This window comes from Streptomyces sp. NPDC005435 (assembly GCF_040703155.1).
Classification (GTDB): Bacteria; Actinomycetota; Actinomycetes; order Streptomycetales; family Streptomycetaceae; genus Streptomyces.
This window is the reverse complement of sequence record NZ_JBEXEQ010000026.1, coordinates 57,672-106,292: the sequence shown is the minus strand read 5'-3', so window position 1 is coordinate 106,292 and position 48,621 is coordinate 57,672. Positions and strand designations below refer to the sequence as shown.

Below are 48,621 nucleotides of genomic sequence, written 5' to 3'. Positions count from 1 at the left end.
CGACCGTGTATGGGTCGGGGGGCCACTGCCGCTGCGTGTGGGGGCGCGGTATCCGCTCAGTAGGCGGAGTTGACGTTGTCGATCGAGCCGTAGCGGTGGGCGGCGTAGTTGGCGGCCGCGGTGATGTTGGCGACCGGGTCCGTCACGCTCTGGGCGGTGCCGGCCACGTGGTAGGCGTTGAACGTCGGGTCGATCACCTGCAGCAGACCCTTGGAGGGGATGCCGTTCCGGGCGTTGACGTCCCAGTTGTTCTGCGCGTTGGGGTTGCCGCCGGACTCGCGCATGATGTTGCGCTTCAGACCGTCGTAGCTGCCGGGGATGCCCTTGGCCTTCATGATGGCCAGCGACTGACGGATCCAGCCGTCCAGGTTCCCCGAAGCGGCCTGGGGGGCGGTGTGAGCACGGTGAGAGACAGAGGCCACGGTGTGGGCGCTCTGCGGCATCTCGGCGGCGGACGCCGAAGACGGCACCATCGCCACCGCACCGGCAGCGGCACCCGCAGTCGCGAGGCCGGTCAGGACGAGGTTACGCAGGCGGGCAGAACGGCGGGCAGCAAAAATCGCGGTCAAGGGGTCTCTCCAAAAGACGTCGTTGAGGCCGGCCGGAATCGGGTCGCGGCCTGTTGGGCGTCGGGGCGAGGCCCCGCGGTCATCGGGCAGAAAAGAAGAGCCACACCAGGCGATCGACACCCGGTCCGGCCCACTGCTCCGGCAACGACAAACATGATTAAAGCCGGATAAAGCCCAGCGCAAGCATGTGACCTACTACCCCAAGACGGAGAAATGTCCTAAATGTCCACATCTGATGGTTGCGGTCCAGCTCAGAACACGAGCCCGTCTACGACCCGCCATAGGACGTGATCCACCCCCTATGACCACCATCACCGCCACACCAACGCACCGCGCACAACCGCTTGCGCAACGAAGCCGGCCGGACGCACCGCATCGGCGCCGCGCCTCACCCCCCGTACGCCTCCCACTCCTCATCGGGGAGCGCAAGCAGCCGGTCCACACAGTGGTCCGGCGGAAGGGGCCCACGGTCCGAGGTGACCTTCAGGGCGGACGCCGCCGTGATGTGCCCGAGGCGCAGGGCGCGGTGTACGGGTTCGCCGCGCAGCAGACCCGCGAGGAAGCCCGCTGCGAAGGCGTCGCCCGCGCCCACCGGCTCGACCACGGTGACCCGCAGGGCGGCAACGCTGACGGCTTCCGACTCCGTGAACGCCGTCGCCGTACGGGAGCCGTCCTTGACGACGAGGATGCGCGGCCCGGGAAGCAGGGCGCGCACGGTGGCGGGGGTGAGGGCCGGGCCCCACAGGTGCTGGGCCTCGTCCAGGCCGACGAGGACGATGTCGGCGCGGTCCGCGAGGTCGCGGAGCAGGTCCGGGGCGGTGTCCTTCGGCCAGAGGGCGGGGCGGTGGTTGACGTCGAAGCTGATCGCGTAGGGGCGCTCGGCGGCGGGGACGGCGAGGGCGCGGGTGACCAGGTCGCGGCAGGACGGGGACAGGGCCGGGGTGATGCCGGTGAGGTGCAGAAGGGTGGCCGTACGCACTGCCGGATGGTCTAGCAGGCCGGGGCCGAGGGCGGATGCCGCCGAGCCCTGGCGGTAGTAGTGCACGCGGGTTCCGGTGGGCGCCGGGTTCTTCAGCATCAGGCCCGTCGGCCGGTCCGGGTCGGTGCGTACGTGCGTGACGTCCACCCCGGCGGCGCCCACGGCGCCGCGCACGCGGCGGCCCAGCGGGTCGTCACCGAGGGCCGACAGCCATGTCGCCGCGACTCCGTGATCGGCGAGGTACATCGCCACGTTGGACTCGGCTCCCGCGACCGAGAGCCGCAGCCGGCCGGCGTCGGCAGCCGGCCCGGGCGGGTCGGGGGCGAGGGCCGCCATGGTCTCGCCGACACAGACCACACGCCCCGCGGCCGGACGCCAGGTGTCCGTCACGCGACACCTCCCGCCACGCGCGCCCAGGGGGCGGGGCGGAAGGCGGGCGTGGGCGTGCCCGGCACCTCGACCGGCACCGTGAACACCGCGCCGTCGTACGGCCCCGGTGCCTCAAGGCCCACCCGGGCGGTGGTGATGTGCAGCAGGGAGCCCTCCAGGCAGACGCCCGCCGGCTGTCGAGCGGGCAGGCGGACGACGCGGTCGGGGGTGCCGTCGGGGAGGTGGCGGCGTACCGTCCCGGTGCCCCATACCGCGCACCACAGCGCGCCCTCGGTGTCGACCGTCATGCCGTCCGGGCTGCCGTCCTCCAGGGTGAGGAAGTCTTCGGGCGCCCCCAGGGTGCCGGTGGCGGGGTCGACGGGGTAGCGGCGGACGACGCCGCGCGCGCTGTCGGCCAGGTACAGGGTGCGGCCGTCGGCGGTGAAGGCGGGACCGTTGGGGACGGTGATGCCGTCGAGGACGCGTACGACCGTGCCGTCGTGGTCGACGCGGTAGAGGGAGCCGGCGCCCTCGGTGGTGTCGTAGGCCATGCTGCCCGCCCAGAAGCGGCCCGCCGGGTCCGCGACGCCGTCGTTCATGCGCAGGGCGGGGCCGGGCCGGTCCTCGGGGGTGGCGAGCCAGGTGGGCGTGGCGTCCGGGGCGAGGAGGCAGATGCCGGTGCCGGCGGCGGCGATCCAGGTGCCGGGGCGGCCGGCGACGGGCGCCACCGCGCCCAGCGGGACGGGCAGCCGGAGTATCTCGCGCAGGGGAAGGGCGGGGTCGTCGGCGGTGGTGAACAGGCGGCCCGCAAGGATGTCCACCAGGACGACGCCGTCGCCGGTCCAGCGAATGCCCTCGCCCAGCTCCAGACGGTCGGGGCGGAGCCGCCCGCTCATGTGCCCGGTCATACCGTGGCCTCCTCGGCGGCGGCGCGGAAGGCGCGGGCGCGCTCGCGCAGGGCGGTCAGGCTGCCGCCGTCGGCCGCGTCCGCGACGAGCGGGGAGCCGACGCCGACCGCGGTGGCACCGGCGGCGAGGTAGGCACGGGCGGCGGCCAGGTCCACTCCCCCGACGGGCACGAACGCCACGTCGGGGAAGGGGGCGCGCAGAGCCTTGAGGTAGGCCGGTCCCCCGGCCTCGGCGGCCGGGAACAGCTTGAGCGCGGCGGCGCCCTGGGCGCGGGCGGCGATGATCTCGGTCGGGGTCATGACACCGGCGAGGATCGGCAGGCCCAGGTCACGGGCGGTGTCGGCGCCCGCGCCGAGGCCGGGGGTGACGGCGAACGCGGCGCCCGCGTCCCGCGCGGCGCGCGCGTCGTCGGCGGTCAGGACGGTGCCCGCGCCGAGCGGCCGGCCGGGACCGAGTTCCGCGGTGGCCCGCGCGATGACGCCGAGCGCGTCGGCGCCGCTGAGGGACACCTCGATCAGGGCGACCCCCTCCTCGGCCAGCGCGAGCACCGTGCGCAGGGCCGCGTCCGGGTCGCCTCCGCGCACGATGGCGACGAGACGGCGGGCGGCCAGGGTGGCTCGTAGATCCACGGGCGGGGGCTCCTTCTGTAGGGGTCCTTCGGTATGGGTTCGGTACTCCGACCGGGCTGTACGGGTTCGGTACTGCCGACCGGGCCACCCCGGGGCCGCCGTCCCCGGGGCGTCACGAGGCAACGGGGCGCGGTCACGGACAGCGGCAGCCGGTGGTCAGGACGAGCCGCCAGCGGACCTCGCCGGAGGCGGGAACACGCGCCGCGTCCCCCGGTCCCGCCTCGGCGAGGTCGAAGGTGCGGCCGAGCATGGGTTCCACGCCGGTACTGCGGTAGGGGTCCGTCACCGGGAAGCCGCCGAGGTTGCGCCACAGGGCCACCGACACCGGCTGCCCCTCGGCCTCAACGGCGAGGGCGAGCCGGCCGGCTCCGTCGTGGACGCAGACCCTGCCGGCCCCGAGCACGGCGCCGACGGCCGTACCGTCCTCGGGGCCCAGCCGGTCCAGGCGCAGCCCGCACGGCGCGGGCCAGTCCCCCTCCACCCAGGCAGCGCCGTCCGGCCAGGGGCCGTCGAGCAGAGGCGCGGCCTCCGGGAAGACACGGGTGGGCGTGCCCGCCCGCGCCCTCAGTTCCGCCCCCTCAAAAAGGTCGAGCAGCGCGTGGGCCGCCCACACGAAGCGGTACCCGGGGTCGGCCACGAGCACATAGTCGGCCTCCACACCATCGGCGGTGCTCCGGATGGTGCGGGCGAGCGCGAAGGCACCGCAGTCGACCCGCTCGGTGTCGCCGTCACGGGTCCAGGGCCGGGACCAGGCGTCCCCGTGGTCGGGCGTGCCGCGCACGGTGGGGACGCACTCCTCCAGGCCGCCCGCGTCCACGAAGGCGTCACCCGGTACGACACCGTCTCGGGCGAAGTCCGGGCGCTGATACAGCCATTCGCGGTCGCCGTCGCGCAGCGAGGTCCAACGCCCGCCGTGTGCGGGGTCGGTGGTGAACGCCGGCGGCACGGCTCACCACTCCGTGAACGAGCCGTCGGCGTGCCGCCACACCGGGTTGCGCCAGGCGTGCCCGGCGCGGTCGGCGGCGCGGACGGCGTCCTCGTCCACGGTGATGCCCAGACCGGGCGCCTCCCCCCGATGGGCATGCCCGGCCGTGAAGCGGAACGGCTCGGGGTCGACGACGTAGGAGAGCAGGTCGGCGTCCTTGTTGTAGTGGATGCCGCGGCTCTGCTCCTGGATGAGGAAGTTGGGTGTGGCGAAGGCGACTTGGAGGCTGGCGGCGAGCGCGATGGGGCCGAGCGGGCAGTGCGGGGCGAGCAGGGCGCCGTGGGTCTCGGCGAGCGAGGCGATGCGGGTCACCTCCGAAATGCCGCCCGCGTGCGAGAGGTCGGGCTGGGCGACGGCAATGCCGGCGTGCAGTGCGGGCAGGAACTCGGCGCGGGAGAAGAGGCGTTCGCCGGTGGCGAGCGGGACGGGACTGGCGGCGACCAGACCGGGCAGCAGCCGGCCCTGCTCGGGCAGGACCGGCTCCTCCACGAACAGCGGGTGCAGCGGGGCGAGTTCGGCCAGGACACGGCGCGCGGAGGCGGCGCCGAAGCGGCCGTGGAAGTCGACGGCGACGTCCCGGCCGGGGCCGAGCACCTCACGCGCGGCGGCCACCCGCGCGACCACGGCGGCGGTCTCGGCGGCGGTGGCGACGGGCGAGGTCGGACCGGCAGCGTTCATCTTGACGGCGGTGAAGCCCGCCTCGATCTGTTCGGTGATCTGCTCGCCGATCCGGGCGGGTTCGTCCCCGCCGACCCAGGCGTAGACCCGGACGCGGTCGCGCACGGGGCCGCCCAGCAGGGCGTGCACGGGGGCGCCGTAGGTCTTGCCCGCGATGTCCCACAGGGCCTGGTCGAGACCGGCGACGGCGCTCGACAGGACCGGGCCGCCCCGGTAGAAGCCGCCCTTGGTGAGGACCTGCCAGTGGTCCTGGATGCGCAGCGGGTCCTGGCCGACGAGGTACTCGGAGAGGACCTCCACCGCGCTCCTGACCACCTCCGCGCGGCCCTCGACGACGGGTTCGCCCCAGCCGGCCACGCCGTCGTCGGTCTCGATGCGGCAGAACAGCCAGCGCGGCGGGACCAGGAAGGTTTCGACGCGAGCGATCTTCACTTGCCGCCGCCTTTCGTGTCGTCGGGGGTCTCGACCCGGTCCAGGTCGCGGCCCGCCTGGTCGAGCAGGGCGCGCATGGCGGCCTCGGCGGCCAGCGGGTCCCGCTGCCGTACGGCGTCCAGGACGGCGCGGTGGGCGGGGACGGGGTCCTCGCTGTGCGGGGAGCTGTGGACGATCCGGTCGCGGTGGGCGAGGCCCGACTCGATGACCATCTCCATGCGTTCGAGGAGTTCGTTGTGGGTGGCGGCGAGCAGCGCGCGGTGGAAGGCGAGGTCGGCGTCGACGGCGTGCGCGGGGTCGGGTTCGGTGCGGTCCATCGCGGCGAGCGCGTCGTCCAGTGCGGCGAGGTCGGTGTCGGTACGGCGCTCGGCGGCCAGCCGTACGGCGGCGGGCTCGATGATCGCGCGGACCTCGGCGAGGTCGCGCAGCAGGAGCCGGTCCGCCCCCGCCCCGGTACCGCCCTCGAACTGCCAGCGCAGCACGTCGGCGTCGAGCAGGTTCCAGTGCGCGCGGGCCCGTACGAACGTGCCGCGTTTCTGGCGGGCGTCGACCATGCCCTTGGCGGCGAGCACCTTCAGGCACTCGCGCAGGGCGGTGAGGCTGACGTCGAGTTCGCTCTGCAGCGCCACGAGGTCGAGTGTGGCCCCCTCGGGGATCTCACCGCCCAGGATGCGGCGCGCCAGTGCCTCCACGGTCTGGCCGTGGACGCCTCGGCGGGCGTAGGGCGTCATGTCGTAGAGCCTTTCTTCGGTCGTGGACGGTGTGCGGTGCTCACGCGGAGGACTTCACGACGCTCCAGCCGCCGTCCACGAGGAGGTGGGATCCGGTGATGTAGGAAGCCTCGCAGGAGCAGAGGAAGGCGATGGCGGCGGCCGCCTCCTCGGGGGTGCCGAAGCGGCCGGCGGCGGTCTCGGCGACGCTGCGCTCGCGGTCGGCCTCGGAGACCCGGTCCCAGGCCGCGGTCAGGATGGGGCCGGGCAGGACGGCGTTGACGCGGACCTCGGGCCCGTACTCGACGGCGAGCTGTCCGCACAGGGAGAGCAGCGCGCCCTTGGCGGCCGCGTAGGCGGGGTGGCCGGGGATGCCCTTGTGGGCGTGGACGGACGAGGTGAGGACGACGGCGCCCCGGCGTGCGCGCAGGTCGGGCAGGGCGGCGCGGAAGCCGAGGAATCCGCCGGTGAGGTTGACGGCGAGCTGGCGCTCCCAGGACGCGGGGGTCAACTCGTGGGCGGGGCGCACGTCGACGGTGTAGGCGTTCGAGACCAGGACGTCGACGGGGCCGAAGGTGTGGGCGGCGTCGATGACGCGGGTCCAGTCGTCCTCGGCGGAGACGTCGGCGTGGACGTAGGCGGCCCGGCCGCCGTCCTTGGTGATGCGCCCGGCCACGGCCTCGCCCCGTTCGTCCGCGATGTCGGCGAGTACGACGGCGGCTCCCTCCCGGGCGAGGCGTTCGGCGGTGGCCGCTCCGATGCCGGAGGCGGCTCCGGTCACCACGGCGGTGAGGCCGGTGAAGCGTGCACCGTACCGGTGTGCGGGCTGATCCATCGGGCTCCTTCGTGAGCGGTGCGGGCCGGGCCGGCTATCGGCGGGTGAGTACGACGAGCTGGGCGTCGTGGTCGGCGGTCCAGGCGAACGGCAGGCCGTAGTGCAGCAGATGGGCGCCGCTGTATTCGGTTCCGGTGTCCTCGTCGCGGTACACGGCGGCCGGGTCGAGTCCGCGCGGCCGGAGCCGGGCGGGCCGGCCGGGCACGAGCGGGGCGCCGTCGAGTACGCCGGTGCCGAACGCGGCGACGACGGTGCGCGGGCCGTCGGCCTCGGTGTACTGGACGCCGCAGACCGGGTCCGCGGGGGTGCCGAGCAGGCGGGCCTCGCCATGGTGGACGACGTCGCGGATCTCTTTGTAGCGGGCGGTCCAGCGGGCGGCCTCGGCGCGCTGTTCCGGGGTCCACGCGCGCAGGTCGGCGCCGACGCCGAGGACGCCGCACATCGCCAGGACGAACCGGAAGGCGAGCGAGCGGGGGCGCGGGTCGAACACGCCGGGCGCGTCGGTGACCCAGGAGCTCATCATGTGCGGGGCGTGGGCGTGCAGGAAGCCGTACTGGACGGCGAGGCGGTCCAGGGGCGCGGTGTTGTCGCTGGGCCAGACCACGTCGGTGCGGGCGAGGGTGGCGTGCTCGATGCGTCCGCCGCCGCCGGCGCAGCCCTCGACGGTGACGTGCGGGTGGGCGGCGCGCAGGTGGTCCAGGACGCGGAGGTAGCCGGTGACGTGTCCGGCGTCCAGGTCGAGCCGGTCGGCAGGTCCGGCGCCGGGACGGCCGCGTTCGGTGGGCGGCCGGTTCATGTCCCACTTGAGGTACTCGACCGGGTACTCGGTGAGCAGGCGGTCGAAGGTGCTGATCACGAAGTCCTGTACGTCGGTGCGGCCGAGGTCGAGCAGGAGCTGGTTGCGCACCAGGCGGCCGGGGCGGTTCTCGACGCGGTAGACCCAGTCGGGGTGCTCGGCGTACAGGCGGCTGTCCGGGCTGACCGCCTCCGGTTCGACCCACAGGCCGAAGCCGAGCCCGAGGGCACGCACGTCCTCGATGAACCGGCCGAATCCCTGCGGGAATTGGGCCGGGTCGGGGTACCAGTCGCCGAGGCCGCCGGTGTCGTCGGCGCGGCCGGTGAACCAGCCGTCGTCCACGACGAACAGTTCCGCGCCGATCTCGGCTGCCGCCTTGGCCAGTTCGAGCTGGCCGGACGCGTCGACGTCGAAGCCGGTCGCCTCCCAGGAGTTGTAGAGGACCTTGCGGGTGCGGTGCAGGCGCTCGCCGCTCAGGTGCCGTTCGTAGCGGTGCCAGACGCGGGCCAGCCCGTCGAGCCCTTCGGGGCTGAACGCGCAGGCCAGGCGAGGGGTGTTGAGGGTCTCGCCGGGCCGCAGGAAGACGGCGCCCTCGTGCGGGACGCGGCCTGCGCGGACGCGGACGGTACCGGCGGGTTCGGCCTCGGCGGTGATGTGCCAGTTGCCGGGCCACTCCAGGGCGATGCCGTAAGTGGGGGCGGTGCCGTCGTCGGGCAGGGCCGCGTCCTGGACGGCGAGCCAGGGCGCGTAGGCATGGCCGGCCACGCCCTGGGTGCTGCCCATGGTGAACGTGCCGCGCTTCAGGTGGAGTTGGGTGTGGGTGAACTCCTGCGACCACTGTCCGGTGAGATAGGTGAGGCGGGCGCCGGCGGTGACGGGCACGTTGATCGCGCCCGAGTCGAGGCGTTCCAGGCGGAGTTCGGTGTCGCCAGCGCAGGTCAGCTCGGTCCAGCGGAGGACGACATCGGTGCCGGGCACGGGGGCGTAGTGCAGGGTGGTGCGCAGTCCGGCGATGTCGTCGGTGAACCTCAACCGCAGGCCGTCCGGGGTATGTTGGGCACCGGCGAACTCCCACCACACGCCACGCTCGTACCCCGAGTGGCCCAAGTGGCCCGAGTGCCCCGAGTGCCCGACGACGAGGTCCGCCCCCGTGAACGGCCGCTGCCCCTGCGGCAGATATTCGGCGGGAGCGGCATCCGCCGGGGTGATGAAGTGCGTGCGCCGGGACCAGTCGAGCGCGGACGGGCCGTCCTCCACGCCGAGGGGGCCCCAGGCGTCGAGCTCCGCCCAGGGGCCGAGCGGGGAGAGCCGTACCGTGTAACTGGTGTGCTCCGTGCGGAGGGTCCAGCGTTCGCCAGGGGTCATTTCACCGCTCCGAGGTTGAGGCCCGCCACGAAGTGGCGCTGGAACCTGAGGAACACGGCCACCGTGGGGGCGGCGGCGATGACGGATCCGGCCGCGATCACGTTCCACTGGGAGACGTACTGCCCCTGCAGGCCGATGAGGGCGGCCGTGATGGGCATCTTCGTGTCGCTGCGCAGGACGGTGATGGCCCAGAGCAGGTCGTTGAAGACCCAGGTGAAGGCGAGTGCGCCCAGGGCGGCGAGCGCGGGGCGGGTGAGCGGGAGGATGATCCGCCAGAAGATCTGCCAGGGTCCCGCGCCGTCGACGACGGCCGCCTGCTGGATCTCGTCCGGGATCGCCCGCATGAAGCCGTGCAGGACGAAGACGTAGAAGCCGACGCCGAAGCCGATCTGCACGCCGATCAGGGCGGGCAGCGTGTCGTGGACGCCCATGATCTCGCTGAGCTTGGAGACCGGGATGAGCAGGATCTGCGGGGGCAGCAGGTTGCCGCCGAGCATGAGGAGCAACAGGGTGCGGCGCAGCGGCATTTCGTAGCGGCTGAGGGCGAACGCGGCCATGGCGGCGAGCGCGAGGGTGATCAGCACGCAGGGGACGGTGACGATCAGGCTGTTGATCAGGGCGCGTTGCTGGCCGCCGTCCACCCAGGCCTGGCCGAAGTTGCCGAAGGTGAAGGAGTGCGGCGCGCTGCCGAGTCCGCGCGCGGCGATGTCGTCGAACGAGCGCAGGCTGGTGACCAGGACCAGGGCGATGGGGGCCAGCCAGAGCGCGGAGAGCAGTCCGGCGCCGAGATGGAATCCGGCGGTCGCGGCTCTTCTGCGCCTCAGGGCGACGGAGTTGGCGGACATCAGTCGGCCTCCCGGAAGGCGCGGACGAGGTAGGAGCAGATGACGCCGAAGGCCAGTACGAAGATGACGACGGCCAGGGCGGAGCCGTAGCCGAGCCGCAGGGACTGGAAGGCGGTGGAGTACATGTAGGTGCTCAGCAGTTCGGACGTGTGGTAGGGGCCGCCCCGGGTGAGGGACCAGACGACGTCGAAGGAGCGCAGCGAGTCGATGACGATGACGGACAGCACGACGGCGTTGACACCGCGCAGTTGAGGGAGCGTCACGTGACGGAAGCGCTGCCGGCGTCCGGCGCCGTCCATCCTGGCCGCCTCGTACAGCGAGGGGTCGATGCCCTTGAGGCCGGCCAGATAGAGCACCATCACGTAGCCGATCTGGCGCCACAGGGCGGGGACGATCACCGCGTAGAGGGCGGTGTCCTGGTCGGCGAGCCAGGCGTGGCGCAGGCTGCCGAGGCCGACGCCTTGGAGGAGCTGGTTGAGTACGCCGTCGGGCTGGTAGATCGCCTGCCAGACGAGGGCGGTCGCCACGAGGGAGAAGACGACGGGCAGGAAGAGGGCGGCGCGGTAGAAGCCGATGCCTCGGCGTTCCCGCTGGAGCAGCAGGGCCGCGCCGAGTCCGAGGACCGCGGAGAGCCCGCCGAACAGCACCAGCCAGAGCACGGTGTCGAGGGCGGCGGTCCGGAAGACCTCGTCGTGCGCCATCTCCCGGAAGTTGCCGAGACCGACGAACCGGGGCGGCGAGACGCCGTCCCAGGAGGTCAGGGCGAGGTAGAAGCCCTGGAGGGCGGGCCAGAACACCCACAGGGCCTCGGCGAGCAGCGGGATCAGGACGAAGGCGAGGACGAGCGGCGGGGTACGGCGGACGGGCCCCCGGGCGCGCCTGCCGCCGCCGGACGGCGTGGTCGCCGGGGTTTTCCGCGCGGTGGTCGTGAGGACTGCCACCTCAGGCACTCCAGATCTTCGCGGCGTCGCGCTGCCAGTCGGTGAGGATGGAGCCGACGCTCTTGGGCTGGGCGATGAACTTGGTCAGCGCGGTGTCCGCCGTGGGCTGGAGGGCGTCGCTGGAGTCGCGGTTGAAGAACTGCGTGAGTTCGGCGGCGGACTCGATGTGCGCGCGGCCCTTCTTCACCAGGGGCGTGCCGGCGTCCTTGGCGTCGGGGTGGCAGGGCAGGACGGTGCCGGAGGAGCCCTTGATGTAGATCTCCTGGGCCTCGGCCGTGGCGAGGTACTTCATCAAGTCGCCCACCTGGCGGGCGCGTCCGCTGCGGGCGCTGGCGAAGTAGCCGTCGGTGGGGGCCTCTTCGGCGAGCGGGACCTTGGGGTCGATGACGGGGAAACGGAAGAAGTCGATGTCGTCGAGCGCGTTCTTGGGAGCGGCGTCGGCGAAGAAGGTGCCGATGAGCATCATGCCGCTGCGGCCGTTGAGCAGGGCGGTGGTGGCGTCCTGGAAGGCTACGGCGGTGCCGTCGGGGTCGAAGTAGGGCAGTACTTCCCGCCAGCGGTCGAAGACCCGGCGCACCTCGGGGTCGTCGAAGCGGTGCTTTCCGGCGAGCAGCTCGCGGTGGTAACCGGCGCCGTTGATACGGATGTTCAGGTAGTCGAACCACGCGGACGCGACCCAGGCGGTGTTGCCGCCGGCGCCGAGGCCGATCGGGGCGACGCCCTTGGACTTGAGCGTGTCGCACAGGTCCAGGAACTCGTCCCACGTCTTCGGCTCGCGCACGCCCCACTTGGCGAAGTTCGACTTCCGGTAGAACATGCCCCACCAGTAGTAGGTGGAGGGCACGAACACCTTTGTGCCGGAACCCGCGGTGCACAGCGAGTTCAGCGCCTTGGAGTAGCGCTTGAGGTCGGGCGAGGAGGCCCAGACGTCGTCGAGGCCGAGCAGCAGGTCCTTCCTGGCGTAGGCGTCCGCCACCGAGCCGGGGTACCAGGTGTAGACGTCCGGTGGGTTGGCGGAGGTGAGGTACGTCGGGAGCTGGGTGCGGAAGGTCTCGGCGGCGACGGTGTTGAGGCTGACGCGCCCGGATCCCTTCCTGCCGTAGGCGGCGGCCAGGTCCTCCATCGCGGCCTTGGCCTGCGGTGCCGAGAGGTTCGACTGGAGGGTCACCGCGCCCGTGGAGGGGGACTTGGCGGAGGAGGACGAGGTGACACAGCCGCTGAGCAGGGCCGCGGCCCCGGTGGCGCCGAGTCCGGCGAGGAGTGTCCGGCGACTGGGCTGAAGGTTCGTCATGAAGGGGTTCGTCATGAAGCGCTCCCTGTGGATTCGCGCGACGGGGCCGGTCGGCCGGAGGGTCAGGGACCGGAGGCCCGGGACCGGGGGCTGGGCGCGGCCCCGTCGCGGCGGATCAAGGTTCGCGTGGTGACCGCACCACGTCAAGATTAATTACTAATTTATTTGAACTGGCTGCGGTGGACGGTGCCGTCGACCCCGCGGTACACCGCGTCGACCGTGCCGTCCGGGCCCGCGACGGCGCCGAGCGAGCCGTCGAACGCGGCGCTCGGGAACTCCGCGCGCTTGCTCCAGCCCTGCCAGGCACCGGAGTCGTACCGCTGCTGCCAGAGCGTGTAGTCGCCGGCGCGGGCGTAGAGCAGCACGCTGTCGCCGGAGGCGACGAGTGTCGGGCTGCCGCTGACCGTGCCGCCGAGGGAGGTCCAGCCGGACCAGGTGCCGTCCGCCGAGCGGCTGCGGGTCCGGATGTCGTCGGCGGCGGAGCGCACGGCGAGGTGGAGCCGGCCCTCGGCGTCGACGGCCGCCGACGGCCTGCCGTACGCCGGTCGGTCGCCGGGCGTGCCGAGCGAGGTCCAGCCGGTGTGCGCGTCGCGCTGGACGATCCGGCCGGCCGGGTCCGTGGCGAACAGCGTCCAGTGGCCGGGGCCGGTGAAGGCGACGCCCGGGGCGTCGGCCACCCGGCCGCCCAGGCTCCGCCAGCCGCTCCAGCGGCCCTGGGTGTAGGCGCGCCGGTAGACGCGGGAGTCGGCGCCGCGTACGAAGACGTCGATCCGGCCGCCGGCCGAGGCGTGGGCGGAGGGCTGACCGAGGATGCCGCCGCGGACCGGGCCGCCGAGGTCGCGGACGCGGTCGCCCCTGCTGCCGGAGCTCTGCTGGAGCAGGGTGCCGCGCGGGCCGCGCACGAAGGTGTCGAGCGTGGAGCCGCTGCGGACGGCGGCCGGGCTCGCGGTGGCGGGCAGGCCGGTCTCCGTGCCGGGCAGCGCGTCGTCGCCGGTGAGCCGGAGGAAGGCCGTGCCGTGGGCGGGGACCGTGACGGTGTACGACCCGGTGTGCGTGCCCCGGTCGGCGCGGGCGCGCAGGTCGCGGACCTCGACCGGGCCGCCGAGGGCGGTGTCGGCGAACCTGACGGTGCGCTCGGCGGCCTGTCCGGAGCGGTTGAGCAGGACCACCGCGCGGCGGCCGTGCCCGGAGAGGACCTTGCTGTAGACGTCGCCGGTCGCGTCGGTGGCCACGCGGACGCCCTGCACGCCGAGGCGGTCCTGGTCGACGCCGATGATCTCGGGGTTGCGCAGGACGGCGAGCATCGACGGGGACAGCGTGCGCGGGTCGGAGCCGAGGACCAGCGGGGAGGCCATCTCCGCCCACATGACGAACTGGGTGGTCGACTCCTCCTCGGTCAGCTCCAGGTTCCCGTCCGCCATGCGGCGCGTCGGGATCAGATAGTCGGGGTCGTTGTAGTGGCCGGGGCCCTGGGCTTCGGGGTGCCAGGCGTTGGCGTCCATGTTGCGCAGGACGTTGGGCCATTGGCCGGGGCTCGGGGTGCCCCAGGCGATGTCGGTGCCGGTGCGCCAGGAGTCCGCGATGGTCGGGGCGTAGGCGTAGGTGTGGTGGGCGTCCTGCTCGGGTGTGTGCGGCAGGCCCCAGTCGTCGGTGAGCGGGTTGCAGAGGTTCAGCAGCATCGCGCGGCCCGACTTGGCGACCGCGTCGCCGAACTCCCTGAAGGCGGTGCCCGGGTCGAGCTTCTCGGAGATGCCGCACAGGAAGTCGACCTTGATGGCGTCGACCTTCCACCCGGCGAACTGCCGGGCGTCCTGCGCGTAGTGGCCCCGGCTGCCGAGACCGCAGCTCTTGCCGCCGTCGTAGGTCCCGGCGTCGGTGTAGATACCGGCCCGCAGGCCGCGCTGGTGCAGATAGGAGACGAGGGCCGGGATGCCGGACGGGAAGCGCTCGGGGTGCGCGGTCAGCCGGCCCCGCGCGTCGCGGGGGACGTCGGCCTGCCAGCCGCCGTCCAGCCACACGATGTCGTAACCGCTGTCCCGCAGACCGCTGCTGACCAGCTTGTCGGCGACGGAGCGCACCTCCTTCTCGGTGGGCGCGCCGAGGCCGTAGTAGGTGTTCCAGCCCATGTAGGGCGTGGGGGCGAGACCGCTGTCGTAGTAGTCCGGCGCGCCCTGGTCCACGCCCGCGGCCGCGTGGGCGGAGGGCGTCATGGTGGCGGCCAGGGCCACCGCGCTCGCCGCGGCGAGGGCGGTCCGGGCGAACCGGGGGCGTCGGGAATCGGGTACGGGCGGACGTGACGTCACGTGCCTCTCCCAGAAGTCGGAAAGCGGGATGGGTGACGCGGAGGCGGACGCACACCGGTGCGGCGGCGCTCCGGAGCACGGGCGCACCGGAGCAGGAGCCCTCGGCGTCACGGCGACGACTGTGGCGTCCGGCCGAAACGCTGTCAATATTTATTCCTAATTTAAGAGAAACAAACGCGCGGCACGTCGGACGTCTTGACAGTCCGATCACGCGGCGGCAATGTTCGGCAACGTTGTCAAGCACATGGCAACGTTGTCAGCCGCTCTGTTCCCCCAGCCTCACCGTTCCTCGGTCTGCCCTGATCGGAGCCTTGTTGATGTCGGATCAGTCCTCCGCGCCCTCCCGGCGTGCCGTCCTGTCGGCGGGATCCACCCTCCTGGCCGGGTTCGGTCTCGGCATGGGCCCGCTCGCCTCCGCCGCCGGAGCGGGAACCGGACAACCGGGGCGGACCACTCCCCCGGCCGAACTCGCCGCGTACCGGCCGGTTTCGGTGTCCTCGACCGACTACGCCCCGGCCCCCGCCGAGTTCGCCGTGGACGGCCTCGCGGTGCGCGGGGTACAGGGCAGCGGCTGGCGGGCGGCGGACGGCGACCCCCAGTGGATCAAGGTGGACCTTCAGGCGCTGTGCCAAGTGTCCTCTCTGCGGCTGGTGTTCGAGGCCACCGTGGACGACCCGCCGTTCAAGGAGTCCCCGTCCGGGAACCCGCGCGACAACACCACCGGGCAGGAGATCCTCTCCAGTTGCGCCACGGACTTCGTCGTCGAGACCTCGCGCGACGGTACGTCCTGGACGACGGTGTACCGCACCGATTCCGGCCGGGGCGGCGAGATGGACATCGCCCTGCCCGAGCCGGTCACCGCGCGCTGGGTGCGCATGACAGTGCACAAGCGCTCCAACAGCAATCCGCTCGGCCTCAACGGCCTCCAGGTCTACGGCACTTGCCACACCCGACGCCCGGAGGCCACCGGGTGGACCGACTGGGGTGTGCGCGAGCGGCATCCCGAGCCGCTGCGGACGGCCGACGACGGAACCGTCCCGCTGGAGTCCGGCTGGGACCTGACGATGGACGACTGGGCCGGCGCCGGCGGTGCCGCCCTGTCCCGCACGGGGCACGACACGAGCCGCTGGCTCCCGGCGACCGTGCCGGGCACCGTCCTCACCTCGCTGGTGGACCAAGGCCACCTGCCCGACCCCGTGGCCGGGTTCGGCAACCTCCATGTGCCCGAGGCCCTGTCCCGGCACTCCTGGTGGTACCGGCGCGAGTTCACGCTGCCCAGGAGCCTCAGGACCGGCCAAGGGCGGTATGTCTGGCTGGAGTTCGACGGTGTGAACCACGAGGCCGAGGTCTGGTTCAACGGCACGAAGGCCGGCTCCTTCACCAACCCGTTCTCGCGTGCCTCCTACGACGTCACCGGCCTGCTGACGGCCGGAGCCCAGGCGCTCGCGGTGAAGATCACCCCCATGCCGTTCCCCGGCAGTCCGGCCGACAAGGGGCCGGCCGGACTCGCCTTCGTCGACGCGGGCGCCACCATGATGAACCGCAACTCCCCCACCTACCTGGCCTCTTCGGGCTGGGACTGGATGCCCGCCGTGCGCGACCGCGCGGCCGGCGTCTGGAACCACGTCCGGCTGCGCTCCACCGGCGCCGCCGTCATCGGCGACCCGCGCGTGGACACCCTGCTGCCCGACCTGCCCGCCACCACCACGGCGGAGCTGACCGTGGTGGTTCCGGTGCGCAACGCCGACAGCGCAGAGCGACGCGTCACCGTCACCGCCGCGTTCGGCCGGGTGCGGGTCACCCGGGCCGTGACGGTCCCCGGCGGCAAGAGCACCGAAGTCACCTTCGCCCCGGCCGACTTCCCGCAACTGCGCCTGCGCGACCCCGAGCTGTGGTGGCCCAACGGCTACGGCGAACCGCGCCTGCACGACCTCACCCTGACCGCGTCCGTGGACGGCCGGGAGAGCGACCGCCGCGTAACCCGCTTCGGCATACGGCAGTTCGGCTACGAATACGGCGTACTGCCGATGACGTTCCGACGGAGCAGCGACGTCTTCACCCAGACCGTGAACTTCACCCGCCAGAAGGCGCGTTACGTCCGCGTCCTGTGCCGTACCCGCGCCACCCAGTGGGGTTCCTCGATTTGGAACCTGTCGGTGCTGGACAGCGCCTCCCCCGGCAACGACCTGGCCCTCGCCAGGAAGGCGACGGCGTCCTCCGTGGACGAACCCTCACACGGAGCGGGCAACGTCACCGACGGGGACGGCACCACCCGCTGGTCCTCCTCCTTCGACGACGGGCAGTGGGTCCAGGTGGACCTCGGCTCGCCGGTCTCCTTCGACCGGATCGCCGTCGACTGGGAGCAGGCGTACGCGCGGACCTACACCGTCCAGGTCTCCGGCGACGGCACCACATGGACGGACGTGCGCGACGTCGACAACGCCGCCGCCCCGCTGCCGTTCCACACCTCCGGCCCGGCGAGCATGCAGGACGTCGAGTTCGACGCGGTCACCGCCCGCCACGTACGGGTGCTGTGCCGGACGCGTGCCACCAGTTGGGGCTTCTCGATGTGGGAGCTGGCCGTCGTGGACAGCACCAGACCGGGCACCAACCTGGCGCTGCGCAAGTCCGCGACCGCCTCGACCGAGGGCGACGGCACGGTCGCGGGCAACGTGGTCGACGGGGACGCCAACTCCCGCTGGAGCTCGGCCTACGAGGACGACGGCTGGATCCGGATCGACCTCGGCGCCCCGGAGCGCTTCGACCGGGTGACGGTCACCTGGGAGCAGGCGTACGCGCGGACCTACACCGTCCAGGTCTCCGACGACGGCACAAACTGGAGGGACGTCAAGTCCGTCGACAACTCCATCGCGGCGCTGAAGATCAGCGTCAACGGGGTGCGGGTGTTCTGCCGGGGCGGCAACTGGGGCTGGGACGAACTGCTGCGCCGGATGCCGGCCGAGCGCATGGACACCGCCGTGCGGATGCACCGCGACATGAACTTCACGATGATCCGCAACTGGGTGGGGAGCAGCAACCGCGAGGAGTTCTACGCCAGTTGCGACCGGCACGGCCTGCTGGTGTGGAACGACTTCCCCAACGCCTGGGCGATGGACCCGCCGGACCACGACGCGTTCAACAACACAGCACGCGACATCGTGCTCCGCTACCGCATCCACCCGAGCGTCGTCGTGTGGTGCGGGGCCAACGAGGGCAACCCGCCCGCCGCGATCGACGACGGCATGCGCGACGCGGTCCGCTCCGGGGCGCCCGGGGTGCTGTACCAGAACAACTCGGCGGACGGCATCGTCACCGGCGGCGGCCCCTACGGCTGGGTGGAGCCGGAGAAGTACTTCTCCCCGACGACCTACGGCAGCAAGAACTACGGCTTCCACACCGAGATCGGCATGCCGGTGGTGTCCACGGCACAGACCATGCGCCGCCTGACCGGCGACGAGCCCGAGTGGCCCATCGGGGGCGCCTGGTACTACCACGACTGGAGCACGCGCGGGAACCAGGCCCCGCAGAACTACCGCGCCGCCATCGAGTCACGCCTCGGCACGGCCACGGACCTGGACGACTTCTGCCGCAAGGCGCAGTTCCTCAACTACGAGAACCACCGCGCCATGTTCGAGGCGTGGAACGCCCGCCTCTGGGACGACGCGAGCGCGCTGCTGCTGTGGATGTCCCACCCCGCCTGGTACAGCACGGTCTGGCAGACGTACGACTACGACTTCGACGTCAACGGCGCGTACTACGGCTCCCGCAAGGCCTCCGAGCCCGTGCACGTGCAGTCGAGCCCGGTCGACGGCCAGGTCCTCGCCGTCAACCACACCCCGCACCCGATCCGCCGGGCCACCGTGACCGCCCGCTGGTACGACCTCGACGGCCGCCAGGTGGCCGGCGAGCGGAAGGCGACCGTGGACATCGCGCCCTCCGCGACGGCGAAGGCCTTCACCGCCGGCCCGGAGGGCACCCTGCCCGGCCTGTACCTGCTGCGCCTCAGGCTCACCGACGCACGCGGAAGGACGCTGTCGGAGAACACCTACTGGCGGTACCGCACACCGGAGGCCATGCGGGCACTGAACGAGACTCGGCGGACCAGGGTCTCGCTGAACGTCACCGGCCCGCGCGCCGGCTCCGACGGGCGACGCGAGCTGACCGCCCAGGTGACCAACCGGGGTTCGTCGGTGGCGGCGATGGTGCGGCTCTCCCTGGTGGACACCCGCTCCGGCGACCGGGTACTGCCCGCCGAGTACGACGACAACTACCTCTGGCTGCTGCCCGGCGAGTCGCGGACGGTCACCGTGTCGTGGCCCGGCTCGGCGGAGGCGGCACGGCCGGGGCTGAAGGCCGAGGGGTACAACGTGCCGGAGGTGACGGGGCGGCCGTAGCGGGGGCCGCCGGCCGGCCGGCGGTCTTGGCCCGGGGACCGTCACCCGTTAGGGTCCGGACTGACAACGTTGCCAGGCCGGGTGCGGTCCCGCGCTCGTGCCGTGCCCCATTCCTGTGGAGAACCTGATGCCGGGTCCACACGCGAAGAGCCGCGTCCGCGACCGGAGGCCGGTGCGCGTGATGTGCGCCGTGGCCGCCGCGTTGGCCGTCGCCGTCGCCACGCCCGCGACGGCCACCGGGGCGCAGGCGCGGTTCGAGCCCGGCGCCCCCTCGGGGTTCGGCTACGTCGCGATGGGCAGCTCCTTCGCGGCCGGGCCGGGTATCCCGCCGGCGCAGACGGGCGGCGGAGCCGCGGCATGCGCCCGGTCGGCCGGCAACTACGCCACGATCGTCGCCCGCGCGACCGGGGCGGACCTGACGGATGTCTCGTGCAGTGGCGCGACCACGGCGAACGTGCTGACGGTCGGTCAGTTGGGCCAACCGCCGCAGATCCAGGCCGTGACCTCGGCGACCCGGGTCGTCACGGTCACCATCGGCGGGAACGACGTCGATTACCTGGGCAGCATCAACACCTATTCCTGTCAGACCGGCGGCGGCGCCAATTGCGGCACGGTGGACCGGAACGCGATCGACCAGACCTTCCCCGTCCTGGCCGGGCGGATCGAAAACATCGTGAACGCCGTCCACAGCGCGGCACCGCGGGCGCACGTCTACCTGGTCGACTACTTCACCATCCTGCCGGACGCCGGGGTGTGCGCCGACGTCCCGCTGACGGACGACCAGGCGGAGTTCGAGCGCGGTATCGCCTCGCGCCTGGCGGACGCCACCGCCACCGCGGCAGCCGCCACCGGTGCGACCGTGGTCGATCTGGCGGCCGCCAGTCACGGACACGACGCGTGCGCGGAGAGCCCGTGGGTGGAGACGTACCGTCCGGCGGCGGGACGCTCCGCCTATCACCCCAACGAAGCGGGCATGGCGGCGGCCGCGTCGCTCGTGGAATGCGCGCTGAAGTCCCAAAGTCGGCTGCGCACCTCGGTGTTCCACTCGGGCATCACGGGCAAGTGCGTCGATGTGCGGAACTCCGGCACCGCCGACGGCACGCCTGTGCAGCTGTACGGCTGCGACGGCACGGCCGCGTGCCGGTGGACCCCGGCCGCCTGACCCCCGAGCCGATAAACGCGCTCTCCGCGAGATCGCCTCGGGCGACTCCCACGGCACCCTCAACCACCAGTGCACACAGGGGATTTCCTGCGAATGAGTACCGACGTTGGCGTTGTCCGGCCCCTCCCCGAGTTGCTGCGGGAGCACGCCGGGCGTCTCGGGGACAAGGTCGCCTTCCAGGACCGCCGTACGCGGTTGACGTACCGGGATCTGGAGCGGCGGACCGGACGGCTCGCGGGCCATCTGGCCGGGCTCGGGCTGGGCCGGGGCGAGCGGGTGGCCCTCCTGCTCGGCAACCGTGTCGAGGCTGTCGAGAGCCTGCTCGCGGTCACCCGGGCCGGCGGTGTGGGCGTACCGCTGGACCCGGGGAGCCCAGCTGCGGAGCTGAACCGTCTGCTGGACGACTGCGGTGCGCGGGTGCTCGTCGTCGAGGAGACCGAACTCGCCCGCCGGCCGGAGCTGTTGTCCCGCCCCGGGGTGACCGTGGTGGTGGTCGAGGGGGGCGACGGTGACGAGGGCACCCCGTCGTCGTCGTGGGCGGCGCGCGGCATCCGGTGGTACGAGGATCTGGCGGGGAGGGAGGCCGGCAGTCCCGCCCGGGACGATCTCGGGCTGGACGAAGTCGCGTGGCTGCTCTACACCTCCGGTTCCTCCGGCGTCGCGAAGGGCGTCCTGTCCACGCAGCGCAACCGCCTGGCGCCAATCGCGGCGGGACTCGTGGACGTCCTCGGCCTCTCGGAGAGGGACCGGCTGCTGTGGCCGTTGCCCCTCCACCACGCGATGAGCCAGATCGTCTGCGTCCTCGGGGTGGCCGCGACCGGCGCGAGTGCCGTGCTCCTGCCCCGGTTCTCGGTGACGGAGGTGCTCGGCGAACTGCGCCGTACCGACGAGCCCCGCACCCTGCTCGGGGGCGTACCGACCACGTACTCGGCCCTGCTGGAGGCGGTCCGCGACGAGCGGGGCGGCAAGGGTGCTGGCGGGCTCGGGACGCCCGCGTTGCGGGGGTGCATCAGCGGAGGCGCTTCGGCGGGGCCGGAGTTCCGGCGGGCCTTCGAAGCCGTGTGCGGCACCTCGTACCTGGAGCACTACGGCAGTACCGAGGCGGGTCCGGTGACCATGGCGGCGCCGGGTGAGGCGACGGCCGCCGGGTCGTGCGGCCGGGCGCTGGCCGGCACCCGGGTCCGGGTGGGCGGCGGCGCCGACGGGCAGGACACGGGCGAGGGCGAGTTGTGGGTGAGCGGGCCGGGGGTGATGGCCGGTTACCACCGGGCGCCGGAGGCCACCGCCGAGGTGCTCCACGACGGCTGGTTCCGCACCGGAGACCTGGCCAGGATCGAGCCCTCGGGGGACGTCGTGATCACCGGCCGGGCCGGTGATCTGATCATCCGGGGCGGCGCGAACGTCCACCCCTCGGAGGTGGAGGCGGTGCTGCGGCGCCTGCCCGGTGTGGCGGACGCCGCCGTGGCCGGGCGCCCACACCCCCTGTTCGGCGAGGTTCCGGTCGCCTACGTGGTGGCCGCGCCGGGCGGCGAGGCCCTCGACAGGGCCGCGATCCTCGCCGCCTGCCGTGCGGAACTGTCCGCCTTCAAGGTGCCCACGGATCTGTACGAGGTGGAGCGCGTTCCCCGTACCGCCTCCGGGAAGGTCCGGCGGCACGCCCTCGCCGAGCTGTCCCGTCGGGCGCTGGGCGCCGAGGCGGCCGGGGAGCCGGCGGGGGAACTGCTGGCGCTGGTGCGGAGCGAGGTGGCCGCCCTGCTCGGCTGCGGGGCCGAGGCGGTGGAGCCGACTACGGCGCTCCGGGACCTGGGCATGGACTCCCTGACGGCCACCGTGCTGCGTGAGCGGCTGTCCGACGCGACCGGGCTTCCGCTCTCCGAGGCCGTCGCCTTCGACTTCCCCACGGCCGCCGCGCTCGCCGCCCACCTGCGCTCGCTGCGCGCCGCCGCGAAGTCCGGCCCCGCGACCGTGGACCGTGGCGTGGCGCGGCGGGACGACGACCCCGTGGTGATCGTGGGGATGGCGTGCCGCTATCCCGGGGGCGTGACCTCCCCCGAGGAGTTGTGGCGGCTGGTGGCCGACGGGAGGGACGCGATCGGCCCGTTCCCCGCCGACCGGGGCTGGGACATGGACACGCTGTACGACCCGGATCCGGGTCGCCCCGGCCGGACTTATGTGCGTGAGGGCGGTTTCCTCTCGGGTGTGGGGCGTTTCGATCCGGGTTTCTTCGGCATCTCGCCCCGCGAGGCCCCGGCCATGGATCCGCAGCACCGGTTGCTGCTCGAAGTGGCGTGGGAGGCCTTCGAGAACGCCGGTGTCGTTCCCCGTGCACTGCGCGGCTCGGCGACCGGGGTGTACGTCGGGCTCATGTACAGCGACTACGCCGGCCGGCTGGCGGAGGTGCCGGAGCATGTCGAGGGGTACCTCGGCATCGGCAACTCCGGAAGCGTCGCCTCCGGCCGTATCGCCTACACCTTCGGGCTGGAGGGCCCGGCCGTCACGGTGGACACGGCGTGCTCGTCGTCCCTGGTCGCGCTGCATCTGGCGGCCCAGTCGCTGCGCCGGGGGGAGTGTTCCTTCGCGCTCGTCGGCGGGGCCACCGTGATGACCGCCCCCTTGTCGTTCGTGGAGTTCAGCCGGCAGCGGGCGCTGGCCCCGGACGGCCGCTGCAAGGCGTTCGGCGCGTCCGCCGACGGCGCGGGGTGGGCCGAGGGCGCCGGGATGCTGCTGCTCGCCCGGCTGTCCGAGGCGCGCGGGGCCGGGCTCCCCGTGCTGGCCGTGGTGCGCGGTTCGGCGGTCAACCAGGACGGGGCGAGCAACGGGCTGACGGCACCGCACGGTCCGGCACAGCAGCGGGTGATCCGGCAGGCCCTCGCGGACGCGGGGCTGGAGCCCGGGGACATCGACGCGGTGGAGGCGCACGGCACCGGCACCCGGCTCGGCGATGTCATCGAGGCCGAGGCGTTCCTGGCGACGTACGGGAGTCAGGAGCGGGAGCGTCCGCTCTGGCTGGGCTCGGTCAAGTCGAACATCGGTCACACCCAGGCCGCCGCCGGGGTGGCCGGCGTGATCAAGACGGTGCAGGCGATGGCACACGGGGTACTGCCGCGTACCCTGCACGCCGACGAGCCGACCGACCGCGTCGACTGGTCGTCGGGGAGGGTGGCGCTGCTCAACCGGGCGGTCCGGTGGCCGGGTTCGGGCCGTCCGCGCCGGGCGGGAGTGTCCTCGTTCGGCATCAGTGGCACCAATGCCCATGTGGTGCTCGAAGAGGCACCGGCGGAGCCCGCCACGCCACCGCCGGCTCCCGTGCCGGGCGACGGAGTCGGGAGCGGGCGCCCCGACGGCGGCCCGGCCATCGCTCCGGTTACGGCAGTCGCTGTCCCGGTCTCCGCGAAGAGCGCGCCGGCGCTCAAGGAGCAGGCGAGCCGGTTGTACGACCGGCTCGCCGCCGACCCCAACGCGACCCCGGCGGACATCGGCCACTCGCTCGCCACCACCCGCACGGCCTTCGAGCACCGGGCCGTGGTGGTGGCCCGGGACCGTGCGGAACTGCTCGGTTCCCTGCGGGCCGTGGCGGAGGGCGCGAACGGGCCCCTGGTCCACCGCGGCACCTCGCGCCACCAGGGCCCGCTGGCCTTCCTCTTCACCGGTCAGGGCAGTCAACGCAACGGCATGGGAAGGGAGTTGTACGCGTCGCGGAAGCTGTACCCGGCCTTCGCCCGGTCGTTCGACGAGACCTGCGCCCTGCTCGATCCGCTGTTGCCGGTGCCGCTGCGGGACGTCGTCCTCGCGGACCCCGGCACGAAGACGGGCGCGCTCCTGCACACGACCCGGTTCGCGCAGCCGGCCCTCTTCGCCCTGGAGACGGCTCTGTTCCGGCTGTGGGAGTCCTGGGGGGTACGCCCGGATCTGGTGGCCGGGCACTCACTGGGCGAGATCACGGCGGCGCACGCCGCCGGGGTGCTGTCCCTCGCGGACGCCTGCACCCTGGTGGCGGCACGGGGCCGGCTGATGGACGCGCTGCCCCCGGGCGGGGCGATGGCCGCGGTGGCCGCCGGTGAGGAAGAGGTGACCGCTCACCTCGCCGGTACGGGTGGTGCGGTGGAGATCGCCGCCGTCAACGGACCCCTCGCGGTGGTCGTCTCCGGGGACGAGAGCGCGGTACGGGAGACCGTCGCGCACTTCCGCGACCGGGGCCGGTTCACGGCGCCGCTCCAGGTGAGCCATGCCTTCCACTCCGTACGCGTGGAACCCATGCTGGACGACTTCGCGAAGGTGCTGCGCGGCCTGTCCTTCGGCGCACCGCGCGTTCCGCTGGTCACCGCCGTGACGGGGGGACGGGCCGCCACCGACGAGGAGCTGCGCTCACCGGAGTTCTGGGTGGACCATGTGCGCCGCCCGGTCCGTTTCGCCGACTCGGTGGCACACCTGCGGAGCCGGGGCGCGGCTCACTTCGTCGAGCTCGGACCGGACGCGGTACTCACCGGCCTGGTCAAGGGCTGTCTCGGTACGCCGGGGTCCGCTCCGGACACGGGCGGCGAGGCGCCCGCAGCGCCGCTGGTCCTGCCGGCACTGCGCGCGGCACGGCCGGAGGGCGATGCCCTGACCGACACCCTGGCCGCTCTGTACGCCCATGGCGTGCCGGTCGACTGGCGGGCCGTTCTCGCGGAGCGCGGTGGCCGGCGGGTCGCGCTGCCCACGTACCCCTTCCAGCGCCGCGATTACTGGCTCGACGCCTCTCCGCGACACCGGCCCGCTCCCCCGGCGCACACACCGGCCCACCCGTTCCTGTCGTACCGCACCACGACGGCCGACGACGACGGCCTGTTGCTGACGGGGACGCTCTCCGTGCGGGAGCGGCCGTGGCTGGCCGACCACAGGATCGCGGGGGAGGTGGTGCTGCCGGGGAGCGCCTTCGTCGAGATGGCCCTGCACGCCGGCGAGTCGGTGGGCACACCGGTACTGGACGAACTCGTCCTGGCGGCGCCGCTGCCACTGCCCCCGGACGGCGCGGTCGAACTCCAGGTGAAGGTGTCGGGGCCGGACGACGCGGGGCGCCGGACCGTGCGCTTCCACGCCCGGCCACAGGCGTCCGCCGGTCGACGTCCCTGGCACCGGCACGCCTCGGGGACCTTGGCGCCACGGCAGCCGGCGGACCGCGAGACACCGGCCACCGGGACCGGCGCCGAGCCCTGGCCCCCGCCGGGCGCGGTCCCGCTGTACGCCGGCGGTCCGGGGTCCGACCCGTACGGGGCACTCACCGGGAGCGGTCTGGGCTACGGGCCCGCGTTCCGGGGCCTGCGCGCCGCCTGGCGGCTCGGGGAGGAGCTGTACGCCGAGGTCGCGCTGCCCGACGCGGCCGGTGCCACGGAGACGGGTGGTCCGGGGTTCGTCCTGCATCCCGCGCTGCTGGACGCCGCGCTGCACGCCCTGGCACTCGCCGGTCCCCCGGTGGCGGGCCGCTTCGAGGCGGACGGCGGCGCGGGGACGGCCCTGCCGTTCACCTTCGGCGGGGTACGCCTGTACGCCCCCGGCGCGCGACGGCTGCGGGTGCGGCTCGCTCCGGGAGCGGACGGGCGGACAGCGGTGGAGCTGGCCGACGAGCAGGGGGCTCCGGTGGCGCGGGTGCGTTCGCTGACGCTCCGGCCGCTGCCGTCCGCCGGGCCGGGCCGGGCGGCTCGGGACAGCGCGGTTCTGTGGCGGAGGGACTGGGTTCCGTTGTCCGGGCCGCCCGTACCTCCCACGCCGCCGGTGTGGGGCGTGCTGGGCACGGCCGGCGACAGGCTGACGGAGGCGCTCGCGCCCCGGGGCTCCGGCGTTCCCGTGTACGCCGACTCGGCGTCGGCGGGCCGGGGTTCAGCGGCTGTGGTCGTCGTACCGTGCCCGTGGCCGCCGGGTCCGGCCGATGGTACGGAGAGCACGACGGGGGCTACCGATGGCTCGTCGGCGCGAATCCTGCGGACGGCGAGCCTGACCCTGCGGCTGGTACAGGAGTGGCTCGCCGATCCGGGCCTGGCGGGTTCCCGGCTGGTCCTGGTCACGTCCGGCGCCGTCGGCCCGGACGACGGTGGTCCGGACGACGGTGGTCCGGCCGGTGACGGCGGCGATCCCGGGGACCGCGTACCGGCCCAGGCGGCGGCGTGGGGGCTCGTCCGCTCGGCGATGCGCGAGAATCCGGGCCGTTTCGCCCTGGTCGACATGGACGATCACCCCGGCTCCTGGCGGGTCCTTCCCGCGCTGCTGGCCGCTCCGGCACCGGAGACAGCCGTACGGGAGGGGACGGCGTACGTACCGAGACTCGTCCGGCCGGCCGGGCCCGGTGGGCGACAGCGGTCGCGACCCGCGCTCGATCCGGAGGGCACCGTGCTGGTGACCGGCGGCACCGGCTCGCTGGGCATGCTGCTCGCACGGCATCTGGTCACCGCTCACGGCGTCCGGCACCTGCTGCTCGCCGGCCGGCGCGGGCCCGCCGCGCCGGGAGTGGACGAACTCGTCGCAGAGCTGGGCAAGTTCGGTGCCCGGGTGACCGTACGGGCGTGTGACCTCACGGACCGGACGACGCTGGCCGCCCTGCTCGACTCCGTACCGGCGGCTCACCCGCTGACCGGTGTCGTCCACACGGCGGCCGTGCTGGACGACGGCATCGTCCCGGCGCTCACTCCCGCCCGTCTGGAGAGGGTGCTGCGTGCCAAGGCGGAGTCGGCCCTCGCCCTGCACGAACTGACGCGGGGTCACCAGCTCGCGCTGTTCGCGCTGTACTCGTCGGTGGCGGGGGTCTTCGGCGCCGCCGGTCAGGCCAACTACGCGGCGGCCAACTGCGTGTTGGACGCGCTGGCGCGGCATCGGCAACGGCTCGGGCTGCCTGGTACGTCGATCGTCTGGGGCCCGTGGCGGCAGAGCGACGGCATGACGGCACACCTGGCCGGCGCGGACCTGCGAAGGGTGGCCGGCTCCGGGTTCGCCCCGCTCGGCGCGCAGGAGGGGCTGAGTCTCTTCGACGCCGCCGTCGCCGGTGACGACCCCGTGGTGATCGCGGCCCGGCTCGACCCCGCCGTCCTCGACGGAGGTGTCCCGGAAGCCGCCCGTGAACCGGGGCCCGCCACGGACGGGGGCGCGCCGCCCGCCGCTTCGTTGAGGCGGCGGCTGGCGACCGCCGCCCCGGAGGAGCGAATGGGGTTGCTGCTCACGGAAGTCCGGTCCAAGGCGGCCTCGGTACTGGGCCACCAGGAGGGCGCGAGCTCGATCGACGAGGGCGGCCTGCTGGCGGACCTGGGGCTCGATTCCCTGGCCGCGGTCGATCTGCGCAATCTGCTGTCCGCGTCGACGGGGCTGACCTTGCCGCCCACGCTGCTGTTCGACTTCCCGACGCCGCGCGCGGTCGCCGCCGAGCTGGCGGAACGGTACGGACGGGAGACGGTTCCTTCCGGTTCTCCGGGCGCTCCGGAGCGACCGACCGCCACCGACCGCCCGGCGGACGACGGCGGTCCGGGCACGGCCGGTCCCACGGCTGCCCCGGTGCGGGTGGAAGGCGTACCCGCGCCCAGGGAGGCTCCGGACTCCGTGGGCGCCCTGTTCCGCAGTGCCTGTGACCGGGGCCGGACCTGGGACGGCATGGTGCTGCTCACGGTCGCCGCACGCCTGCGCCCGGTCTTCGACGACGCCGGGGCGGCCGGCGCGGTGCTCGACCCCGTGACGCTCGAAGCGGGCGGTACGGCTGCCCGCGTGATCTGCTTCCCCGCGCTCAGCGCGCTCTCCGGCCCCCAGGAGTACGCGCGCCTCGGCGCCGGACTACGGGGTCTGCGGCCGGTATCGGCGGTACGGTACCCGGGGTTCAGGCCCGGCGAGGCGCTGCCGGCCACGCTGAGCGCCCTTGTCACCGCGCAGACCGCCACGGTGCGCGCGCTCGCCGGTCAGGAGCCCGTGGTGCTGCTGGGCCGCTCGGCCGGCGGCTGGGTGGCCCAGGCCGTGGCGGAGCGGCTGGAGGCGGAGGGCTCGGCCCCGGCCGCCGTCGTCCTGGTGGACACCTACCCCCCTGGTGCGGACGACCGCGGGCAGTCGCTCTCCGCGATGACGTCGGACATGCTGCGCCGGGCGGCGCGGTTCTCCGGTGCCGAACCGGACCGGCTCACCGCCATGGCCGGCTACTTCGAGCTGTTCACCGGCTGGCAGCCCTCGGCCCTTGCCGCCCCGACCCTCTTCGTACGGGCCGGGGACCCGCTGCCCGGCACGGAGGCCGCCCCGCCCTGGAGTGTGCCGCACACCGACATCACGGTTCCCGGGGACCACTACACCGTGTTGGAGGAACACGCTCGGACCACCGCGCTCGCCGTACACCACTGGCTTACCGAGAGCGTTGCCATGCCGGAGCGTCGCGGGTGAAGGGGGCAGGGCGTGGACGGCGTCGGTGATGACGCCCTCCACGCCCTGCCCCCGCGCACTCACAAGGTCTCGGCCATCTCGGACGCCCGGCCGTCCCGCGCCCCGGAAGAGCCCAGCGCCACGCGCAGCTCCGTCAGTCCCCGGAACGCCGGGAACGGCACCTTCAGCCACTGCGCCTCGGCGTCCGGCGTTTCCAGGGAGAGTTCCGGGAAGCGGCTGAAGAGGGAGGTCAGGGCGATCTGCATTTCCATTCTGGCGAGCGGCGCGCCCAGGCAGTAATGCGGGCCCGTGCCGAATCCCAGGTGGTTGCTCTGTACGCCCGGACGGGTGATGTCGAAGACGTCGGGGTTTTCGAAGGCGGCGTCGTCGCGGTTCGCCGAGGTGACCGCGATCTGGACCAGCGCGCCCTTGGGAATGACCGTTCCCGCGATGGTGATGTCCTCAAGGGCGTGGCGGAAGGTCGCGTTCTCGACCGAGCCCTCGTAGCGGATGACCTCCTCGATGGCGTTCGGGAGGAGGTCCGGGGAGTCGATGACCTGCTTGAGCTGCTCGGGGTGGGTGAGCAGGGTGTAGACGGCGTTGCCGATGAGGTAGGCGGTCGTCTTGTGGCCGGCGAAGAGCAGCACCCACAGGGTGGAGAGCAGCTCGCCGTCCGTCAGGGACTCCTGCTCGTCGCTCGTCTGGATGAGGACGCTCAGCAAGTCGTCCTCGGGGGCCTTGCGCTTACGGGCGATCAGGACCTCGAAGTACTCCCGGAGCGTGGTCTCCGCCTCGTGCAGCTTGTCCTTGTCCTTCTTGCTGAACCCGGTCCGCGCGACGACGCTGCACCACTGCTGGACCTCGGCCCGCTCCTCCTCGGCGACGCCGATCAGCTCGCAGATCACCTGGAGCGGCAGCGGGAAGGCGAAGGCCGACAGGAGGTCGACGGAGTCCTGGGCGGCGCACCGGTCGAGCAGCGCGTCGGTGATCTCCTGGACGCGGGGGCGCAGGGCCTCGATGCGGCGGGGGACGAACGCCTTGCTGACGATCCGGCGCAGCCGCGAGTGCTTCGGCGGGTCGGCGAACAGCATGTTGTCGTCCAGGGCGATGGAGGAGTCGCCGAAGATGGCCCGGTAGGCGTCGATGGCCGCGTACATGTCCTTGCTGATCCGCGGGTCGGCCAGGGCCGCCTTCGCGTCCTCGAACCGCGTGACGAGGTACGACTCCACCCCGTGCGGCGGGGTGAGGGGGACGACGGGCGCGTTCTCCCGCAGATGCCGGTAGAGGGGGTGCGGGTTGGAGCGGTACACGGGGCAGCCGCGGGATGCCGCGTCCACTGCCCGGGCTGTCTCGTCCGCGTTCTCCTGCTCTTGCAACTGAGTCATCGACGGCCCTTCTTCTCTTCCCGCAGTGATCTTCCCGCAGTGGCACGAGGCGGCTGAACGCCGGAACGCAGGAATGCATTGACGCCACGCGGAACGGGAAAACCCGATTCACCCTTACGCCGAGCGGTCCGCGCAGGCGCGGTAAGGACGCGGAAAACGTCGATGCGCCGTCCGAGGGAAGGCTCGATTGCCGACCCCGTGACGGTATGACAGGTTCGGAATCAGGGCCGCCACGAGTTCGAATTGCTGCCCGAACCACCGCTGGGTCACTGGAGGAGGACGGGCCGTGGACAAGCGTGCCTCAGAAATCGAAGAAAACGAAGAAATGCTGCCGGTATTGATCGTGGGCGGTTCGCTCGTCGGACTGTCCGCGTCGGTGTTTCTGGGCCGGCTCGGCGTCGGCCACATGGTCGCCGAACGCCGGGCCGCCACGTCCGAGCACCCCCGGGGCCGGGGCAACAACATGCGGACCATGGAGCTGTTCCGCACCGCCGGGCTGGAGCCGGACATCCGGCAGGCCGCGTCCTGCCTGTCCGGCAATCACGGCATCCTGCAGACGGACCGGCTCTCGGGCGGTGAGAGCCGCTGGCTCTCGGCCCGGCTGACCGGCGGGGCCCCCGAGAAGGGCCTGTGCTCGACCGTGCGGTGCGCGTGCAGCCAGAACGACCTGGAGCCGGTCCTGCTGGACCACGCCCGCCGGCTGGGCGGGGACGTGCGCTTCGGCACGGAGCTGGTGTCCTTCACCGAGGAACCGGACGGCGTGACGTGCGAACTGCTCGACCGGGAGAGCGGTCTGACGTACACCAAGCGTGCGGCCTACCTCCTGGCGGCCGACGGGCCGCGCAGCCCCGTGCGCAAGCGCCTGGGCATCGGGCAGAGCGGCCGGGGCGACCTGTTCCACAACGTCAGCGTCACCTTCCGCAGCAAGCTCCTGCGCGAGGTGGTGGAGGATCAGCGCTTCCTCGTCTGCTACCTGAACGGCACCGAGGGCGACGGGGTCCTGCTGCCGGTCGACAACGAGGAGAAGTGGGTCTTCCACATCCCCTGGTTCCCCGAGCGCGGCCAGACGCTCGACTCGTTCACCGACACGCGCATCGCGGACCACATCAGGGCCGCCGCCGGCGTACGGGACCTGGACGTCGAGGTCACCGGGCGCGCCCCCTGGCACGCGGCGGACCGGGTCGCCGACCGCTACCGGGAGGGGCGTGTCTTCCTCATCGGCGACTCCGCCCACGAGATGCCGCCCACCGGCGCGTTCGGCTCCAACACGGGCATCCAGGACGCGCACAACCTGGCCTGGAAGGTCACCGCGGTGCTGCGCGGCTGGGCGGGTGAGGGGCTGCTCGACACGTACGAGAAGGAGCGGCGCCCCGTCGCCCTGGCGACGATCGCGCGGGCCATCGAGCAGGCGGCCCGCGAGGAGCACCCCGGCTACGCGGCCGCGCAGGCCACGGCCCAGAGCACGGACCTGATGACCGTCTCCCTCGGCTACCGCTACGTCTCCACGGCGGTGGCCGGCGCGGACACCGAGGCGCCGACGATCCCGGAGGAGCTCCGGCTGGAGGGCGACCCCGGTACCCGGGCCCCGCACATGACGGTCGCGCACGACGGGGAGACCAAGTCGACCGTCGATCTGTACGAGCGGTCCTTCGTCCTGCTCTCCGGTACCGCGGACGGCCCGTGGCCGGCGGCCGCCCGGGGCGCGTCGGCCGTGCTCGGCGCCCCGGTGCTGTCCTACCGCGTGGGCGCGGGGCCGGACTTCGACCTCGACACCTCGGCCGCGGGCGGCGGCGGTGGCGCGGACTGGGCCGCCGTCCACGGCGTCACCTCCCGGGGCGCGGTGCTCGTCCGCCCCGACGGCATGGTCGCCTGGCGCTCCACGGACCTCCCGGCAGACCCCGCGTTCGAGCTGACGTACGCCCTCGAAGGCCTGCTCAGCCGCTGATCCGCCCCGGACACCTCCACCACAGGGAGCCCTTCCATGAGCACCGACCTGCAAGCCCCGGGCGACATAGGCCGCCCCGCCGCGCTGGGCGGCGACGACGCCCGGCACGAACGAATAGACGTCCACCACCACTACACCGCCCCCGAATGGGTGCGGTGGGCCGACGAGAACGGCCTGGTGGACCGGGACAGCCTGCCGCCGTGGACGCGGTGGGACGAGACCGCCGCGCTGGACCTGATGGACCGCACCGGCACCCGCACCAGCGTCCTCACCGTGGCCATGCTGGGCCGCTCCAAGGAGCCCGCGGCCCGCAGGGAGAGCGCGCGGGTCGCCCTCGACGCCGCCGGTGCCCTGGCCGCCCGGCACTCCGGCCGCTTCGCCTTCTTCACGCCCGTCTTCCTGGACGACCCCGAGCTCTCCCGCTGGTCCGTCACCCACGGGATGGACGAGCTCGGGGCCGTCGGCGTCAGCGCGCGCACCAGCACGGGCGAGACGTTCCTCGGCGACCCCGCGCTCGACCCGCTCATGGCGGAACTGGACGAACGCGGCGCGGTGATCAGCACGCACCCCATGCAGGTGGCCACCTCCGGCGCGCCCAAGGGCGTACCGCCGTTCGTGTGCGACTTCCTCATGGACACCACGCGCGCCGCGCTGAGCCTGATCATGAACGGCACGCTGGACCGCTTCCCGCGGCTCACCTTCATCCTTCCGCACGGCGGCGGCTATCTGCCGTACATCGCGGGCCGGATCGAGGTCTTCGGCCGCCAGCTGGTCCCCGCCGTCGATCCCGGCCGCGTGCGCGACTACCTGCACCGCTTCTACTACGACACGGCCGCGCCGATGTCCCCGTCGGCCACCCCCACCCTGCTGGCCGCCGCGGGCTCCTCCCGGATCCTGTACGGGAGCGACTGGCCGCCCACCCCCACGCGCGTGGTCACGGAGGTGACCGCGCCCGCGCTGGACGCGGACCCCGCCCTCGGCGACCTGGAGCGCGGCCACATCAACCGCGGGAACGCCCTGCGGCTGCTGCCCGCGCTCGCTCCTGCCTGAACGAAGGAATGAAGACAATGGCGCACGTCGAAGAAGAAGAGCTCCGCGGTGACGCGATCCGTACGGGGGCCCGGTCCCGGTCCTTCAGCGGTGTCGTGCGGTCCGTGGCCGGGCAGGCCCATCTGCTCCCGGTGCTGCTGGTCCTCACGGTCATGATGGTGGCGCTGTGGCTCATGGGCATGCCCTTCCTCCAGGCCCTGACCATTTCGACCGCGCTGAAGATCTCGATGGTTCTGCTCGCGGCGCGCGGTCTGCCCCGCGCCGCGAAGAACTGACGCGGGCTCAGACCCCCTGGCCCGCCTTCTCGCCGGCCCCGCTCTCCCCCACACCGGGCGACGGGGCCGCCGCGAGGCCGTCGTCGCCCGGGTGGACCCGGCGTTCACGGAGATCAGCCACGGCCAGGGCGAGGGCGAGAAGGATGATGGCCACGGCGGTGAGCAGCCCGAGCTGCAGGGCCGTCGTGGCCCGGCCGTGGTTGGCGAGGTGCGCGAAGTACACGGCGCCGACCACGGCGATGCCCACGGACGAGCCGATGCGCTGGCCGGTCTGCATCACTCCGCCGGCCGCGCCGGCCCGTCGTACGGGCACGAGTGTGAGGGTGAGGGTCGTGTTGGGCGAGACCGTGAGGCCGGACCCGGTCCCGCCGATGAGCAGCGGCAGCGCCATGGCCCAGCCGACGTGCTCGCCGGGCACCAGCTGAACGGCCAGGACGACGCCCAGCAGGCCGACGACCACTCCGCTCAGGCCGATGACGACCAGTTTGCGGCCGTGGCGCATCACCAGCCGTCCCCCGTAGGCCGCGCCGACCGCCGAGGCGGCCGCGAACGGCAGGATCGTCACACCGGCGGCGAGGGGGCTGTAGCCCACCGCGTTCTGCAGGAACAGTGACAGGACGAAGAAGATGGTGGTGAGGCCGCCGAAGAACGTGAGGCTGATCAGGGTGCCGAGCGTGAAGGAGCGCAGGGAGAACAGGCCGAGGTCGACCAGCGGGGCGTCGCCCACGCGGACCCGGTTCCGCTCCCACGCCCGGAAGGCCGCGAGCAGCAGGACGCCGACCGGGAGGAGCAGCCACTTCGCCCGGCCGTGCCACTGCTGTTCCTGGACCAGGGGAAGCAGCAGCGCGAGCACGCCGGTGCCGAGGAGCAGGACGCCGACCGGGTCGAACTTCTCCCGTCTGCCGCTCGGCACCGGGAGGCGGGGCAGCAGCCGGTGGCCGGCGACGAGGGCGGCGACGCCGATGGGCACGTTGACGAAGAACACCCAGCGCCAGCCGTGTTCCGTGCCGAACGCCTGGAGCAGCAGTCCGCCCGCGAGCGGGCCCACCGCGGTGGACACGGCGATGACGCTGCCGTGGAAGCCGAACGCCCGGGCCCGTTCGGCGCCCTGGAACATCTGCTGGATCAGCCCCGAGGTCTGCGGTGCGACCACACCGGCGGCCGCGCCCTGGACCATCCGGAACACCACCAGCCACGCGGGTCCGGCGGCCAGACCGCACGCCATCGACGCGGCCGTGAACACGCCGAGGCCGAGCAGCAGCGCCTGGCGGCGCCCCCGCAGGTCGCCCAGCCGTCCCGCCGGCGCCAGCGCGAGCCCGAAGGCGAGGGCGTACCCGGACACCACCCAGGCCTGGGTGGCCTCGGAGGCACCGAGCCCGCGCTCCATGGAAGGCAGAGCCACGTTCACGATCGAGACGTCGAGCAGCGAGATGAAGCCCGCGGTCAGACAGACCCCGAGCGCTTTCCACCGCCGGTCGTCGAGAACGGGACGGTCCGTTTCTGTGGTCATGTGATCACGCTATGCGCGCGCGGTCGTACCGGCGGGGAAGGGAGCCGGGATGTCGTGACGCGTCACGGTCGGTCGCGGCGGGGGCCGCCCCGGCTTGGGCGCGGTGAGGGTGTGGGCCGGCGCCCTCCCGCGTCTGGCCCCGCCTCAGCCGGCCCCCGGCGCCGTGACCGGCATCCCCGCCAGGTTCAGGTCGCCCGGTGGGGGCAGCGGGCCGTGTTGGGGGGCCGGGCGGAAGGAGTCGAGGAGGTAGGCCACCAGGCGGGTCGATGCCGCCGTGTCGTCGGGGCGGGCGGCGACCAGGCCGCCGTGGGACAGCAGGACGACGGCCAGGTCGGAGAGGTGGAAGTCGGGGCGGAGGGCGCCTGCGGCCTGGGCTCTGCGGATCAGCACGGACAGGGCCTGCTCGGCCTCGGAGCGGGCCTCGGCGTGTTCCCGGGCGCGGTCGGGGAAGGCCGCGAGGAAGGCCGCCGGGAAGCCGCGCTCCTCGCGTTGGAGGCGGCACAGTTCCACCACCAGGCGCCGGAAGCCGCGCCCCGCGTCGGGGTCGGCCACCGCCTCCGCGCACACCCCGGCGCAGGCCGCCATCTGGTGCGCGAAGGCGCCTCTCACCAGGTCGTCCCGGGTCGGGAAGTGGCGGTAGAGCGTGGCCACGCCCACTCCGGCCCGGCGGGCCACCGTCGCCATCGGGGCGTCGATGCCGTGCTCGGCGAAGACCTCGCGGGCGGCGGCCAGGATACGGCGGCGGTTGCGGCGGGCGTCCAGACGCAGCCCCTTGCCCTCGGCGGGGTCGGCCGCCGTGTACTTTTCCACGCCCGGGGCCGCCATCCGAGAGGAATCGGCGGTCACTGTCTCTCACCTCCGCGTAAACGGACGATGTCGTCCGTTTGCCAGCCTAGCCTCGGGAAACGGCCGCCGTGACGCTTCCGGCGGCTCCCACGTCAGCGGAGGAGAACACCATGAGGGCCGTATTCGTCGACCGCTTCGGCGGCCCCGAGGTGCTGCGCGTAGGCGAGGCCGAGCGGCCCGCGCCGGGCCCCGGTCAAGTGCTCGTACGGGTACGGGCGTTCAGCGTCAACGGCGGTGAACTCGCCGCCCGGGCCGGGAAGGTGCGCCTGGTGACCGGACGCCGGTTCCCGCAGCGCACCGGCCTCGACTTCACCGGCGAGGTCGCCGCGCTCGGCGGCGGTACGGCCGGCTTGGCGGTGGGCGACCGGGTGTGGGGCGTGCTGGGCCGCGCCTCGGGGTTCGGCAGCGCGGCCGAGTACGTCGCGGTGCCGGCGGAGCGCGTCGGACGGGTGCCGGACGGCCTGGACCTGGTGGCGGCGGCCGCGCTCCCGGTCGCCACCACCGCCGTCACCGCCCTGCGCGACAAGGCCCGGCTCCGCCCCGGCGAACGGCTCCTCGTGCGCGGAGCGGCCGGCGGCGTCGGCAACGCCGCCGTCCAGCTGGCCGCAGCACACGGCGCCCACGTCACCGGCCTGGCCCGCGCCGCGAACCTCGGTTTCGTCCGCGGACTGGGCGCCGACGAGGCGGTGGACCATCACGCCGTCCGCCCGGACGACCTGGGCCGCTTCGACGTCGTACTGGACACGGTGGGTACGCAACTGGCTTCCTATCGACGGTTGTTGAATCCCGGCGGCCGCATGGTCACCATCGCCTTCGACCTGTCCCGCCCCGTCGCGTCCCTCTCCTCCGTCGCCGCGAGTGCCGTGCACGGCCGCAGCCGGATCCGCTTCTTCAGCGGCAATCCGCGGCGGGCTCTCCTGGACGACATCGCCCGGCATGTGCTCCGGGGCGAGCTGCGTCCCATGGTGGACGCCGTGTATCCCCTGGCGGCGGTCGCGGATGCCCATCGGGCGCTGGAGGCGGGTGGGGTGCGGGGGAAGTTCGTGGTGCGGGTGGACTGAGCCGGTGGGCCGACGCGTATCCGCCTTCGGCGGTCTCGGTACCGGTTCCGCGTTCGCGGGGATCAGGCGCTCGGTGACACCCGGGCTGCCCGACAACGCCGAGGGCGTACAGGTCCGGGCGTGGGCGGAGTGGGCCGAACCGGCCCTGGGCCCGGATTTCCGAGCCGCCGTGCGGCGGACGGCCGAGCACCACGCGGCCGGACAGGCGCGGGGCGCCGCCACGGTCCCGCGCCGCGTTGTAGTGCTCCGGGATCAGGTGCCGGCGGTCGGAATCCCGGGCCACCGGTCCATCGCACCGGTCTGCTAATCTCCGGGAGGCCGTGCGAGAGTTGGAGGAGGTGGTACCCGTGATCGTTTTGACGTGGGTGCTCTCTTCCGAGGTCACGGTCGGGCGATAGGTCGTCGTCCGGGAGCGCCGTTCTGTGCACTCCCGAAAGGCACGACCATGCGTTTCACTTCTGAACAGCGCCTCGACGACGGCGTCCTCGAGCGCGAATTCACCCTCGGCGAGATCCCCGGCATCCTGTGGACGCCTGAATCCGCGTCCGCGTCCGCACCGGCGTCGCCGATCCTGCTCAGCCCTCCCCCGGTCGGATTGCGCAAGGCATACCCCCGGCTGGTCGGACGAGCCCGGCACGCCGCGAGGGACGGCTTCGCCACGGCCACCATCGAACTCCCCGGAAACGGCGACCGGCCCCGCCTCCCCGGCACCGAACAGGCCGTCACCGACCTGCGACGCGCGCTGAAGGCCGGCGAGCCGGTCGGCGCCGAGACCATCGACGCCCTCGTCCTCCCCCTGGTCGACCGGGCGGTCCCCGAATGGCAGACCGTCCTGGACGCCCTTCTGGCGCTGCCCGAGATCGACGGGCCGGTCGGGTACTCGGGGGGAGTCATCTCCATCGGCACCCGGCTGGCGGTGGCCGAGCCCCGTATCGCGGCCGCCGTGCTGTTCGCCGGAAGTTTCATCCCCCGCGTCATGTTCGAGGAGGCCCGTCAGGTCACCATCCCGCTGCACGTCCTGCTGCAGTGGGACGACGAAGGCAACGACCGGCAAGCGGCCCTGGACCTGTTCGACGCCTTCGGCTCCGAGGAGAAGACGCTGAACGCCAACATGGGCGGCCACACCGGCGTTCCGCAGTTCGCGGGCGACGCGGCGGCCCGGTTCTTCACCCGGCACCTGCGCTAGCCGCGACCCGGCCCCGCCGCGATGGCGGCGGGGCCGGCAGTCGCACAACCGCGCGTGCCTCCCCCGCCCGGCGCCGGGTTCAGACGCGGGTGAGCCGGTGGAGTGCCCAGAGGACCATCGGCGCGTACAGCAGGGGGACCGGGCAGGCGGCGGTCAGTTCCACGGTGACACGTGTGCCGGTTCCGTGTGCCGTCATGGTGTGGCCGACCTGGACGGGGATGCCGAGGAAGATCAGCTGCCAGGTCCAGGTGCCCTTGGCCCGGTCGACCTCCGTGACGGTGAAACGGCCGCGCAGCAGCCCCGCCACCTGGACCACGCCCCGGGCGCCCGGGCGGATGACGTCGCCCTCCGTCTCGACGGCCCGCAGATGCGGCGCCCAGTGGGCCCACCGGTCGTACCGCGCGTACCGTTCCCAGACCGTGTCGGGCGCCGCGGGGCCCGCGACCGTGACGGTGTGCCGCATGTCTGTCCTCCCAGCGGTGTCGGGCTCAATCTATGGCGCCCGGGGCGGGGGCGCCTGGTGAGCGGGCGGGGCCGGCCACGGCATGGAGTGCGGCCGGGGTCCGTTCGGCCGTCCTCGTCCACGGCGCGGCCCCTTCGTCGTACCGTCGCAGCACCAGCGCCGCCAGCCACCGCTGCGCGCCCAAGGGGGCCGTCGTCCAGCGGGCCTCGGTGCCGGTGAGGCGGTGGGCGAAGTGGCCGGGGGCCAGGAGGTGGGTGGCCAGGGCGACGTCCGGGTGGCCTGCCGTGTGCCAGGCGGCGACCGCCTCGGCGGGTGAGGGGCCCTCGCCGGCGGCGAAGGCCGCCGTCACCGGTGCGTTCAGGCGGGCGGCCAGCAGGCGGGCCGATTCCGCCGTGTCGGCGCGGGCGCGTGGGTCGGAGGAGCCGGCGGCGGCCAGGACCACCGGTGTGCCGCCTGCCGGGCGTCCCGCCTCGGCCAGCCGGGCCGCCAGGGCGCGGGCCAGCAAGGGGGACGGCCCGAGAGCGGGGGCCACCCGTACCCGACCGGGGCGCGCGTCCGCCAGCAGGGCCGGGAGGTCGGCCCGTACGTGATAGCCCCGGGCCAGCAGGAGCGGTACGGCCACGGCCGGGCCCGGGAGTGCCGCCAGCGCTCGCGGAACGGAGGGTTCGGCCAGGCCCAGCCAGGCCACCTCCACCCGCAGGGCGGGCCGCGCCCGGCGGACCTCGTCCAGCAGGGCGTGCACGGTACGGACCCCTTCCGTGTCGCGGGTGCCGTGGGCGACCGCGAGGAGCGTGGGCGTCGCGCTCACCGGGTGCCTCCCCGGGGGCGTGCGACGGGTTCCGTGGCCAGGCGGTAACCGCGTTTGGGGACCGTACGGACCAGTCCCGCGTGGGGTCCGAGGGCGGCCCGCAGCCGTGTCACCGCCGCCTCCACCGCGTGCTCGTCCGCCCCCTGGCCCGGCCACACCCGGCGCAGGAGTTCGCGGCGCCCGACCACCCAGCCGGGCCGCTCGGCCAGCGCCCGCAGCACCCGTGCCGAGCCGGGCGTCAGCCACACCGCCTCCGTCGTACTGTCGTCGCTCTCGCCCAGCAGCAGCGCGTTGCCCTGGAGGACCAGTGTCCGGTCGCCGGCCGGGATCAGGTGCCGGTCGCGGCCGGGCAGGGTGGCGGTGAGCAGGTGGACCATCGCGCCCAGCCGGCCGCGCTCGGGCCACACGGGTTCCGCGCCCACCTCCAGGAGCGGCCGGGCGCACACCGGGCCCACGCACAGGGCGAGCACGTCTCCGCGCAGCCGCTCCAGGACCGCGTCGTAGCGGCCCGCCGTCTCCGCGTGCTCCAGGAAGGAGGTGATGGCGGGCGCGGAGGTGAACAGGAGCGCGTGTACGTCGCCGCGTGCCGTGGCCTCCGCCAGGCGGCGTACCGGGTCGGGGTCCTGCGGGGGCGCCCACCGGTACACCGGTACCTCGACCACCTCGGCGCCGCGCTCCCGCAGCGCCGCCGTCAGGCCCGGGAGGGGCGCGCCGTGTTCCTGCACGGCGATGCGGCGGCCCCTCAGGTCCCGGGCCAGCAGCCAGGTGCGCAGTTCGTCCACCGCCTCCGAGGCGGGGGAATAGGTCTCCGTCGTCCCGCAGGCGCGAACCGCTCCGGTCGCCTTCGGGCCCCGGGAGAGCACCTCGGCCCTGCGGCAGGCGGCGGTGAGTTCGGCGCCGTAGCCCCAGCCCTCGGCGGCGCTCATCCAGCCGCGCCAGCCGACTCCGGTGGTCGCGACCACGTAGTCCAGCGGGGCCGCCAGGCAGCGTTCGGTGGCCGCGCGCAGCGCCGCGTCGTCCTCCAGCGGCACGATGCGCAGGGCGGGCGCCTCCGTCACCCGCGCTCCGCGCCGCCGCAGCAGCGCCGTCAGTTCTTCCCGCCTGCGTGCCTCCGTGACGCCCACCGTGAAACCGGTGAGCGGGGCGGCCGTCTCCCTGGTACCGGCCTTCATGTGCCGAGGCTCCGGGGCCGCGATGTCGCGTCCGTTGCCCGGCCGTCACGTCGGGGTTACCGCAACGGGCTTGCGTGTTACGGAAGATGTCCTCCTCCGCACACCGCTCCGGCAGCGGTGTGCGCGTCCCGTACCGTGCGGGCAACGCGGCCGAGCGCCGGGGGAAACGGCGGCGGGACAGCCTCGTCGGCATGACCGACACTCACTGCCCGTACTGCTCCCTCCAGTGCGGCATGCGGCTGCGCGCCACCGGAGGGGTGCCCGAGGTCACCGGGCGCGACGAATTCCCCGTCAACCGGGGCGCGTTGTGCGGGAAGGGGCAGACGTCGGCCGCCCTGCTCGCCCCCGGTGCCCGGCTGACCGCGCCTCTGGTGCGTGACGCGGACGGGCTGCGCGAGGCGTCCTGGGCGGAGGCGCTGGACCGGGTCGCGTCGGCGCTGTCCGTGACCGCCGAGGCCCACGGGCCGGACGCGGTCGGGGTGTTCGGCGGCGGTGGGCTCACCAACGAAAAGGCCTATCTGCTCGGCAAGTTCGCCCGTGTCGCGCTGCGTACCCGCTCGATCGACTACAACGGCCGCTTCTGCATGTCCTCGGCTGCCGCCGCCTCGCGCGCCGCCTTCGGCCTGGACCGTGGTCTGCCGTTCCCGCTGACGGACGTGGCCCGCACCGGCTGTGTGATCCTGGTCGGCGCCAACCCGGCCGAGACGATGCCGCCCGCGGTGCGCCATCTGCGGGAACTCCGGGAGAACGGCGGCGCGTTGGTGGTCGTCGACCCGCGCCGCACCCGTACCGCCGAACTGGCCGACCTCCACCTCCAGCCCCTTCCCGGCACCGACCTCGCCCTGGCGCTCGGTCTGCTTCATCTGGCCATCGCCGAGGGGCACTTGGACGAGGAATTCATCGCGGCCCGTACCGCCGGCTGGGCCGACGCCCGCGCCGCCGCGATGGCCCACTGGCCCGAGCGCGTGGAGGCGCTGACCGGCGTTCCGGTGCCTGAACTCCGTTCAGCCATCACTCTGTTCACGCGCACCCCGCACGCCATGGTGCTCACCGCGCGCGGGCCCGAGCAGCAGAGCAAGGGCACGGCGACCGTCGGTGCCTGGATCGACCTGTGCCTGGCCACCGGGCGGGCGGGACGGCCGCTGAGCGGGTACGGCTGCCTCACCGGGCAGGGCAACGGCCAGGGCGGCCGCGAACACGGCCAGAAATCGGACCAGTTGCCCGGCTACCGCTCGCTGGAGGACCCCGGGGCGCGGGCGCACGTCGCCGCCGTCTGGGGCGTGGACCCCGACACCCTGCCGCACTCGGGGCCGTCGGCGTACGAGCTGCTGGACTCCCTCGGCCGGCCCGGCGGGGTCCGCGCACTGCTCGTCATGGGGTCCAACCCGGTGGTCTCCGCCCCGGACGCCGCCCGCGTCACGCGGAGGCTGGGCGCGCTGGACCATCTCGCGGTGTGCGACGTCGTGTTGTCGGAGACGGCGCTGCTGGCCGATGTGGTCCTGCCGGTGACCCAGTGGGCCGAGGAGACCGGCACCCTCACGAATCTGGAGGGCCGGGTGCTGCTGCGCCGGGCCGCCGTCACCCCGCCGCCGGGCGTCCGCAGCGACCTTGCCGTACTGCACGGACTGGCCCAACGCCTGGGCCACGCCACGGGGTTCCCCGAAGACCCCGAGGAAGTCTTCGCCGAGCTGCGCCGGGCCACCGCCGGGGCGCCGGCCGACTACTCCGGCATCTCCTACGACCGTATCGCGGCCGAGGACGGCGTCTTCTGGCCCTGCCCGGCCCCGGACCACCCCGGCACCCCGCGCCTGTTCCTGGACCGCTTCGCCCACCCCGACGGCCGGGCCCGCTTCACCGCGCCCTCGCACCGGCCCGCCGCCGAGGAGCCCGACGACGCGTATCCGCTCTATCTGACCACCGGGCGCCTGGTCACCCACTACCAGAGCGGCGCCCAGACCCGCCGGGTGCCGGAACTGGCCGCCGCCGCGCCGGGACCGTACGTCGAGCTGCATCCCGCTCTCGCCGCCGGACTCGGCGTCCAGGAAGGGGACTTGCTCACCGTCACCAGCCGCCGGGGCACCGTCACCGCCCCGGCCCGTGTCACCTCCGCCATCCGGCCGGACACGGTGTTCATGCCGTTCCACTGGCCCGGCGAGGGGCGCGCGAACCTGCTCACCAACCCGGCGCTCGACCCGGTCTCGCGGATGCCGGAGTTCAAGGTGTGCGCGGTGCGGGTCGAGAAGTCGGCGCTTCCCCGGGTCTGCGCACCCTCGGCACCGGTCGCGGTGACGGCGTGAGTTCCCGCCGCGTCGCCGTGGTCGGCGCCGGGATGGCCGCCGCGCGCCTCGCCCAGCAGCTCCATGCCCACGGCGGGCCCACGGAGACCGTCGTCTACGGCGCGGAGCCCCAAGCCCCGTACAACCGCGCCCTGTTGGCCGATGTCATCGCCGGGCGCCACCGGGCCGGCTCCCTCGCACTGCCCACCGGGGACGCGGAGGTGCGCACCGGAACCGAGGTGGTCGCCGTCGACATCCGGGGCCGTACGCTCACGCTCGCCGACGGCAGCCGCGAGGCCTACGACGACGTGGTGTTCGCCACCGGAGCCGAGCCCGTGCTGCCGCCGCTGGACGGGCTCGCCGGTGCGGCCGGTGGCCTCGCCGACGCGAGCGGCTGCCTCACCGGTGCGACCGGCGGCCTCCGTACGGGGCTGCACGTCCTGCGCTCGCTCGACGACTGCGCCCGCCTGGCCCGTGACGCGGACACCGCCTCGCGCGCCGTGGTGATCGGCGGTGGTGTGCTCGGCGTCGGTGTCGCCCGTGCCCTCGCCGCTCGCGGTCTGTCCGTGGAGATCGTCCACCAGGGCCCCCACCTGGTCGAACGCCACCTCGACCGCAGGGCGGGAGCCGCGCTGCGTACGGCACTGGGCCGCCTCGGTGTCGGGGTCCACCCCGGCGAGCGGGCCCCGGCCCCGGACAGCGGCCCCGGTGTCACGCTGACGGGCGGCCGCCGTCTCGACGCCGACCTCGTGGTCCTGACCTGCGGGGTACGCCCCCGTACCGGTCTCGCCCGCGCCGCCGGGCTGCCCGTACGGCGCGGCGTCGTCGTCGACGACACCCTCGCCTGCGCTCCGCACACCTACGCCGTCGGGGACTGCGCCGAACACGGGACCACGGTGCACGGCCTGGCCACGACCGCCTGGGAACAGGCCGACGTGCTCGCCGCCCGGCTCTCCGGCGCCGGTCCCGGGGCCCGGTACACCGGCTCCCGGCCGATGAGCCGTCTCACCGCGGGGCCCGTCGAGTACGCCGCGTTCGGCGCGTGCGGCGACGCCGACGAGGAGGGCGCCGACGTGCTGCGCATCGGGGATGCCACCCGTGGCGCCTACAAGAAGCTCGTGCTGCGCGGGGACCGGATCGTCGGCGCGATCCTCGTCGGCGATCTCGCCACCGCCGGCAGTCTCACCCGCGCCTTTCTGACCGGCCGGCCTGTCGGGCGGGACCCGTTGTCCCTGCTCACCGTCCCGCCGCGCGTCCCGTCCGCCCGAGTCGTCGAGGAGTCCCGCACATGACCGCCCCCACCGCCCCGAAGGAGCTGGTGCTCGTCGGCCACGGCATGGTCGGCCAGCGCTTCCTGGAGGCACTGTACGAGCAGCCAGGCGCCGGCGCCTGGCACGTCACCGTCCTCGCCGAGGAACCCCGGCCCGCCTACGACCGCGTCCACCTCACCAGCTGGTTCTCCGGCACCACCGCCGAGCAACTGGGCCTGGTGCCGGGCGGGTTCATGGAGCGGCACGGCATCACGCTGCATCTCGGTGACCCCGCGACCGCCGTGGACCGCGCCGCCCGTACCGTCACCAGCGCCTCGGGCCGCGTCCTGCGCTACGACGCGCTGGTGCTGGCCACCGGCTCGTACCCCTTCGTGCCGCCGGTGCCCGGCCACGACCTCCCCGGCTGCCATGTGTACCGCACGCTCGACGACGTCCGCGCCATCCGCGAGGGCGCCGCGCGCGCCCGGACCGGGATCGTCGTCGGCGGCGGACTGCTCGGCCTGGAGGCGGCCGGTGCCCTGCGCGCCCTCGGACTGGACACGCACGTGGTGGAGTTCGCGCCTCGGCTGATGGCCCTCCAGGTGGACGAGGGCGGCGGAGCGGTGCTGCGCCGCAAGATCGAGGAGCTGGGCGTGCACGTGCACACCGGGGCGGGGACCTCCGCCGTGGACTCCGGCGCCGATGGCCGCGTCCGGGCGGTCCGGCTGTCGGACGGTGCGGAACTCCCCGCCGATCTGGTGGTGTTCTCAGCCGGGGTCCGCGCCCGCGATCAACTGGCCCGTGACTGCGGCCTGCCGGTGGGAGAGCGCGGGGGCATCACCGTCGACGGCTCGTGCCGCACGGCCGACCCGCAGGTGTGGGCCATCGGCGAGTGCGCCCAGGCGGTCGACGGCCGGGTCTACGGACTGGTCGCTCCCGGCTATGCGATGGCCGAGACCGCCGCGCGACACCTCTGCGGTGTGGGCGGCGAGTTCACCGGGTCGGACCTCTCCACCAAGCTCAAGCTGCTCGGTGTGGACGTGGCCAGCTTCGGCGACCCGCACGGCACGGCGGAGGGCGCCCTCGACGTCACCTTCACCGACAGCCGCTCCGGTGTCTACAAGAAGCTCGTCATCGGCGCCGACGACCGCCTCCTCGGCGGTGTCCTGGTGGGCGACACCGAGGCGTACGGCGTGCTGCGGCCCCTCGCGCTCGCCGGGAAGCCGCTGACCGTACCGCCGGAGCAGTTGGTACTGCCCGCAGCGCAAGGTGGCGGTGTCGCACCGGAGTTGCCGGACGACGCGGTGCTGTGTTCCTGCCACCACGTCACCAAGGGCGCGGTGCGCTCCGCCGTCCGGGAGAGCGGGCTCACCGGCGTGCCCGAGGTGAAGAAGTGCACCAAAGCCGGTACCGGGTGCGGCAGTTGCCTGGGGGCGCTCACCACCGTGGTCCGGGACGAGCTGGCCGCGTCCGGCGCCGAGGTGTCCCGCGCCCTGTGCGAGCACTTCGCGCACACCCGTGCCGAGCTCTACGAGATCGTCCGCGTGCGGGGCATCACCGACTTCACCACGCTGCTCGACGGCCACGGCACGGGTGAGGGCTGCGCCGTCTGCAAGCCCGTCGTCGCCTCGATCCTCGCGAGCCTGGGCAACGGCCATGTCCTGGACGGCGAACAGGCCGCGCTCCAGGACACCAACGACCACCACCTCGCCAACATCCAGCGCAACGGCTCCTATTCGGTCGTCCCGCGTGTGCCGGGCGGCGAGATCACTCCGGAACAGCTCATCGTCATCGGTGAGGTGGCCCGCGACTTCGGCCTCTACACCAAGATCACCGGCGGACAGCGCATCGACCTCTTCGGCGCCCGCGTCGACCAACTCCCCGCCGTCTGGCGCCGCTTGGTCGACGCCGGCTTCGAGTCCGGCCACGCCTACGGCAAGGCGCTGCGCACCGTGAAGTCCTGCGTGGGGCAGACCTGGTGCCGCTACGGCGTGCAGGACTCCACCTCGCTCGCCATCGAACTGGAGCTGCGCTACCGGGGGTTGCGCGCCCCGCACAAGCTGAAGTCCGCCGTCTCCGGCTGTGCGCGCGAGTGCGCGGAGGCGCAGTCCAAGGACTTCGGGATCATCGCCACCTCCACCGGCTGGAATCTCTACGTCGGCGGCAACGGCGGCACCACCCCGCGCCACGCGGACCTGCTCGCCACCGACCTGGACAAGGCGACGCTGGTGCGCGTCATCGACCGGTTCCTGATGTTCTACATCCGCACCGCCGACCGTCTGGAGCGCACCGCGCCCTGGCTGGAGCGGCTGGAGGGCGGCCTGGATCATCTGCGCGCGGTCGTGCTGGAGGACTCGCTGGGCATCGCGGCGGACCTGGACGCCCTGATGGCCCGCCACGTCGCGGGATACACCGACGAGTGGGCCGCCGTCCTGGACGATCCCGACCGGCTGCGCCGCTTCGCCTCCTTCGCCAACGCGCCGGACCTGCCGGACCCCACCGTCACGTTCGTGTCCGAGCGCGGCCAGATCCGCCCGGCCCGGCCCGGGGAGCCCGGCCGCCTGCTGCGGACTCCGGCCGGCTCGCGCGATCTCGTGCTCACCGCCGCGCCGACCGCTCGACCCGTTCAGCCGACCAGTCGACCCGTTCAGCCGACCAGTCGACCCGTTCAGGAGGCAGGCCGATGACCGTCGCCCCCGCTCCCCCGGCCCTCGCGGCCGCCCAACTCGCCCCTGCCGCCGGGCCCGACGGTGCCGTCATCGAGGTCCACGACGGCACCCGCTGGGTCCCCGTGCTGCCGTACGCCGACCTCGTACCCGGCCGTGGTGTGGCCGTACTCCTCGGCGCCGAGCAGGTCGCGCTCTTCCGCGACCGGGCCGGGCATCTCCACGCGGTCGGCAACCGCGACCCGTTCAGCGGCGCCCAGGTCATCTCCCGTGGCCTGCTGGGGAGTCGGGGCGCCACGCCCGTCGTCGCCTCCCCCATGTACAAGCAGGTCTTCGACCTGAGCACCGGAACCTGCCTGGACGAGCCGACCGCACCCGACGGCACGCCCGCCCGGCTGCCGGTGTGGCGGGTGCGCACCACCACGTCCGGCACCTGAGCCGACATCTCCCCTTCCACAGAAGGCAGTTGCCCATGCCCACGACCAGCACCCACCCCGCCGCCTCACCGCTGTCGCTCGCAGTCGGCGCACCGGCCGCACTCCCCCGCCTGCTCCCCGGCCGCCGCCGCGAACTCACCGACTGGCGCCCCGAGGACCCGGCCTTCTGGGAGGCGGCCGGCGCCCGTACGGCCCGCCGGAACCTGCTGTGGTCCGTCGTCGCCGAGCACGTCGGATTCTCGGTCTGGAGCCTGTGGTCGGTCCTCGTCCTCTTCCTCGACCCCGAGTACGGCATCGACCCGGCCGGCAAGTTCCTGCTGACCGCGCTGCCCACCGCGCTCGGCGCCCTCCTGCGCGTCCCGTACGCCCGCGCCGTGGCCGTCTTCGGCGGCCGCACCTGGACGGTCGTCAGCGCGCTGCTCCTGCTCGTGCCCACCGTGACGACGGCCCTCGTGCTGGAACCCGGTACGCCGTACGGCGCCCTGCTGCTCACCGCCTGCCTCGCCGGGGTCGGCGGCGGCAACTTCGCCTCCTCCATGGCGAACGTCAACGCGCTGTACCCGCAGCGCCTCAAGGGCTGGGCCCTCGGGGTCAACGCCGGCGGCGGCAACCTCGGCGTCCCGGCCGTACAGCTCGCGGGACTCGCCGTCCTCGCCACCGCCGGCGCCGGTCACCCCCGGGTGCTGGTGCTGCTCTACGTGCCGCTCATCGTCGCCGCCGCGGTGTGCGCCGCCCTCCGGATGGACGACCTGCGGCTGCCCCGGCCTCCCGGTCAGCTCCGCGCCCTGCTCGCCTGGCGGCACACGTGGCTCGTATCGCTGCTGTACATCGGCACGTTCGGCTCGTTCATCGGCTTCTCGTTCGCCTTCGGGCAGGTGCTCCAGGTGCAGTTCGCCGAGAGGTTCGCGACTCCGGTGAGCGCCGCGTACCTCACCTTCCTCGGCCCGCTGCTCGGCTCCCTCGTCCGGCCGGTCGGCGGACGGCTGGCCGACCGCTTCGGCGGGGCGCGGGTGACGCTGGCGACCTTCGCCGGGATGGCGGCCGGGTCCCTGCTGACGCTCGCCGCCTCCCGGGCCCACTCCCTGCCGCTGTTCGTGACGGCGTTCACCGCCCTGTTCGTCCTCAGCGGCCTGGGCAACGGCTCCACGTACAAGATGATCCCGGCCCTGTGCCACGCCGAAGCGCCGCCCGGCCCGGACGCGGCGGCCCGCGCGTCGGCCCTCATCGGCTTCGCCGGCGCGGTCGGAGCCTTCGGCGGCGTGCTGGTCAACATCGCCTTCCGCCAGTCGTTCCTGTCCGTCGGCAACGGCGACGCCGCGTACGTCGCCTTCCTCGCGGCGTACGCGGTCTGCGCGGGCGTCACGTGGACGGCGTACGTCCGGCCCCGCCGGTCCGCCTGATGCGCGCACCCGCCCGTCAGGAATGAGGGGCGGCGGCATTGCGCCTGGTCTGCGCGAGGTGGGTGTCAAGGAACCCGGCGAGCCTCAGCGCGTCCTCGGGCTCGTCGGCCTGGAAGGTGACGCGGCGCAGCAGGATCACGCCGTCGAGGGCGATGCCTTCGCGGGCGAGGACGAACACGAGGGTGAGGAAGGCCGCTCGGGCGTTGCCGTCGTCGAAGGGGTGGAAGAAGCAGACGTCGAGGTAGGCGCGTGCGGCCCGGGCGGTGAGGGGAAGGGGTGTCGTGCCGTCCGGGGTGCTCTCGGCCAGGCAGGCGTCGAGGCGGGCTCGGGTGTCCGGGCCGA

General features: G+C 73.6%; 33 protein-coding genes (1 of these 33 cut by a window edge). 13 read left to right on the top strand and 20 right to left on the bottom strand.

Going from position 1 to position 48,621, the window contains the following annotated elements; all coding sequences use genetic code 11:
• Positions 1–56 precede the first annotated feature (56 nt).
• The 13 genes from AB0898_RS28010 to AB0898_RS27950 all read right to left on the bottom strand — a co-directional run bounded on the left by AB0898_RS28010 (position 57) and on the right by AB0898_RS27950 (position 14,542).
• The gene (locus AB0898_RS28010; protein WP_407078422.1) at positions 57–569 is read right to left on the bottom strand and encodes a transglycosylase SLT domain-containing protein; all 513 of its coding nucleotides are present in this window, start codon (positions 567–569) and stop codon (positions 57–59) included.
• A 388-nt stretch (positions 570–957) separates the two neighbouring features.
• On the bottom strand, positions 958–1,938 hold the full coding sequence (locus AB0898_RS28005) for a sugar kinase (RefSeq protein ID WP_366805784.1): 981 nt from the start codon (positions 1,936–1,938) through the stop codon (positions 958–960).
• Complete coding sequence (locus AB0898_RS28000; protein ID WP_366805783.1) at positions 1,935–2,825, bottom strand: SMP-30/gluconolactonase/LRE family protein; 891 nt, start codon at positions 2,823–2,825, stop codon at positions 1,935–1,937. Before AB0898_RS28000 ends, AB0898_RS28005 begins: the two co-directional genes overlap by 4 nt.
• Complete coding sequence (locus tag AB0898_RS27995) at positions 2,822–3,454, bottom strand: bifunctional 4-hydroxy-2-oxoglutarate aldolase/2-dehydro-3-deoxy-phosphogluconate aldolase (protein WP_366805782.1); 633 nt, start codon at positions 3,452–3,454, stop codon at positions 2,822–2,824. The genes AB0898_RS28000 and AB0898_RS27995 overlap by 4 nt, the downstream gene beginning before the upstream one ends.
• A 133-nt stretch (positions 3,455–3,587) precedes the next feature.
• Entirely contained in the window at positions 3,588–4,400 is an 813-nt protein-coding gene (locus AB0898_RS27990) for a hypothetical protein (protein ID WP_366805781.1), read from the bottom strand.
• A 3-nt stretch (positions 4,401–4,403) separates the two neighbouring features.
• A complete protein-coding gene (gene dgoD, locus AB0898_RS27985) occupies positions 4,404–5,549 on the bottom strand; it encodes a galactonate dehydratase (protein ID WP_366805780.1) in 1,146 nt (381 codons plus the stop codon).
• Positions 5,546–6,280, bottom strand: a complete 735-nt coding sequence (locus AB0898_RS27980; protein WP_366805779.1) for a FadR/GntR family transcriptional regulator — start codon at positions 6,278–6,280, stop codon at positions 5,546–5,548. The genes dgoD and AB0898_RS27980 overlap by 4 nt, the downstream gene beginning before the upstream one ends.
• 40 nt (positions 6,281–6,320) lie before the next feature.
• Positions 6,321–7,094 carry an SDR family oxidoreductase gene (locus AB0898_RS27975; RefSeq protein WP_366805778.1) on the bottom strand — a complete coding sequence of 258 codons (774 nt, stop codon included), beginning with the start codon at positions 7,092–7,094 and terminating at the stop codon, positions 6,321–6,323.
• Between the two features lie 34 nt (positions 7,095–7,128).
• Positions 7,129–9,255, bottom strand: coding sequence for an alpha-galactosidase (locus AB0898_RS27970; protein WP_366805777.1), 2,127 nt, complete (start codon positions 9,253–9,255; stop codon positions 7,129–7,131).
• Positions 9,252–10,100, bottom strand: coding sequence for a carbohydrate ABC transporter permease (locus AB0898_RS27965; RefSeq protein ID WP_366805776.1), 849 nt, complete (start codon positions 10,098–10,100; stop codon positions 9,252–9,254). Before AB0898_RS27965 ends, AB0898_RS27970 begins: the two co-directional genes overlap by 4 nt.
• On the bottom strand, positions 10,100–11,041 hold the full coding sequence (locus AB0898_RS27960; RefSeq protein WP_366805775.1) for a sugar ABC transporter permease: 942 nt from the start codon (positions 11,039–11,041) through the stop codon (positions 10,100–10,102). Before AB0898_RS27960 ends, AB0898_RS27965 begins: the two co-directional genes overlap by 1 nt.
• A 1-nt stretch (position 11,042) precedes the next feature.
• On the bottom strand, positions 11,043–12,332 hold the full coding sequence (locus tag AB0898_RS27955; RefSeq protein ID WP_366805792.1) for an ABC transporter substrate-binding protein: 1,290 nt from the start codon (positions 12,330–12,332) through the stop codon (positions 11,043–11,045).
• 161 nt (positions 12,333–12,493) lie between these two features.
• On the bottom strand, positions 12,494–14,542 hold the full coding sequence (locus AB0898_RS27950) for a glycoside hydrolase family 27 protein (RefSeq protein WP_366805791.1): 2,049 nt from the start codon (positions 14,540–14,542) through the stop codon (positions 12,494–12,496).
• Positions 14,543–14,952: 410 nt separating this feature from the next.
• Between AB0898_RS27950 and AB0898_RS27945 the strand changes: the two genes are divergently transcribed.
• From AB0898_RS27945 to AB0898_RS27935, 3 genes are all read left to right on the top strand, one after another.
• Entirely contained in the window at positions 14,953–19,029 is a 4,077-nt protein-coding gene (locus AB0898_RS27945; protein ID WP_366805774.1) for a discoidin domain-containing protein, read from the top strand.
• Between the two features lie 127 nt (positions 19,030–19,156).
• Positions 19,157–20,191, top strand: coding sequence for a GDSL-type esterase/lipase family protein (locus tag AB0898_RS27940; RefSeq protein ID WP_366805773.1), 1,035 nt, complete (start codon positions 19,157–19,159; stop codon positions 20,189–20,191).
• A gap of 93 nt (positions 20,192–20,284) precedes the next feature.
• Positions 20,285–28,570 carry a type I polyketide synthase gene (locus AB0898_RS27935; protein WP_366805772.1) on the top strand — a complete coding sequence of 2,762 codons (8,286 nt, stop codon included), beginning with the start codon at positions 20,285–20,287 and terminating at the stop codon, positions 28,568–28,570.
• Between the two features lie 59 nt (positions 28,571–28,629).
• On the opposite strand, the gene AB0898_RS27930 is transcribed toward AB0898_RS27935, so the two are convergent.
• Positions 28,630–29,934 carry a cytochrome P450 gene (locus AB0898_RS27930; protein WP_366805771.1) on the bottom strand — a complete coding sequence of 435 codons (1,305 nt, stop codon included), beginning with the start codon at positions 29,932–29,934 and terminating at the stop codon, positions 28,630–28,632.
• Between the two features lie 325 nt (positions 29,935–30,259).
• On the opposite strand from AB0898_RS27930, the gene AB0898_RS27925 reads away from it, so the two are divergent.
• The 3 genes from AB0898_RS27925 to AB0898_RS27915 are packed head-to-tail and all read left to right on the top strand — an operon-like array spanning position 30,260 to position 33,204.
• Positions 30,260–31,879: an FAD-dependent monooxygenase gene (locus tag AB0898_RS27925; protein WP_366805770.1), complete on the top strand. Its 1,620-nt coding sequence runs from the start codon at positions 30,260–30,262 to the stop codon at positions 31,877–31,879.
• 36 nt (positions 31,880–31,915) lie between these two features.
• Positions 31,916–32,929, top strand: coding sequence for an amidohydrolase family protein (locus tag AB0898_RS27920; RefSeq protein WP_366805769.1), 1,014 nt, complete (start codon positions 31,916–31,918; stop codon positions 32,927–32,929).
• Positions 32,930–32,946: 17 nt separating this feature from the next.
• Positions 32,947–33,204 carry a hypothetical protein gene (locus AB0898_RS27915; protein WP_366805768.1) on the top strand — a complete coding sequence of 86 codons (258 nt, stop codon included), beginning with the start codon at positions 32,947–32,949 and terminating at the stop codon, positions 33,202–33,204.
• Between the two features lie 7 nt (positions 33,205–33,211).
• Here the strand turns inward: AB0898_RS27915 and AB0898_RS27910 are convergent, their stop codons facing one another.
• Complete coding sequence (locus tag AB0898_RS27910; protein WP_366805767.1) at positions 33,212–34,714, bottom strand: MFS transporter; 1,503 nt, start codon at positions 34,712–34,714, stop codon at positions 33,212–33,214.
• A gap of 144 nt (positions 34,715–34,858) precedes the next feature.
• The gene (locus AB0898_RS27905; protein WP_407078423.1) at positions 34,859–35,539 is read right to left on the bottom strand and encodes a TetR/AcrR family transcriptional regulator; all 681 of its coding nucleotides are present in this window, start codon (positions 35,537–35,539) and stop codon (positions 34,859–34,861) included.
• Positions 35,540–35,670: 131 nt separating this feature from the next.
• On the opposite strand from AB0898_RS27905, the gene AB0898_RS27900 reads away from it, so the two are divergent.
• Together AB0898_RS27900 and AB0898_RS27895 are read left to right on the top strand one after the other, a co-directional pair.
• Entirely contained in the window at positions 35,671–36,621 is a 951-nt protein-coding gene (locus tag AB0898_RS27900; protein WP_366805765.1) for an NAD(P)-dependent alcohol dehydrogenase, read from the top strand.
• Between the two features lie 445 nt (positions 36,622–37,066).
• Positions 37,067–37,807: an alpha/beta hydrolase gene (locus tag AB0898_RS27895; RefSeq protein WP_366805764.1), complete on the top strand. Its 741-nt coding sequence runs from the start codon at positions 37,067–37,069 to the stop codon at positions 37,805–37,807.
• A gap of 79 nt (positions 37,808–37,886) precedes the next feature.
• Here the strand turns inward: AB0898_RS27895 and AB0898_RS27890 are convergent, their stop codons facing one another.
• From AB0898_RS27890 to AB0898_RS27880, 3 genes are read right to left on the bottom strand one after another with little or no spacing between them, the layout of a single operon-like run.
• Positions 37,887–38,270 (bottom strand): SRPBCC family protein, encoded by a 384-nt coding sequence (locus AB0898_RS27890; RefSeq protein WP_366805763.1) that lies wholly within the window; start codon positions 38,268–38,270, stop codon positions 37,887–37,889.
• 25 nt (positions 38,271–38,295) lie between these two features.
• The gene (locus tag AB0898_RS27885) at positions 38,296–39,078 is read right to left on the bottom strand and encodes a CbiX/SirB N-terminal domain-containing protein (RefSeq protein ID WP_366805762.1); all 783 of its coding nucleotides are present in this window, start codon (positions 39,076–39,078) and stop codon (positions 38,296–38,298) included.
• Positions 39,075–40,250 carry a uroporphyrinogen-III synthase gene (locus tag AB0898_RS27880; RefSeq protein ID WP_366805761.1) on the bottom strand — a complete coding sequence of 392 codons (1,176 nt, stop codon included), beginning with the start codon at positions 40,248–40,250 and terminating at the stop codon, positions 39,075–39,077. Before AB0898_RS27880 ends, AB0898_RS27885 begins: the two co-directional genes overlap by 4 nt.
• Before the next feature lie 191 nt (positions 40,251–40,441).
• Between AB0898_RS27880 and AB0898_RS27875 the strand changes: the two genes are divergently transcribed.
• The 5 genes from AB0898_RS27875 to AB0898_RS27855 are packed head-to-tail and all read left to right on the top strand — an operon-like array spanning position 40,442 to position 48,279.
• Entirely contained in the window at positions 40,442–42,547 is a 2,106-nt protein-coding gene (locus AB0898_RS27875; RefSeq protein ID WP_366805760.1) for a molybdopterin oxidoreductase family protein, read from the top strand.
• Positions 42,544–43,818 (top strand): FAD-dependent oxidoreductase, encoded by a 1,275-nt coding sequence (locus AB0898_RS27870; RefSeq protein WP_366805759.1) that lies wholly within the window; start codon positions 42,544–42,546, stop codon positions 43,816–43,818. Before AB0898_RS27875 ends, AB0898_RS27870 begins: the two co-directional genes overlap by 4 nt.
• Positions 43,815–46,463 (top strand): nitrite reductase large subunit NirB, encoded by a 2,649-nt coding sequence (gene nirB / locus AB0898_RS27865; RefSeq protein ID WP_366805758.1) that lies wholly within the window; start codon positions 43,815–43,817, stop codon positions 46,461–46,463. The genes AB0898_RS27870 and nirB overlap by 4 nt, the downstream gene beginning before the upstream one ends.
• On the top strand, positions 46,460–46,879 hold the full coding sequence (locus AB0898_RS27860; RefSeq protein ID WP_366805757.1) for a nitrite reductase (NAD(P)H) small subunit: 420 nt from the start codon (positions 46,460–46,462) through the stop codon (positions 46,877–46,879). Before nirB ends, AB0898_RS27860 begins: the two co-directional genes overlap by 4 nt.
• A 35-nt stretch (positions 46,880–46,914) precedes the next feature.
• Positions 46,915–48,279 carry a nitrate/nitrite transporter gene (locus AB0898_RS27855; protein WP_366805756.1) on the top strand — a complete coding sequence of 455 codons (1,365 nt, stop codon included), beginning with the start codon at positions 46,915–46,917 and terminating at the stop codon, positions 48,277–48,279.
• A 16-nt stretch (positions 48,280–48,295) separates the two neighbouring features.
• Here AB0898_RS27855 and AB0898_RS27850 read toward each other — a convergent pair whose 3' ends face one another.
• On the bottom strand, positions 48,296–48,621 hold the 3' portion of the coding sequence (locus tag AB0898_RS27850) for a Fic family protein (RefSeq protein ID WP_366805755.1). 1,054 nt of this gene lie beyond the right edge of the window; the window shows 326 of its 1,380 coding nt (coding positions 1,055–1,380); its start codon lies beyond the right edge, outside the window; the stop codon is at positions 48,296–48,298.

Coding starts and splice junctions, on each gene's coding strand:
- AB0898_RS27895 (WP_366805764.1), top strand. CDS start 37,067: ATGCGTTTCACTTCTGAACAGCGCCTCGACGACGGCGTCCTCGAGCGC.
- AB0898_RS27980 (WP_366805779.1), bottom strand. CDS start 6,280: ATGACGCCCTACGCCCGCCGAGGCGTCCACGGCCAGACCGTGGAGGCA.
- AB0898_RS27950 (WP_366805791.1), bottom strand. CDS start 14,542: ATGACGCCCTCCGCCCACGCGGCCGCGGGCGTGGACCAGGGCGCGCCG.
- AB0898_RS27955 (WP_366805792.1), bottom strand. CDS start 12,332: ATGACGAACCTTCAGCCCAGTCGCCGGACACTCCTCGCCGGACTCGGC.
- AB0898_RS27875 (WP_366805760.1), top strand. CDS start 40,442: ATGACCGACACTCACTGCCCGTACTGCTCCCTCCAGTGCGGCATGCGG.
- AB0898_RS27945 (WP_366805774.1), top strand. CDS start 14,953: ATGTCGGATCAGTCCTCCGCGCCCTCCCGGCGTGCCGTCCTGTCGGCG.
- AB0898_RS27900 (WP_366805765.1), top strand. CDS start 35,671: ATGAGGGCCGTATTCGTCGACCGCTTCGGCGGCCCCGAGGTGCTGCGC.
- AB0898_RS27940 (WP_366805773.1), top strand. CDS start 19,157: ATGCCGGGTCCACACGCGAAGAGCCGCGTCCGCGACCGGAGGCCGGTG.
- nirB (WP_366805758.1), top strand. CDS start 43,815: ATGACCGCCCCCACCGCCCCGAAGGAGCTGGTGCTCGTCGGCCACGGC.
- AB0898_RS27970 (WP_366805777.1), bottom strand. CDS start 9,255: ATGACCCCTGGCGAACGCTGGACCCTCCGCACGGAGCACACCAGTTAC.
- AB0898_RS27890 (WP_366805763.1), bottom strand. CDS start 38,270: ATGCGGCACACCGTCACGGTCGCGGGCCCCGCGGCGCCCGACACGGTC.
- AB0898_RS27910 (WP_366805767.1), bottom strand. CDS start 34,714: ATGACCACAGAAACGGACCGTCCCGTTCTCGACGACCGGCGGTGGAAA.
- AB0898_RS27880 (WP_366805761.1), bottom strand. CDS start 40,250: ATGAAGGCCGGTACCAGGGAGACGGCCGCCCCGCTCACCGGTTTCACG.
- AB0898_RS27860 (WP_366805757.1), top strand. CDS start 46,460: ATGACCGTCGCCCCCGCTCCCCCGGCCCTCGCGGCCGCCCAACTCGCC.
- AB0898_RS27930 (WP_366805771.1), bottom strand. CDS start 29,934: ATGACTCAGTTGCAAGAGCAGGAGAACGCGGACGAGACAGCCCGGGCA.
- AB0898_RS27920 (WP_366805769.1), top strand. CDS start 31,916: ATGAGCACCGACCTGCAAGCCCCGGGCGACATAGGCCGCCCCGCCGCG.
- AB0898_RS27915 (WP_366805768.1), top strand. CDS start 32,947: ATGGCGCACGTCGAAGAAGAAGAGCTCCGCGGTGACGCGATCCGTACG.
- AB0898_RS27925 (WP_366805770.1), top strand. CDS start 30,260: ATGCTGCCGGTATTGATCGTGGGCGGTTCGCTCGTCGGACTGTCCGCG.
- AB0898_RS27935 (WP_366805772.1), top strand. CDS start 20,285: ATGAGTACCGACGTTGGCGTTGTCCGGCCCCTCCCCGAGTTGCTGCGG.
- AB0898_RS27975 (WP_366805778.1), bottom strand. CDS start 7,094: ATGGATCAGCCCGCACACCGGTACGGTGCACGCTTCACCGGCCTCACC.
- AB0898_RS27965 (WP_366805776.1), bottom strand. CDS start 10,100: ATGTCCGCCAACTCCGTCGCCCTGAGGCGCAGAAGAGCCGCGACCGCC.
- AB0898_RS27855 (WP_366805756.1), top strand. CDS start 46,915: ATGCCCACGACCAGCACCCACCCCGCCGCCTCACCGCTGTCGCTCGCA.
- AB0898_RS28000 (WP_366805783.1), bottom strand. CDS start 2,825: ATGACCGGGCACATGAGCGGGCGGCTCCGCCCCGACCGTCTGGAGCTG.
- AB0898_RS27905 (WP_407078423.1), bottom strand. CDS start 35,539: ATGGCGGCCCCGGGCGTGGAAAAGTACACGGCGGCCGACCCCGCCGAG.